Origin of the sequence: Vibrio kagoshimensis, assembly GCF_050337535.1 — a bacterium.
GTDB lineage: Bacteria > Pseudomonadota > Gammaproteobacteria > Enterobacterales > Vibrionaceae > Vibrio > Vibrio gallaecicus.
This window is the reverse complement of record NZ_JAKJSZ010000018.1, coordinates 57,672-115,342: the sequence shown is the minus strand read 5'-3', so window position 1 is coordinate 115,342 and position 57,671 is coordinate 57,672. Positions and strand designations below refer to the sequence as shown.

The 57,671-nt window shown below is 40.0% G+C and carries 52 protein-coding genes and 1 pseudogene (2 of these 53 cut by a window edge); 29 read left to right on the top strand and 24 right to left on the bottom strand.

Translation table 11 applies throughout. The features are described from left to right. From L4C37_RS17080 to dcuC, 3 genes are all read left to right on the top strand, one after another. A protein-coding gene (locus L4C37_RS17080; protein WP_429769267.1) for an endonuclease/exonuclease/phosphatase family protein crosses the window boundary here: on the top strand, nt 1-868 show its 3' portion. It extends 569 nt beyond the left edge of the window; only the last 868 of its 1,437 coding nucleotides appear in the window; its start codon lies off the left edge, out of view; the stop codon is at nt 866-868. Nucleotides 869-1,213: 345 nt separating this feature from the next. After that, nucleotides 1,214-2,263, top strand: a complete 1,050-nt coding sequence (locus L4C37_RS17075; protein WP_429769266.1) for a GGDEF domain-containing protein — start codon at nt 1,214-1,216, stop codon at nt 2,261-2,263. A 362-nt stretch (nt 2,264-2,625) separates the two neighbouring features. Next, entirely contained in the window at nt 2,626-3,993 is a 1,368-nt protein-coding gene (dcuC, locus tag L4C37_RS17070; protein WP_137375249.1) for an anaerobic C4-dicarboxylate transporter DcuC, read from the top strand. Between the two features lie 122 nt (nt 3,994-4,115). Here the strand turns inward: dcuC and L4C37_RS17065 are convergent, their stop codons facing one another. The 4 genes and pseudogenes from L4C37_RS17065 to narQ all read right to left on the bottom strand — a co-directional run bounded on the left by L4C37_RS17065 (nt 4,116) and on the right by narQ (nt 9,961). Then, complete coding sequence (locus L4C37_RS17065) at nt 4,116-6,023, bottom strand: methyl-accepting chemotaxis protein (RefSeq protein ID WP_429769265.1); 1,908 nt, start codon at nt 6,021-6,023, stop codon at nt 4,116-4,118. 567 nt (nt 6,024-6,590) lie between these two features. After that, entirely contained in the window at nt 6,591-7,397 is an 807-nt protein-coding gene (locus L4C37_RS17060) for a substrate-binding periplasmic protein (RefSeq protein WP_429769264.1), read from the bottom strand. Between the two features lie 213 nt (nt 7,398-7,610). After that, the gene (locus L4C37_RS17055; protein ID WP_137375252.1) at nt 7,611-8,243 is read right to left on the bottom strand and encodes a response regulator; all 633 of its coding nucleotides are present in this window, start codon (nt 8,241-8,243) and stop codon (nt 7,611-7,613) included. Next, nucleotides 8,230-9,961: pseudogene (gene narQ / locus L4C37_RS17050) on the bottom strand (nitrate/nitrite two-component system sensor histidine kinase NarQ). The gene L4C37_RS17055 and the pseudogene narQ overlap by 14 nt, the downstream one beginning before the upstream one ends. Before the next feature lie 252 nt (nt 9,962-10,213). Here narQ and napF point away from each other — a divergent pair. The 6 genes from napF (at nt 10,214) to L4C37_RS17020 (ending at nt 14,840) form a co-directional block, all read left to right on the top strand. Continuing rightward, a complete protein-coding gene (gene napF / locus L4C37_RS17045; RefSeq protein ID WP_137375254.1) occupies nt 10,214-10,693 on the top strand; it encodes a ferredoxin-type protein NapF in 480 nt (159 codons plus the stop codon). A 21-nt stretch (nt 10,694-10,714) separates the two neighbouring features. Then, on the top strand, nt 10,715-11,020 hold the full coding sequence (locus L4C37_RS17040) for a chaperone NapD (protein ID WP_137375255.1): 306 nt from the start codon (nt 10,715-10,717) through the stop codon (nt 11,018-11,020). After that, nucleotides 11,017-13,506 carry a periplasmic nitrate reductase subunit alpha gene (napA, locus tag L4C37_RS17035; protein WP_137375256.1) on the top strand — a complete coding sequence of 830 codons (2,490 nt, stop codon included), beginning with the start codon at nt 11,017-11,019 and terminating at the stop codon, nt 13,504-13,506. The genes L4C37_RS17040 and napA overlap by 4 nt, the downstream gene beginning before the upstream one ends. A 121-nt stretch (nt 13,507-13,627) precedes the next feature. Next, a complete protein-coding gene (locus tag L4C37_RS17030; protein ID WP_137375257.1) occupies nt 13,628-14,083 on the top strand; it encodes a nitrate reductase cytochrome c-type subunit in 456 nt (151 codons plus the stop codon). A 29-nt stretch (nt 14,084-14,112) separates the two neighbouring features. Continuing rightward, the gene (locus L4C37_RS17025) at nt 14,113-14,691 is read left to right on the top strand and encodes a NapC/NirT family cytochrome c (RefSeq protein ID WP_137375258.1); all 579 of its coding nucleotides are present in this window, start codon (nt 14,113-14,115) and stop codon (nt 14,689-14,691) included. A gap of 11 nt (nt 14,692-14,702) precedes the next feature. After that, entirely contained in the window at nt 14,703-14,840 is a 138-nt protein-coding gene (locus tag L4C37_RS17020) for a TIGR02808 family protein (RefSeq protein WP_137375259.1), read from the top strand. 176 nt (nt 14,841-15,016) lie between these two features. Here L4C37_RS17020 and L4C37_RS17015 read toward each other — a convergent pair whose 3' ends face one another. From L4C37_RS17015 to L4C37_RS17005, 3 genes are all read right to left on the bottom strand, one after another. Beyond that, on the bottom strand, nt 15,017-15,637 hold the full coding sequence (locus tag L4C37_RS17015; RefSeq protein ID WP_137375260.1) for a LysE family translocator: 621 nt from the start codon (nt 15,635-15,637) through the stop codon (nt 15,017-15,019). 191 nt (nt 15,638-15,828) lie between these two features. Continuing rightward, nucleotides 15,829-17,115, bottom strand: coding sequence for a DEAD/DEAH box helicase (locus L4C37_RS17010; protein ID WP_137375261.1), 1,287 nt, complete (start codon nt 17,113-17,115; stop codon nt 15,829-15,831). Nucleotides 17,116-17,492: 377 nt separating this feature from the next. Then, nucleotides 17,493-18,482, bottom strand: a complete 990-nt coding sequence (locus tag L4C37_RS17005; protein ID WP_137375262.1) for a CobW family GTP-binding protein — start codon at nt 18,480-18,482, stop codon at nt 17,493-17,495. Between the two features lie 711 nt (nt 18,483-19,193). On the opposite strand from L4C37_RS17005, the gene L4C37_RS17000 reads away from it, so the two are divergent. Continuing rightward, complete coding sequence (locus tag L4C37_RS17000; RefSeq protein WP_137375263.1) at nt 19,194-20,171, top strand: TDT family transporter; 978 nt, start codon at nt 19,194-19,196, stop codon at nt 20,169-20,171. Nucleotides 20,172-20,261: 90 nt separating this feature from the next. Here the strand turns inward: L4C37_RS17000 and L4C37_RS16995 are convergent, their stop codons facing one another. Further along, nucleotides 20,262-21,662, bottom strand: a complete 1,401-nt coding sequence (locus tag L4C37_RS16995) for a CHASE4 domain-containing protein (RefSeq protein ID WP_429769263.1) — start codon at nt 21,660-21,662, stop codon at nt 20,262-20,264. A gap of 193 nt (nt 21,663-21,855) precedes the next feature. Further along, nucleotides 21,856-23,052, bottom strand: coding sequence for an NO-inducible flavohemoprotein (hmpA, locus tag L4C37_RS16990; protein ID WP_429769262.1), 1,197 nt, complete (start codon nt 23,050-23,052; stop codon nt 21,856-21,858). A 381-nt stretch (nt 23,053-23,433) separates the two neighbouring features. On the opposite strand from hmpA, the gene norR reads away from it, so the two are divergent. Further along, nucleotides 23,434-25,023: a nitric oxide reductase transcriptional regulator NorR gene (gene norR, locus L4C37_RS16985; RefSeq protein WP_429769261.1), complete on the top strand. Its 1,590-nt coding sequence runs from the start codon at nt 23,434-23,436 to the stop codon at nt 25,021-25,023. Between the two features lie 171 nt (nt 25,024-25,194). Further along, the gene (locus L4C37_RS16980; protein ID WP_137375267.1) at nt 25,195-25,554 is read left to right on the top strand and encodes a glutaredoxin family protein; all 360 of its coding nucleotides are present in this window, start codon (nt 25,195-25,197) and stop codon (nt 25,552-25,554) included. Nucleotides 25,555-25,703: 149 nt separating this feature from the next. On the opposite strand, the gene L4C37_RS16975 is transcribed toward L4C37_RS16980, so the two are convergent. Beyond that, nucleotides 25,704-26,312 (bottom strand): OmpA family protein, encoded by a 609-nt coding sequence (locus tag L4C37_RS16975; protein WP_429769260.1) that lies wholly within the window; start codon nt 26,310-26,312, stop codon nt 25,704-25,706. Between the two features lie 240 nt (nt 26,313-26,552). On the opposite strand from L4C37_RS16975, the gene L4C37_RS16970 reads away from it, so the two are divergent. Both L4C37_RS16970 and bamJ read left to right on the top strand, forming a co-directional pair. Next, complete coding sequence (locus L4C37_RS16970; RefSeq protein WP_273293575.1) at nt 26,553-27,176, top strand: thiol:disulfide interchange protein DsbA/DsbL; 624 nt, start codon at nt 26,553-26,555, stop codon at nt 27,174-27,176. 63 nt (nt 27,177-27,239) lie between these two features. Further along, complete coding sequence (gene bamJ, locus L4C37_RS16965) at nt 27,240-27,713, top strand: BamJ family beta-barrel-assembly machinery protein (protein ID WP_137375270.1); 474 nt, start codon at nt 27,240-27,242, stop codon at nt 27,711-27,713. Between the two features lie 121 nt (nt 27,714-27,834). On the opposite strand, the gene L4C37_RS16960 is transcribed toward bamJ, so the two are convergent. Further along, nucleotides 27,835-28,983, bottom strand: a complete 1,149-nt coding sequence (locus L4C37_RS16960) for a hypothetical protein (protein WP_429769259.1) — start codon at nt 28,981-28,983, stop codon at nt 27,835-27,837. Nucleotides 28,984-29,314: 331 nt separating this feature from the next. Here L4C37_RS16960 and L4C37_RS16955 point away from each other — a divergent pair, with 331 nt between their 5' ends. From L4C37_RS16955 to L4C37_RS16940, 4 genes are all read left to right on the top strand, one after another. After that, nucleotides 29,315-29,905, top strand: coding sequence for a TetR/AcrR family transcriptional regulator (locus tag L4C37_RS16955; protein ID WP_273293579.1), 591 nt, complete (start codon nt 29,315-29,317; stop codon nt 29,903-29,905). Between the two features lie 134 nt (nt 29,906-30,039). Next, the gene (locus L4C37_RS16950; protein ID WP_372266422.1) at nt 30,040-31,071 is read left to right on the top strand and encodes an NADP-dependent oxidoreductase; all 1,032 of its coding nucleotides are present in this window, start codon (nt 30,040-30,042) and stop codon (nt 31,069-31,071) included. A gap of 34 nt (nt 31,072-31,105) precedes the next feature. Next, on the top strand, nt 31,106-31,726 hold the full coding sequence (locus tag L4C37_RS16945; RefSeq protein ID WP_429769258.1) for a glutathione S-transferase family protein: 621 nt from the start codon (nt 31,106-31,108) through the stop codon (nt 31,724-31,726). A gap of 217 nt (nt 31,727-31,943) precedes the next feature. After that, the gene (locus tag L4C37_RS16940; RefSeq protein ID WP_429769269.1) at nt 31,944-33,665 is read left to right on the top strand and encodes an RluA family pseudouridine synthase; all 1,722 of its coding nucleotides are present in this window, start codon (nt 31,944-31,946) and stop codon (nt 33,663-33,665) included. A 198-nt stretch (nt 33,666-33,863) separates the two neighbouring features. Here L4C37_RS16940 and L4C37_RS16935 read toward each other — a convergent pair whose 3' ends face one another. Then, a complete protein-coding gene (locus L4C37_RS16935; RefSeq protein ID WP_429769257.1) occupies nt 33,864-34,601 on the bottom strand; it encodes a MipA/OmpV family protein in 738 nt (245 codons plus the stop codon). Between the two features lie 299 nt (nt 34,602-34,900). Here L4C37_RS16935 and L4C37_RS16930 point away from each other — a divergent pair, with 299 nt between their 5' ends. Further along, the gene (locus tag L4C37_RS16930; RefSeq protein WP_429769256.1) at nt 34,901-35,416 is read left to right on the top strand and encodes a MerR family transcriptional regulator; all 516 of its coding nucleotides are present in this window, start codon (nt 34,901-34,903) and stop codon (nt 35,414-35,416) included. A gap of 85 nt (nt 35,417-35,501) precedes the next feature. Here the strand turns inward: L4C37_RS16930 and L4C37_RS16925 are convergent, their stop codons facing one another. From L4C37_RS16925 to L4C37_RS16910, 4 genes are all read right to left on the bottom strand, one after another. Continuing rightward, the gene (locus L4C37_RS16925) at nt 35,502-35,792 is read right to left on the bottom strand and encodes a YkgJ family cysteine cluster protein (protein WP_429769255.1); all 291 of its coding nucleotides are present in this window, start codon (nt 35,790-35,792) and stop codon (nt 35,502-35,504) included. A 97-nt stretch (nt 35,793-35,889) separates the two neighbouring features. Further along, nucleotides 35,890-36,300 carry a VOC family protein gene (locus tag L4C37_RS16920; RefSeq protein WP_429769254.1) on the bottom strand — a complete coding sequence of 137 codons (411 nt, stop codon included), beginning with the start codon at nt 36,298-36,300 and terminating at the stop codon, nt 35,890-35,892. Nucleotides 36,301-36,436: 136 nt separating this feature from the next. Then, on the bottom strand, nt 36,437-38,017 hold the full coding sequence (locus L4C37_RS16915) for a BCCT family transporter (protein ID WP_137375278.1): 1,581 nt from the start codon (nt 38,015-38,017) through the stop codon (nt 36,437-36,439). Between the two features lie 548 nt (nt 38,018-38,565). After that, nucleotides 38,566-40,479 (bottom strand): methyl-accepting chemotaxis protein, encoded by a 1,914-nt coding sequence (locus L4C37_RS16910; RefSeq protein ID WP_429769253.1) that lies wholly within the window; start codon nt 40,477-40,479, stop codon nt 38,566-38,568. Between the two features lie 322 nt (nt 40,480-40,801). Between L4C37_RS16910 and L4C37_RS16905 the strand changes: the two genes are divergently transcribed. The 4 genes from L4C37_RS16905 to L4C37_RS16890 all read left to right on the top strand — a co-directional run bounded on the left by L4C37_RS16905 (nt 40,802) and on the right by L4C37_RS16890 (nt 46,327). Next, nucleotides 40,802-41,134 (top strand): PBPRA1643 family SWIM/SEC-C metal-binding motif protein, encoded by a 333-nt coding sequence (locus L4C37_RS16905; RefSeq protein WP_429769252.1) that lies wholly within the window; start codon nt 40,802-40,804, stop codon nt 41,132-41,134. Nucleotides 41,135-41,454: 320 nt separating this feature from the next. Next, nucleotides 41,455-43,194, top strand: a complete 1,740-nt coding sequence (locus tag L4C37_RS16900) for a sensor domain-containing diguanylate cyclase (protein WP_429769251.1) — start codon at nt 41,455-41,457, stop codon at nt 43,192-43,194. Between the two features lie 550 nt (nt 43,195-43,744). After that, complete coding sequence (locus L4C37_RS16895) at nt 43,745-44,965, top strand: cyclic di-GMP phosphodiesterase (RefSeq protein WP_273296125.1); 1,221 nt, start codon at nt 43,745-43,747, stop codon at nt 44,963-44,965. 174 nt (nt 44,966-45,139) lie between these two features. Then, the gene (locus L4C37_RS16890; RefSeq protein ID WP_429769250.1) at nt 45,140-46,327 is read left to right on the top strand and encodes a chemotaxis protein; all 1,188 of its coding nucleotides are present in this window, start codon (nt 45,140-45,142) and stop codon (nt 46,325-46,327) included. Between the two features lie 147 nt (nt 46,328-46,474). Here the strand turns inward: L4C37_RS16890 and L4C37_RS16885 are convergent, their stop codons facing one another. Continuing rightward, nucleotides 46,475-48,280: an ABC-F family ATP-binding cassette domain-containing protein gene (locus L4C37_RS16885; RefSeq protein WP_429769249.1), complete on the bottom strand. Its 1,806-nt coding sequence runs from the start codon at nt 48,278-48,280 to the stop codon at nt 46,475-46,477. 341 nt (nt 48,281-48,621) lie between these two features. On the opposite strand from L4C37_RS16885, the gene L4C37_RS16880 reads away from it, so the two are divergent. Further along, nucleotides 48,622-49,329: an SDR family NAD(P)-dependent oxidoreductase gene (locus L4C37_RS16880; RefSeq protein ID WP_372266431.1), complete on the top strand. Its 708-nt coding sequence runs from the start codon at nt 48,622-48,624 to the stop codon at nt 49,327-49,329. A 23-nt stretch (nt 49,330-49,352) separates the two neighbouring features. On the opposite strand, the gene L4C37_RS16875 is transcribed toward L4C37_RS16880, so the two are convergent. Further along, nucleotides 49,353-49,868, bottom strand: a complete 516-nt coding sequence (locus L4C37_RS16875) for a P-loop NTPase family protein (RefSeq protein ID WP_273296122.1) — start codon at nt 49,866-49,868, stop codon at nt 49,353-49,355. Nucleotides 49,869-50,001: 133 nt separating this feature from the next. Beyond that, a complete protein-coding gene (locus tag L4C37_RS16870; protein ID WP_429769248.1) occupies nt 50,002-50,508 on the bottom strand; it encodes a GNAT family N-acetyltransferase in 507 nt (168 codons plus the stop codon). 183 nt (nt 50,509-50,691) lie between these two features. Here L4C37_RS16870 and L4C37_RS16865 point away from each other — a divergent pair, with 183 nt between their 5' ends. After that, nucleotides 50,692-51,036: a hypothetical protein gene (locus tag L4C37_RS16865; protein ID WP_273294396.1), complete on the top strand. Its 345-nt coding sequence runs from the start codon at nt 50,692-50,694 to the stop codon at nt 51,034-51,036. Nucleotides 51,037-51,200: 164 nt separating this feature from the next. Here the strand turns inward: L4C37_RS16865 and L4C37_RS16860 are convergent, their stop codons facing one another. The 3 genes from L4C37_RS16860 to L4C37_RS16850 all read right to left on the bottom strand — a co-directional run bounded on the left by L4C37_RS16860 (nt 51,201) and on the right by L4C37_RS16850 (nt 53,330). After that, entirely contained in the window at nt 51,201-52,205 is a 1,005-nt protein-coding gene (locus L4C37_RS16860) for a CobW family GTP-binding protein (protein ID WP_429769247.1), read from the bottom strand. Continuing rightward, nucleotides 52,195-52,755, bottom strand: coding sequence for an LbetaH domain-containing protein (locus tag L4C37_RS16855; RefSeq protein ID WP_273294399.1), 561 nt, complete (start codon nt 52,753-52,755; stop codon nt 52,195-52,197). The genes L4C37_RS16860 and L4C37_RS16855 overlap by 11 nt, the downstream gene beginning before the upstream one ends. A gap of 122 nt (nt 52,756-52,877) precedes the next feature. Continuing rightward, nucleotides 52,878-53,330, bottom strand: coding sequence for a Fur family transcriptional regulator (locus L4C37_RS16850; protein ID WP_137375289.1), 453 nt, complete (start codon nt 53,328-53,330; stop codon nt 52,878-52,880). A 220-nt stretch (nt 53,331-53,550) separates the two neighbouring features. On the opposite strand from L4C37_RS16850, the gene umuD reads away from it, so the two are divergent. Together umuD and L4C37_RS16840 are read left to right on the top strand one after the other, a co-directional pair. Then, on the top strand, nt 53,551-53,958 hold the full coding sequence (gene umuD / locus L4C37_RS16845) for a translesion error-prone DNA polymerase V autoproteolytic subunit (RefSeq protein WP_429769246.1): 408 nt from the start codon (nt 53,551-53,553) through the stop codon (nt 53,956-53,958). Continuing rightward, nucleotides 53,958-55,217 carry a Y-family DNA polymerase gene (locus tag L4C37_RS16840; RefSeq protein WP_429769245.1) on the top strand — a complete coding sequence of 420 codons (1,260 nt, stop codon included), beginning with the start codon at nt 53,958-53,960 and terminating at the stop codon, nt 55,215-55,217. The genes umuD and L4C37_RS16840 overlap by 1 nt, the downstream gene beginning before the upstream one ends. On the opposite strand, the gene L4C37_RS16835 is transcribed toward L4C37_RS16840, so the two are convergent. Continuing rightward, nucleotides 55,204-55,863, bottom strand: a complete 660-nt coding sequence (locus L4C37_RS16835; protein WP_429769243.1) for a GntR family transcriptional regulator — start codon at nt 55,861-55,863, stop codon at nt 55,204-55,206. The genes L4C37_RS16840 and L4C37_RS16835 overlap by 14 nt on opposite strands. A gap of 203 nt (nt 55,864-56,066) precedes the next feature. On the opposite strand from L4C37_RS16835, the gene L4C37_RS16830 reads away from it, so the two are divergent. After that, a complete protein-coding gene (locus L4C37_RS16830; RefSeq protein WP_429769242.1) occupies nt 56,067-56,636 on the top strand; it encodes a chromate transporter in 570 nt (189 codons plus the stop codon). 2 nt (nt 56,637-56,638) lie between these two features. Further along, entirely contained in the window at nt 56,639-57,172 is a 534-nt protein-coding gene (locus L4C37_RS16825) for a chromate transporter (RefSeq protein WP_273294409.1), read from the top strand. 153 nt (nt 57,173-57,325) lie between these two features. Here L4C37_RS16825 and L4C37_RS16820 read toward each other — a convergent pair whose 3' ends face one another. Further along, a protein-coding gene (locus tag L4C37_RS16820; protein ID WP_273294410.1) for a helix-turn-helix transcriptional regulator crosses the window boundary here: on the bottom strand, nt 57,326-57,671 show its 3' end. Its footprint extends 383 nt past the window's final position; only the last 346 of its 729 coding nucleotides appear in the window; the start codon falls outside the window, past its right edge; the stop codon is at nt 57,326-57,328.

Sequence of the window (57,671 nt, the reverse complement as noted above, 5' to 3'; positions counted from 1 at the left end):
CGATGCGTGGGGCTTTGGTAACTACCACGGTCAATACGCATTTGCACTGATGTCTCAGTATGAAATTGATAAAGATAACATGCGTACTTTCCAAGAATTCAAATGGAAAGACCTTGAAGGTGCGGTAATTCCAACCATTACTAACTGTGATGATTCTTGGAACCCAATTCCTGATGGCATGAGCTGTGGTGACGAGTGGTACACAGCGGCTGAATGGGCTGATATGCGCCTTTCTTCTAAGAACCACGTAGATGCACCGATCCTGATACCTCAATCAGATGGCAGTACTGAAACTATTCACTTATTGATGTCTCACCCTACTCCACCAATTTTTGATACAGGTAAAAACAAAGCTCAAAATGCTGATGAAGTTAACTTCTGGATCCAATACATCGAAGGCACTTCAAGTACTGTATTTACTGATGACCAAGGCACAACTGGTGCACTAGCAGCTGACGCTAAATTCGTTGTTATGGGTGACCTGAACGCTGATCCACTTAAAGGCGATGGCGACCTGACTGCGATCAACGCACTGATGGATCACGATAAAGTAAACCGTTTAGCAACGTTTGGTCCTTTAGCTCCAGCAAGCCTTGGGGCACCTGAGTGCCTAGCACTAGGCGAATGTAAATCAGCTAACTGGGATACTCCAAATCCAGATCAAGTAACAAGCACAAGTGGCTTGCGTCTTGACCATGTTATTCCTTCTGCGAACCTAACTATTACTGAAACTGGTGTTTACTGGCCAGCTACATTTGAATCTGGTCGTCTTCTTATGAATGATGAGCGTGTAGGTAACTACGGTAATGGTAAAGATATTTCTTCAGACCACCGCATGGTTTGGATCAAAGCAGATATCGCTAACTAATTTAGCTGCTACTAGATAACTAGATAACTAGATAACTAGATAACTAGATAAATTTTCAATCAAAGCCCAGCAACGTGCTGGGCTTTTGTTGCACTAATGAAAGTACCATTCCCCTCTCACAAGTTAGCCCATAATCAACTCTGTTTAACTTCTCAACTTTCGACCTAATACAACTTAAATATTGTGATATGACTCGTAATACGCTTAACTAAAGTGACATAGTAAGCACGCTACTCTAATGAGTTCAATCAATGCTCAAACAATGATTGTTGTAATTTCATGTTCACTTTTACATGCATACAAGCTCTTTCTATACCAACGAATAATAATGCAAGGTGTTCTGGTATGAATAGACGTAAGTTCATGTTTGACAACAACACTGATACCCTTTTCGACTTACATAATCGTAGAAGAGTATTGAAGTTCATCGTGCTAGTCGTGCTTCTCACATTTTTGCCATTGATCATCAAAAACTTTTTTATTGGTGAAACATTCCTTGCTTTCGTTCTATCTTCTTTTTTAGCTAGCTTACTTATTGAAGTTTATGGCGTTCTATATCTCCACAAAAGGATCTTTGGTTATTCAGTCCCGTTAGCTCTTATTTCATTTTCCATTATTTTAAGTGTGGATATATTTGGTACTCTGGCAACCTACTGGGTATTCCCAATTATCACAGCAGTTGTATTTATTATCCCTCAGCGCTTCGCCGTTATGATTAATGGTATTATTATTTTGGGTACTACGGTAGCTGCTATGCAGCATCAAATTCCCGCTATTACCCTTCGCTTTTTTCTAGCTCTACTTTGCTGTGCTTTCATTTCACACTTCGCAATTGAATCTATTCGAAAGTTACAACATGAACTTCGTAACCTTTCTACCAAGGACTCTCTAACCGGTGCATTAAACCGATATCAGCTCGAGACATTTTTACAAAACGCAGCAGATGAAAAAATGCAAAATCAACAATCAGCAATCAACGCTTCTATCGCGATTCTAGATATAGATTATTTTAAGCAAGTGAATGATTTGTATGGTCATGATGTAGGTGATCAAATAATCAAAGAGGTCGTTACTACCATCCAGGTAAATACTCGAAAAACTGACATCTTATTCCGTCTTGGTGGGGATGAGTTTTTGCTCTTATTGGTTGAAACTTCAAAGGATGAAGCAAATGATATCGTAAAACACTTCTCGAGCCTGATTTCTGCAGGTCGCAGATCTGCTCCATTTCAAATAAACCTTAGTATTGGTATTGCAGAACTCGTTGCAAACGAAGAAATTGACACTTGGATGAAGCGAGCCGATATAGCGCTCTATGTGGCAAAAAATAATGGACGTAACCAAGTACAAATTGACGAGCCCTCTCGTCCATCCATTCAAGCTACTTCATTATGAGCTAAGGTTAGTGTTAAAAACCAAGCTCAATTTCAGGAGCCGAGAGCCATTAATGGTATTAACCTCTACATTTAGGTCTCAAACTGACACATCCTCATAAATCCCGTTTTCACGTTTATCACACCTATAAACCGCATAAAAGAGATCCGTTCGATATTCTTAAAATACAACTAATACTCGAATTAGCATCTATATAACACTGAGAAAACACGATTTATCAGTAGTTTTAACATGGAAGAAATTCATTGTTTTAGATCATACCAACCCCAACTATCCCTCGTGCCACAGGCTACTTTTCTGTACATTCATAGACATATCTTGAAACAGTTTCTTATATTTTTTAAAACTTAGTGGAGATTTCTATGTTAGAACTCTTAATCGGATTAGTTATTACTATTGCGGTAGGTTACTTCATTGTGAAGGGCTATAAAGCTGCTGGTGTTTTACTGACTGCTGGTATTGCGTTACTACTTATCACTGGCTTAATTGGTCATACTGTTCTTCCTGCCAAAGTAGCTTCTACAGGTAACATGGTTACTGACTCTTTAGAGTTTGTTAAATACATGCTTCAATACCGTGGGGGAGGCTTAGGTATGCAAATCATGCTGTTATGTGGTTTTGCTTCATACATGACTCACATTGGCGCAAACAACGTAGTAGTAAAACAATTCTCTAAACCGCTTGCTGCTATCAAATCTCCATATGTACTTCTTGTTGCAGCTTACATCGTAGCGTGTCTAATGTCCTTAGCAGTAAGCTCTGCAACAGGTCTTGGTGTGCTATTGATGGCGACTTTGTTCCCAATGATGACTGCGATGGGCATTTCTCGCCCAGCAGCTGTTGCGGTATGTGCTTCACCGGCGGCTATCATTCTTTCGCCAACGTCTGGTGACGTGGTTATCGCAGCAGAAAAATCAGGAATGTCTCTTGATGTGTTTGCCGTTCAAACGGTATTACCTGTTTCTATCTGCGCAATCATCGTAATGGCTGGCGCAGCTTTCTTCTGGAACAAATATCTAGATAAGAAAGAAAATACGCCAATGGAAAAAGTAGACGTTTCAGAAATCGAAACGACAGCACCCGCTTTTTATGCTGCACTGCCATTCCTGCCTATCATCGGTGTTTTCCTATTCAACGGCCGAACGATTCCGGGGCTTTCACTTGATATCTACACTATCGTTGTTGGCTCTATCTTCGTGGGTGCGGTTATCGATTATGTTGTTAAAAAGTTTGACGGCGAGAAAACACTAGAAGATTTAGACTCTTGCTACCAAGGTATGGCTGAAGCATTCAAAGGCGTGGTAATGCTATTGGTTGCGGCTGGTGTATTTGCTCAAGGTCTTATGTCTATCGGTGCAATTGATAACCTAATCGGCTTAGCGGAAGCGGCTGGCGCTGGTGGTATCGCATTGATGCTGATTCTAACAGGTCTAACGGTTGCAGCTGCTATCGCAACAGGTTCTGGTAATGCACCTTTCTATGCATTCGTAGAGTTAGCACCTTCACTTGCAGCTAAAATGGGTTTAAACCCTGCATTCTTGATTATCCCAATGCTTCAAGCGTCTAACTTAGGTCGTACTATTTCACCAGTATCGGGCGTAATTGTTGCCACTTCTGGTATGGGTAAAATCAGCCCATTTGAAGTTGTAAAACGTACTTCAGTACCTGTTATTTGTGGTCTGATTACTGTGATTTTCGGTACTCTAGTATTAGTTCCAATGTACGCGTAAACGTTATATTGGAAAAGTAACTAGCTAATCTAAACGAAGCTTACCTAAGCTAGACTAAAAAGGGACTCATCGAGAGTCCCTTTTTTAGTAGCCATTGATAATTAATTACCAGCGATAGGCTTCTACAACTTGAATCGCCCTACAATTTCTATCAATTGGCTATTCACATTGTCTATATTGCTAGCACCATCTAATGCTTGTTTACCATTGCTATCGAGCTCTCCAACAATGTCATTAATCGCTGACATATTTCGGCTTAGCTCTTGAGTCACGCTACTTTGCTCTTCAGCAGCAGTTGCAATTTGCGCACTCAAGTCATTAATTTCAATTACAAATTGAGTCATGGTTTCAAGGCTTTCAACCACTTCTCCTGCGCCTTCTGCCGTATGTTCACATCTATCTTTTGTGACATCCATAGACTCAACAACTGACTGGCTGCCTTTCAATAAACTGCCCAAAGCGCCTTCAATCTCTTCGGTACTTGTTTTAGTTCGACTGGCTAGGTTACGAACTTCATCAGCTACAACAGCAAAGCCACGACCTTGTTCACCAGCTCGTGCGGCCTCAATTGCCGCATTTAGTGCTAACAAATTCGTTTGCTCTGCAATAGCTCCAATCACTCCAAGAATTGTATTAATACCATCGGTTTCACTACTCATCTTCTGCACATTTTCAGCAGCAACTTCAACATCTGACACCAACTCTGAAACATTCGACTGTGCTTGTGTTGCCGTTTGCTTTGAACTATTACCAGCTTCATTCGCCTTATTTGTTAATTGAGCTGTATTGGCTGCATCAACAGCCATAGATTCAGCCGTTGCATTCATCTCTTCTATTGCTGTAACCACTTGCTCAGTTTCTGAAACATGATTTTGGAGGATAATTGAATTGCGCTGTGATTGATCTTTGAGCTTATCAACATTTTCGTTTAGGTCTCCTGTGACACCTTTAATTTCCAACATCATCTGTTGTAGGCTTTCAATGAACTTATTCACGCCATTGGCAATTTCGCCCAAGTCATCTTTGGTATTTACTTCAAGGCGTTGTGTTAAATCCCCGTTACCCTGCGACAAGCCATCGATCGTGGTTCTTAATGCCAAAATAGGGCGATATAAGACCTGTAATACAAAGAAAGCAACAATAACGCTAATCAGCGTGGCGGTAACGGCACTAATAATGGCAGAGTATTTAGCCTCAGCTAAGCTCGCGTACGCCACATCATTATCCACCCCAATAGCAAAGTACCAATTTTTACCTGCTATCTTGATTTGATGTGAAAATAGCAGCTTGTCACTTCCATCTAGATCATAGTGCTTTACGCTACTCACTTTTGATACAGCTTCATTTGCCACATCCCTAAACCATGTATACTTAGACGCTTTCTCGCTTGCTTTAAATAACGGGGTAGAAGATGCAAGAATGGTTGTGTCTTGGCTAATTATGATAGCGACAGCACCTGGAATTTCGGTTGCACTTTTTACTAATTCATTTAAGAAATCCAACTGCATGTCGACAGATATCATTCCATTTTTAATTTTTTCAACGATGCTGATCCAATAAATGTCTGAGCCTGCTCCCAAGTATGGATCTGTCATCGCTGTCCCTTGGCTATTCCTCGCCAGTTGATACCAAGATCTCTCCGTGATATCGCCGTCAAGCTTATGGTTTGGCCAACTCTTTGCCGTTTGATTCCAATACCCATCACCATTTTCAAAACCAATGACTGAACTGTTTAAGTTCATCGCTCCTGCCATAATTTTGGTCAGTTCAATTAACTCTTCTGGCGTTCCTGTCACTTCTTCCACTTGAAATTTTGCCGCTAATTTACTTAGCCCAGAAACTTTCTCACCTAATTGATTTTCAATCAATTGAGCTTGTTTAGTCACATAATCTTCATTTGCAGAAGTAATAATTTCAACTAACGTTTCCTCCTGCTTGATGTATGAAACATAACTTGAAACCGAAACGGATACCGCTACCAAAGCGATGATTGAAATAAGGAGTAAATTTTTAAACCCAAACTGTTTCATAATCGTGTCTACCTATTATTCTTATTGATGACTCGAATACTGCTGCATTCACCAGCACTAAACAAAGCTGTCCTTGCTATTCAAGCTGTTTTACTCAAAATATTAGCTTTTACTTATACTCCACCACTCATACTTAATTACTATTACTTACCAATATAAAAATAAAAGTCATTGATATGTTGAATAAAAGATTAACTTAAAGCTCTCAAATGAATATTACACTTTTGTTAATTCGTAACTATCATCACCAGAAACGTGACTTAGTGAGTGTTTTATAAATAAGAATAGACCTAACTTGCCGAATATGTGACCTTGATTTGCAATTAATCAAGAACAAAAAAGAAGCATTGAGAATTTAAGCAGCTTGTTTAAAGAGTGAATAATCGCTCATGAGACACTAAGCATTAACTGATGGGCAGGTGTTCCTTTAAGGATATGGGGCTCAAGAATTATCATTAACTGCGCGTTTGAATAATTGTGGAATCAAGGAGTCGAGGGGGGATAACGGAAAACGGGCTTTACTAACTTAACTATATAGATACATAGCTACATAGCTATAAAACAGACTTAGTGACAGGGCTTATTCGAAAGTAATAGGTCGTAACAGCCATTTTGAATAATAGTATTCAACCCTTTATCAAATATCTCGCATAGCTCCTCTCCTTTATCTGTCTTGGGGAAAAACATGTACATTGGTTTACTAATAAGTGGTTTATCACTCACTTGAATCCTGCCTGAATCATCTTGGGTAATTTCTTTAATCATGGATAAGCCAACCTGCCGTTCCATAGGTAAAGCATCAATACGGTGTCGATACAATTTGTAGACATTCTCTTCCATACTTGTTGCACTAATGATGTCGATACCATGCTTAATAAGCAATTCAGTTGAAGCATATCCTAGTACACCACCCACTTCGTACTGTGATAGATCCGCAATCTCGTCCCATTCAAACTCAACTTTTTCGTGATAAAACATCACTGTTTCTACATGGATAAGTGGTGTAGAAGATATGGTAAACAACTCTTCCCTTTCGGCATTCGGATACCAAGGAAAAGTAGCATCGTATTTTGAATGTTCGACAAGTTTGGCACTTCGTATCCACGGAAAGTAGTCAACTTGAATAGTATATCCTTGTGTCTCGAATGCGTGATCAATGACATCCTCAAGAATACCCCCTTCCTCTTTACTGGAGGTATAAGGAAACCAATCACCTGACGCAAGCCTTATAACCTTACTTTCCTGTGTCCCCGGTTTTGCCATAGATGCACTAGGCTTATGGGTTTTTGGATTAGGTTCTTCTTGTGCAAATGCATCCGAGCCTGTCAGTGTACTAAGTGACAAAATCAAAATAAAACGGGTATTGTCCATCATAGTAATAATTTATTATTTGCTTGAGTTTTGACAAAATTTGTAAAGTAAGCATGACACAAGGATCAGCATAAAACGATTTATAAAATAAAAACTTAATAATAATCAGACGTATAATCACACACTTTTTGCATGGGTAAATACAAAAAATGCCGTGTTATCGGTAGATTACACGGCATTTAAGTAATGAATAAATATTTGCTCAATAGAGAAACGCTATTTCATTTCACCATAGCGCTCAAGGTATAAAACGGTTGCAGCTGTACGCGACGGAACTTGTAATTTTTTTAATAAGCTCTTCATGTGAACTTTAACCGTCGATTCTGAGATAAACAAATGATCAGCAATTTGCTTGTTTCGGTAACCCTTTGCGACTTCTTGAAGAATTTGCATTTCACGCTCGGTTAGTTGACCGAAAATATCTTCACGACTGTCCGCATTTTCAAGGTAATTAGAAACAACGCTACTGTAGGCCTTATCACCACTATGGGCTTTCTTTAACAACTCAATCAGTTCATCTGGTTCAGTATCTTTTAATAGATAACCATCAGCACCAGCTTTCACAATCGCTTCAATATCCGCAGGGCTATCTGATACAGTTAAAATAACGATATTTGCTTGTGAGCCATCCGTACGTAATGCTTTCAACGTATCAAGACCAGACATCCCTTTCATATTCAGATCAAGCAAGATCAAATCAGGATCTTCTTCATGCGCAATCGCGACGGCTTCTGTGCCATTGCTAGCTTCAGCAATCACATCAAATTCATCTTCAAAACTCAATAATTGGCTAATGCCTCGGCGCATTAATGGGTGATCGTCCACCAGCATTACTTTACAAATCGTCAACTTTAGACTTCCTTAAAACTTTTATATTCTAGAATTACCTTACAGCCCTTACCTTTAGCCGCATCGATAGTTAGGTCACCATTAAGCCTTGCCGCGCGTTCTTGCATAATGCTTACCCCATAATGATTCAATTTAGAATCATTTGGGTCAAAGCCATCTCCGTTATCTTGTACAACGACTAGCACCTTGCCTTCTTCATCAAGACAACACACTTCAATCACATCTGCATTAGCGTGTTTGATAGCGTTAATTGTTGCTTCACGAATTAATTGAAGTAAATGGACCTGTCTGTGGGCATCTAATTCAATCGAGGACAAATTATTGGTTAGTTTGATCTTAGCATCTGTACGTTCGCTTAATTGCTCAAGCATATCACTGAGTGCCTCACCAAAACTGCCTTCTTTAATAGAAAGTCTAAAAGTGGTGAGTAGCTCTCTTAATTGGGTATAAGCCCCAGCTAAACCATCGCCAATCTCTAATGCTATTTGCTCGGATTGATCTCGATGTTTGTGTTCAGGCAACTTTGCAATGACCCTTTTCAACAGAGTCACTTGGATCTTCAGATAAGATAAAGATTGCGCCAGTGAGTCATGCAGCTCACGAGCTATTGTTGCCCTTTCTTCCATTAACAGCAGTTGCTCTGCCTTTTTCTGTGCATGATTATAAAATATGGCTCGCGATAGCAGTTGTATAAAACTTTCGATTAACGCTTTATCTGAATAGCCGGTGCGATATGAACAATATAAATAGCCCAGTGTTAGATCATGATCATCTAACTTCAACTCTAATTTTTCATCATATTCAATAACATCATAGCCCTCATCTAAAATTAAAGCACGCCCTGCCGTATCTTCAATTTCTAAACGTAGAGAGTCAATGCCATCTAAACTATTTAAGTTTTGTAAGATAGCTCTAAAGTTTTCAGGCGCTATACGCGCCACTGTTAGTTCTTGTGAAGAGTCATACAATACTTGTAATGATTGATTGGCATTTTGAAGCTCACCTGTCTTTTCATTTACCGCTTCTTCTAGATTGCGGTATAAGGCTCCAAGATCTTTTGCCATCGAATTAAATGTTTTCGCCAAAACCCCGAGTTCATTGTCATTTTGAACGGGAACTTGAACTGAGAAATCTTGATTCTTTATCTGTTGACTGGCCCTAACAAGCCCATGTAATGGTTTAACAACCTGTTTACGTACAAAATGAACAACAAATAAAGAAATGACTAAAACACCACCTAAGCCAATTCCCCCGACCCAAGCGAGTTTAATCAACTTATTCTCAGAAAACTCTTGAAGCTTAAAAACAAAGCCATCTATTTCAGAAACAAAATTGGCCACAATTGCTAGGTAATATTCTGGATGCTCACTACGTAAAACTGTTTTTAGCTCATGCCAACGGCCGATAATTCGGTAGTAATCTTGCGTAATGTCTTCAGGGACATTCCAATTACGCAACTTTTTCATTGAATCTGAATATAGTGAATACTCAAACTCACGAATGTGCATGCTGTAATCCATTGATTCAACTTGAATATCATGCGCAAGTCGATAGCTCTGCATTCGCATTGAGCCGGCAATATTCACGGCTTCAGCATCATTTAAACTGGATGCCAAAGTATAGATAGCAAAACCAGTCGTCGTAACTGAAAGCAATAAAATCAAGAGTAATGATTTAGCAATGGTACTTGTGACAGATTTAACGGGTTTTATTAACAAGAAACTATTCCTGGTTACGGCGATTGACTAATTTATCGATATTGTCACACATCGAAATTCATAGCTCCATTCAATATGTGATCGCTGGTTCTGTAATTTATTGATCTAAGACAAGATACGCCCCTATTTAGCCCTTAATGGGTATTTATACAAATATTTCTAAAACTAAACTCTTTGTGAGAATAAATGACAAGATATTAATGGAACAATGACCTACAATTACAACATCTCATTAACATCTATAGGCATTTAGTGGTAGACATCTCAAAGCGTCGTCTATTCTCTAGACGTAAAGTTGATTCTAGCCAAATTCGTTTGCCATGGATTAACAACCTAGATTCTTTCGCAGATGATTGTACTCGCTGCGGAAAATGCATACAGGTTTGTGAAACTAAGATAATTGTTGTAGGCGACGGTGGATTTCCTACCGTGGATTTCCAAAAGGACGAATGTACTTTTTGTTATCAATGCGCAGATGTCTGTCCTGAACCAATTTTCAAAGCTAAACATGAAACACCTTGGACCGCTAAGGCTTCAATAAATGATAAATGTTTAGCCCACCAGAATGTTGAATGCAGAAGTTGTGGGGATATGTGTGAACCTATGGCCATTCAATTTCAACTCAGAGCCGGTGGTGTGGCTCTACCGAAAATCGAGTTAGATGAGTGTAGCGGTTGTGGCGCCTGCGTATCAGTTTGCCCGACTTCAGCTATCCTTGTGAGCAATATATAAATATAAAAACGAGAGTAATTTATGGCACTAAATGAAGTGCATATATCAAGTTTAGTCGTTCATGTGAGCCCTGAGCATTTAGCGGAAACGAAAGCAGAAATCGAAAAATACGATAACGCTGAAATTTACGGTGATAGCCCAGAAGGCAAGATCATAGTGGTGCTAGAAACTGAAAACCAAGGTTTCGTCACCGATACTATCGACGCTATTAACAATTTACCGAACGTTTTAGGTACAGCTTTGGTTTATCACCAAATCGAAACTGACTTAGACGAATTAGATTCAGACACTGGAAGTAACAATTCTCAACTTGAGGGTGAAGTATGAAAATGACAAGACGTGCGTTTGTGAAAGCAAACGCAGCTGCATCTGCGGCAGCCGTTGCAGGTGTATCACTACCGGCAACAGCAACCAACCTGATTGCAAGCTCCGATCAAACGAAAATCACGTGGGACAAAGCGCCTTGTCGTTTTTGTGGTACAGGCTGTTCAGTATTAGTTGGTACTCAAAACGGTAAAGTTGTAGCAACACAAGGTGACCCTGAAGCACCAGTAAACAAGGGTCTTAACTGTATTAAAGGTTATTTCCTTTCTAAAATCATGTACGGCAAAGATCGTCTTGAACAGCCTCTACTTCGTATGAAAGATGGAAAATTCCATAAAGATGGTGATTTCGCTCCTGTCTCTTGGGATATGGCATTCGACGTAATGGCTGAAAAATGGAAAGCGGCTCTGAAGAAAAACGGTCCAACAGGCGTTGGTATGTTCGGTTCAGGTCAGTGGACTGTTATGGAAGGCTACGCTGCTGTTAAGTTAATGAAAGCAGGTTTCCGTTCAAACAACATCGATCCAAACGCTCGTCACTGTATGGCTTCTGCTGTTGGTGCTTTCATGCGTACTTTCGGTATTGATGAGCCTATGGGTTGTTACGATGACTTTGAACACGCAGACTCTTTCGTTCTGTGGGGTTCAAACATGGCAGAAATGCACCCAGTTCTTTGGACTCGTATTACTGACCGCCGTCTAAGCCATCCACATGTTAAAGTAAACGTACTGTCTACTTACTACCACCGTTCATTTGAGCTTGCTGACACTGGTTATATTTTCGAACCTCAATCTGATTTGGCAATTGCTAACTTCATCGCTAACTACATCATCCAAAACGATGCTGTTAACTGGGATTTCGTTAATAAGCACACGAACTTCAAGCAAGCAACAACCGATATCGGTTACGGTCTTCGTGATGACGATCCTCTGCAAAAAGCAGCAGCGAACCCTAACTCAGGCAAAATGACTTCTATCTCATTTGAAGATTACAAAAAGTCAGTATCTGAGTACACAGTTGAAAAAGCTTCACAAATGTCTGGCGTATCTGAAGACAAGCTTATTGAGCTTGCAAAACAATACGCGGATCCAAACACCAAAGTAATGTCACTTTGGACTATGGGTATGAACCAACATACTCGTGGCGTTTGGATGAACAGCCTTGTATACAACATTCACCTTCTTACAGGTAAGATTTCTACTCCAGGTAACAGCCCGTTCTCACTAACAGGCCAACCATCTGCATGTGGTACAGCGCGTGAAGTAGGTACGTTCTCACACCGTCTACCTGCAGACATGGTGGTAGCAAACCCTAAACACCGTAAGATTTCAGAAAAAATCTGGAAACTTCCAGAAGGCACTCTAAATGGCAAGCCTGGTGCTCACGCCGTTGTTCAAGACCGTATGCTTAAAGACGGTAAGATCAATGCTTACTGGGTAATGTGTAATAACAATATGCAAGCTGGTCCAAACATCAATACTGAACGTCTGCCTGGTTACCGTAACCCAGATAACTTTATTGTTGTTTCTGATCCGTACCCTACCGCAACTGCTCAAGCAGCTGACCTTATCCTTCCAACAGCAATGTGGATTGAAAAAGAAGGTGCTTACGGTAATGCTGAACGTCGTACGCAAGCTTGGTACCAGCAAGTTAAAACCGTTGGTGATGCTAAGTCTGACTTATGGCAAATCATGGAGTTCTCTAAACGCTTCACAGTTGAAGAAGTTTGGGGCGAAGAGCTTCTAGCTAAAGCACCTGAATACCGTGGTAAAACAATGTATGACGTGCTTTACAAAAATGGCAACGTTGACGCTTTCCCACTGTCTGAAGCTCAAGAGCTTAATGACGACGCTCAAGCTCAAGGTTTCTACGTACAGAAGGGTCTATTCGAAGAGTACGCAGCCTTTGGTCGCGACCATGGTCATGATTTAGCACCATACGACACTTACCATAAAGTACGTGGTCTACGCTGGCCTGTAGTTGATGGTAAAGAAACTCTATGGCGCTTTAAAGAAGGTTCAGATCCATACGCTAAGAAAGGTTCTGGTTGGGACTTCTACGGTAAACCGGACGGTAAAGCACTGATCATAAACGCGCCATACGAGGCTCCACCTGAAGTACCAAATGATGAGTACGACATGTGGCTATGTACTGGTCGTGTTCTTGAGCACTGGCACACAGGCACAATGACTCGTCGTGTACCTGAACTTTACAAAGCAGTACCGGATGCACTTTGTTACATCCACCCTGCAGATGCTAAAGCTCGTGGCTTGCGCCGTGGTGATGAAGTTCTGATTGAAAACAAACGTGGTGAGGTTCGTGTTCGTGTTGAAACTCGCGGTCGTAACCGTCCACCACAAGGCTTGGTATTCGTACCATTCTTTGATGCAAGAATTCTGATCAACAAGTTGATCTTGGATGCTACGGATCCACTGTCTAAACAGACGGATTATAAGAAGTGTCCAGTTAAGATCACTAAGGTTTCGTAAACGCTCCGGCTTTTCAAACTAAACCAAATGATCTTACGTATTTAATATTGCGACTACTTTTTTCAACAATTATTGAACGAAGTAGTCCTCTCAAAGAATTGCCTTTGGCGGAGAAATTAACATGAAAAAACTGATTACTGCCCTACTAACAGCTGGCATTTTGCTAGCAGGCGCAGCTCAAGCTGAACTGGAAAACCCAGGCGGTATTGGCGGCGTTGAGTCACTACGTGGAGTGAGTGAGCTAGAAACTACTCGCCCAGCAGATGATTTTAAAAAGTTCCCAAGAGACCAGGTTCTAGAAAGTGACTATGTTTACCAGCCACCTCTAGTACCTCATACCATTCGTAGCTACGAAGTATCTCTAAATGCAAACAAATGTCTGGCTTGTCATAGCTGGAAAAATGCTAAAGAGATGGGTGCAACCAAAATTAGTGTTACTCACTACGTTAACCGTGAAGATGCGGTATTAGCAGACGTTTCACCACGTCGTTACTTCTGTCTACAGTGTCACGTTCCTCAAGCTGAAGCTAAACCTCTAGTTGAGAACGAGTTCAAACCTGTTGACTCATTGCGCTAATCGTAGCCGAATTGTAAGAGAGGCTATTTATGAAATTACTAAAAGCGTTTTGGAAGCGACTAACGACTCCAAGTAAAGCAGCCGTTGGTGTTGTTTTATTCATGGGTTTTGCTGGTGGTCTTCTATTTTGGGGCGCATTCAACACAGGTATGGAAGCGACGAACACTGAAGAGTTTTGTTCAGGTTGTCATGCTCCTATTGTTGCTGAAATTCAAGAAACGATTCACTATTCTAACCGTTCTGGTGTTCGTGCTATCTGTTCGGATTGCCACGTACCACATGAATGGACAGATAAGATTGTTCGTAAAGTACAAGCGTCTAAAGAGCTATACGCTCACTTTATTTCTAAGACAATTGATACTGAAGAGAAGTTTCAAGAACGTCGTGCACACTTAGCTGAACGTGAGTGGGCTCGTTTTAAGAGCAATGATTCTCTAGAATGTCGTAACTGTCACCAATTTGACTTCATGGACTTCTCAGAGCAAAGCCCACGCAGTGCAAAACAGCACTCTACTGCGCTAGCTTCTGGTGAAAAAACATGTGTAGATTGTCATAAAGGTATCGCTCATAAACTACCAGACATGCATGGTGTAGAAGGCTGGCAATAAGGAGAACCTAAATGAGTTCATTAGAAAGTTTTATTTGGCACTTCTTAGGCTATAGCGCTATGCCAGTCATCATCTTGGCAGGCTTTGCAGGTGTTGCAGCTGTATCTCTTTGGATTTTATCTATGGGTAAAGACAAAGAAGTCGATTAGAAGACCGATTAAAGTCAACATTGTCAGCTACTTTTGATTCGTTCGGATATAGATTGACACTAAAAAGCCACTGAATATCAGTGGCTTTTTTATTACCTAGTTTCCGTTATTTCCAAGTCAGGCTTTTAGCTTTTAGAGACGTAGTACTAACTAATAGGTATTACGTCAATTATTCATTAGCTGACAAACAACCAAACACCCACTCCCATCATCAAGGTACCTGCGATTCGGTTCATTAGCTTAACGTTATCAGCCTTACCTAAAACACGCTTTAAGCTCTTACCACCAGTAGCATACAACGTCATACAGACAAATTCTGATACTAGGATGATTGAGATGAGTATCAATAACTGTGGGGCAAGCGCCTTGCTACTGTTAATGAATGGAGGCAGGAGAGAGATCATAAACGCCCAACCCTTAGGGTTCGCTATTGCGGTCACAAAACCCTGAACGACTAAATCCCAGTCTTTCCCTACGTTTTCAGTTTGGTTATCTGTACTAATCGCTAATTTCCCTTTAGAACGCCACATTTGAACGCCCAAATAGAAAAGATATCCTGCGCCTATAAACTTAAATCCTGTGAATAGCCAAGGGTAATTAAGCATTACCGATGCAATACCTAGCACGGCAGCAATCGAGACCACTGCCACTCCAGCTAGCTCACCAATCATCATCCACAAAGTGCGTTTATAACCAATACTCATCCCAAGTGTCAGAGCCAAAGTCATACACATTCCAGGTGTTATCGACACAAAGAAAAAAGTCGGGATAAACGCCCAAAGTAATGTACTGTCCATAGTTTCCCCAATTTAGCGATATAATAATTAACTTCAGAGCATGAAACCCGAAGACAAAAAGAGCCACATAATAGTGGCCCTTTCAAAATTGAATCTTAGTTTTTATTTTGAAGCTATTCAGCTTTAACTGATTACTTTAACCGCTCAATCCAACCAATAGGTATAGTGGCATGTACGGTGAATAATAACTTCTACTTACGTCTATTTTTAATACGGTTCATCATTGTTAAACGACGTTCAGCAGAGGCTTGATCCGGTTTTTCTTCAGTCGCATTATTCTTACGACCTTGGCGGTTTTTATAAGCCGATTTCGTGTTCAATTTTTCAATGTAAGCTTCACGTTTCTTAGGTTCATAACCAGGTTGCTCAACTCGACGAATACGCTGCTGAATCAGTGTTTCCACTTGTACTACAGTTAGCTCTTCTTCGCGGTTAACAAATGATACAGCATGACCTTGTTTACCGGCACGACCAGTACGACCAATACGGTGAACGTAATCTTCAGCAAGGAAAGGCATGTCGTAGTTAATTACATGAGGAAGATCTGCAATATCAAGACCACGAGCCGCAACATCAGTTGCAACCATTACTCGAGCACGACCTTCTTTAAAATCATCTAATGCACGACGACGAGCACTTTGCGCTTTATCACCATGGCAAAGTACCGCTTTAATGCCATCTAGTTTCAGCTCTTTTACAACTTCATTAGCCGTTTCTTTGTAGTTCACAAAAACAAGCACTTGGCGCCAGTTTTTACGACCGATCAATTCAGAAAGTAGCTCAGTTTTACGCTCTTGGTCTACCGGATAAACCACGTGACCAACTGTTGCTGCAGTTGAGTTCTCACGCTCTACACTGATACGTTTTGGCTTACGTAATATATCAACAGAAAGCTGGTTCAACTGGGTTGAAGTTGTTGCAGAGAACATCATGATTTGAGGTGATGTTTCTACATCTAACATGATTTTACGAACAGCATTGATAAAGCCCATATCTAAGATACGGTCTGCTTCATCAAAAACTAAAAATTCTAAGTTAGCAATTGATACATTGCCAGCTTCTAGATGCTCTTCTAAACGACCAGGAGTCGCAACAAGTAAATCTACACCAGCATCAAGTTGACGAACCTGTGAAGACATTTTGTTACCGCCATAAACCGCAGCAACATTAAGGTTCGTGAATTTAACGTAATCTTTAATGTTGTCTGCAATCTGTGCAGCCAATTCTCGAGTAGGAGCAAGTATAAGAGCGCGTGCAGTGCCCTTTGACGCTTTCTTGTTACTATCGATTAAATGTTGAATGACAGGTAATGAAAATGCAGCAGTTTTACCTGTACCTGTTTGCGCAGTCGCAAAAATATCATGCCCTTTACGAGCCATTGGGATCGCTTTTTGCTGAATTGGAGTGAGTTTTTCATACCCACATTCAGTAAGCGCTTTTACTAATTCAGGAGCAAAACCTTGTGAAGAAAATGACATTATTACGGTTCCTTAAGCAGACAGCCTACATTTCTTATTTCAGCCGAGCACTATAAATGAATTAAGGTGATTTATCTCACATTAATCGTGATATAGAGCAAATTTTATTACTTAAATTAGTATTTATTTCTTTTAACTAGCCAATCATAAAAGAATCATCATTAAGATGTGCAAAAAGGGAACAATTTGCTCCCTTTTTTCTTATTCCAAACCAACTCATTTCAGTTTACAGAACGTTTTACTTTGTATTTATCCTAAAGAAATATTCTGTAAAGCTTAGCAGTAGCGTTAACAAGTCACTTTTATCGTTAGTTACTAAAATGGTTAGTCAATTAGCTAGTTAGTAAATTCGTTAGAGACTTAATTTACTAGCTAGGTTATTTCTCTTGAAGCCCACAAAGTGATAGCAACACTTGCTCTAAATCATCCCATGGCATCAGTTGTGAATCGATAACCTCTAAGCGAGATTCAAAGCCATCTAATGATATTTCATGAACAGAAACAACTTGATTCGCGACATTGAACGCGTAACAACCTTGATCAGTATTAATTACAGCTTTCACACGCTCTGCGGTTAATGCAGAAAGCATAGAGAATAGTTGGTCAAAGTCGAACTTATGCTCTGCCCCAAATAACCACCCACAACTGAAATAGCCCTGACCTTTATTTTCTTTTCTGACAAAAGCTTCACCAGGCGCAAGCTCGAATTGAGGCTCTTGCTCTGCATGGTCATGATGATGAGATTCTAGGTTAAAAGAAGCGCTGCCATGGACTCTTTCAATATCAAGCACTTCGAGTGGAATCTCTCCATGATGTATCAGTTTACTGAACACCTTAGGTGGTGATTGCTCGGTAACCCAATCATTAAATGCATCAATATCTTCTGAATGAACCAAATCAACCTTGGTACCAATAATCACATCTGCGCTATCTAGTTGGTCATTGAAGTTTTGGTTGGAAGTATATTTTTCAATACTTAAATTACGTGGGTCAACAAGCCCTAATGTCGCTTTAAGATCAACATAAGGCTGGTATTGTTCTGATGTTAAAGTGGCAACAACTTGTTTAGGGTGACCTAAGCCTGTTGGTTCAATCAGGAGCCTATCGGGCTTTTGACGTAATAGCGCATTGATTCCTACAGACATTGGTACGCCAGCAGTACAACACATACAACCGCCAGGTACTTCTTTAATCATTGCACCTTGATCTGTGAGCAACGCACCATCAATACCAATCTCACCAAATTCATTCACTAAAACCGCCCAATGTTCATTGTCAGGCTTATTTTTAAGTAAGTTAAGAATTGAGGTCGTCTTACCTACTCCTAAGAAGCCGGTAATAATATTTGTTGGCACTTTATTCGTCATGTCACATCTCCTTTTTCTTGGAGTATATACCTAATTATGGCAAAAAAGGCAGTAGACCATGACATTTTAACTCCCTGACATATAGGTAATTACTCGCCCAAAACCATTAAGTTATTAGCTTAAAGTTAATACAAATTAAATAGGAAGGTAGTTTTAATAAAGATAGTTTTAAAAGTGACAGGCAGACAAAAGGCGTACTGTATGTAGCAAGTACGCCTTACCCTCGTGACTCAATCGTGAGTTCGCGAATCAGGAAGTCATAGATAGCAACCTGAACATATTACGAGGAACTAGAAATGGTATTTTTGAATCCATCCAAATTGTGTGTAAAACCTCATTCTCCTTGCGGTTCGTTATGTTGCTTTACAATTTAACTATGGTTCATTTTCAAAGAAAAACAAGAAATCACACCCCGAAAAACACCTTTTGTGATCTTGATTCAAAAGTCAAACTTTTAAGCTCAATTTACCCCAACAAACTTGAAATCATAAGTTACGCAATTCTCGTGTACTCCGCATGTTTTCCAATGATGTTCTTGTGTAAAATTTGCGTGCAAGATGCTTTAGTGTCACATAAATCATTTCCAGCTTATGTCCATATGAAACTTAGCTTTACTTTGTATAGGTGTGTTTGTAGCATCGCCTGCAATTAAGTCTCATCCTGATTTAGCTACTACCTTCTCGTTAACTGACCGAAAAACGGAGCAATACATTGAACTGGAGACGACTCATTCGTGTGCAAAATGTCCCACCTTCTCAAGCATCACTAGCACTTGGGGTTATAGGATTAGGGCAAGCATGGTCTCTTTATATTCCAGGTTTCGGTGACACCATTAGACCCTTGATGGCATCATTGGGTGCTATTCTATTACTTCCTGTATTACTCAAATATTTCACTAGCTACAATACTTTTATAAACGATATCCGCCATCCTTTAAGTGGAAGCTTAATGGCTCCTATGAGCATGGCTTTACTCGTACTTTCAGATTATCTCGCCGCCGTTTCACCAGCTTTAGCCTATCCGATTTGGTTTGGTGCACTATTACTTCACTTTACTATGATGGTCTTATTTTTCAGCTTTCAAGCTATGAATTTTAAGATGTCTAATATTGTCCCTAGCTGGTTCCTTTATCCTGTAGGGCTTATTAGTAGCTCGCTCGCGGGTTCTCAATTCGGGCTGACCGTGTTTTCAGAAACTCTTGCTTCGGTTTGTATCGGCATTTATTTTTTCATGCTACCGGTTGTTTTATACAGACTGGTTTTCGAAGGCAAATTACCAAAACGCGCAAGGCCGACTCTTGCAATCATGGCGGCTCCAGTGAACCTTTCATTGGCAGCATATCTTGTTAATTTTCCAAACCCTGACCCTATTTTAACGGGTGCGTTAGCGGGTATTGCTATCACAATGACATTACTCATTTACTTATGCTATATCCGACTAATGCGTCTTAAATTTCAACCTTCTATTGCTGCAGTAACTTTCCCATCGGTTATCAGTTCTATTGCCATGCACCACCTAACGACTTTATTTGGCACAGAATATCCGCAATGGTACTGGCTTCATTCCTTTGGTTTTTTTGAACTCACTATCGCTACCATTCTCGTTGTGTGGGTTTCAGGTGGTTATGTGAAAATGTACTGGCCTGAATTTTTCAACACTTCAAAGGCAATTAACAAATTAAAGCGATAAAAAGACTGAATGTATCAATTCCTTGGACATACAAGTAAAAAAACGGGAAGCAATACGCTTCCCGTTTTTCATATGTATTTTTGATTCAAACTACTTTTGTAACCTTAAAATTATCATAGCGCCTTTCTGTTCTGTATCTCTGTACAAAATTGGACTCACTTGAACTTCAACAAGAAAAGTCTTATTGGGCTCACTTAGCTTACGTATATTGACCTGCCCACTAAACTCACTCAATGTCTCAAGCGCTCGATATAACCAATTTGCAACGCTTGGCGAATTTTCATCCACAGAAGCAAAGAGAAGTTCAAAATCTTGGCAATAGAGTTCTTTAGAATCAATTCTCAACCACTCAGCTGCCGCGGGGTTGCAGTAATCAATTTTCCCCTTGCTATCCACCGTAAAAATAAAATCACTGATCGAATATAAAAGTAATTGACTGAATTGATGTTGCTGGTAAAGGTTGTTGTAAATCTCACTAAATTTATTACTTAAAACGCTGATTTCACCGTATTGCGAGTATTCATAAGGACGTAGGTCTTCTGCCAACTCTGAACCATTAACCTGATTTAACCATGCAATTAATCGTTTTATAGGCTTAGTTACTGTTGCTCGTAACACTACAACTAGAACACCACTGAGTACGATAAGCAGAATAAATTCGGGAATGAGCAAACGCCACTGAGAGGCAATACTAAAAGGACTTCGCTCAATGACGAGTTCCGCTAAAATAGGCAATCGAGATTGATCGGAAAAGAAAATGCTGTACGTCGCTTCTAATGTTTTTTCTGTATATAAGATCTCTGATTTTTCGACTTGCCAATCAGTACCAAATGCCATTCTCTCAATCGCATCTGGTTGATGCATATTAATAAGACTAAAAGACTCACCGAGGTCTGAACTTATCTCATCGAGAGTCCGTTGCGTCATCTCTCTTAGTAATGTAATTCGACCATTACTTAACATGCTTCCCGAATTGTCGCTGACAGGCTGCGATACGTATACAAGGATACGACCTTGTAAAAATACGACTCCTCGTTGAACCACTCCACTCTCAATGCCATTTATATCAGTGAATAATGACCATAGCTGGCTATCGGTGATGTAGTCATATGAACTGATTCGATAAAGCGCTTTACCAGCATTGTTATGGATAATAACTCCATTCAATGAGCGAGTCTTGATTGAATCAGAGTCCAGTGAGTTTTCTACAAAATTGCGGTTTGGAGTATTAATAAAATCAAATGTCTCATTCCAATACCCGTAATCTTTCGCCATCTCGGCAACACTATCGACTCTCGCTCCTAATAAATTAAGTCCAATGAATAAGTATTTACCCACCAGTTTTTCTTCTTGTTCTTTTTTCTCATTATGCGCTGCATACATGGAAATGCTGGTCATGATTCCAAACATCAGAGTCATGGCAAACACAAAGATAATGACTAATCGTTTTTCTATCGAATGGTGCCATTTAATTCTTTTGATAGTGTTCATTCCATACTCCAAAGTTTACAAGCGAAAGCTAATTTTAACCTTGGTAGTATATGTACATCACATAAAGCATTCCATACCATAAATGTGTTTTAAATAAAAAAAAGACCTCAGATTGACTGAGGTCCTTGATTTATTAAACTCATTATTTTAAATGAACAATGTTTTAGCTAACATTTTCTGAGGCAAAAGTTGCCTAGAAGTTAGAATGGGGACCAAACACTTCATAATGAACTCGGTCACGGCTGACGTCCAATGAATCCAATTGTTCAACAATATTCTTCATGAAACCAACCGGGCCACAGATATAGAAGTCCCCCTCAGAAAATGATTCTAATCTAGAGATTTCTTCAAGATTCATCATCCCTTCAAAAGTATGTTCACAAGGTTCATTTTCCGTTTTCATATACCATGTTTTTGCAGCCCAACCGTTCGTATCCATAATCTGTTGAACTCGGTTCGAGAACGAATGTTGTGATGAATCTTCGCAAGCATGTAAGTATGTAACAGCCTCTGCTTTAGAACTACTATTCAATAATTCAAGCATAGATTGCATTGGCGTAACGCCCACACCAGCAGAAATAAGTGTCACAGGCTTATTACGTTCTTGATACATAAAGTCGCCAGCCGGCGCATACAAATTAACTTCATCACCCACTTGTACGAAGTCGTGAAGATGATTCGAAACTAAACCAGCTTGATCTGTTCCATGCCCTTCTCTCTTTACTGAGATTCGATAGTGCTTACCATTGGGTTGATCTGACAATGAATATTGACGAATTTCATTATAGTCACTGCCTGTAGGTTGCACTTCAATACCAATATATTGACCAGGAATATAATCCAATACGCTCTCACCATCTTTTGGTGTCAGAACGAAGCTTTTCACTAGCTCAGATTCTTGTGTCTTTTCAGAAACAATGAAAGTACGAGCAGCTTCCCACCCACCAACAGCTTGCTTACGCTGCAGGTACAATTCAGCTTCACGATCAATGAAAACCTTAGCTAAAAACAAATATGCCGCAGTCCAAGCTTCCTCAACTTCAGCAGTAAACGCGTCTGGTGCTAATTCTCTTAACGTTTCAATTAGGTGAAGGCCAACTATTTGGTAATGCTCTGGCTGGATATTAAAGCTCGTGTGCTTTTGAGCAATACGCTCTACTGCGGTGGTCAGTGCAGAAAGGTTTTCAATATTTTTTGCGTAAGCTGCGATAGCTTCAAATAATGCGACACTCTGACGACCTGTTTGTTGATGCGTCATGTTGAAAATGTCTTTTAGCTCTGGGTTATGCGTGAACATGCGTTGATAGAAATGCACAGTTAAGGCAGGTCCTGCGCTTTCTAATAATGGGATAGTCGATTTGATAATGTCTATGTGTTGATTGTTAAGCATGTTGATACTCCGTTCACTAGTAAGTTGACAATTTTTATGTCGAACTGACCAATATTGTTGAAATTTGACTTTATTGATTTCAATTAACGTCAATTTGAGTTCTTTGACTCTTTTATTGATTAACGTTAATTTCGCTTATGAATGGGCTTTATTAATGAGTTTATTGCTCATTATTTATTATGCTATTACAGCGACTTACCATTCAGTCCACTCACCAGATTTTTTCTGGATACTTCCCTATAGCATAAAGAGTGCCAACCTTTGAAAGCCCGTAAATGCGAGCTTTAGCGAGAATTATTAGCATTTATCTAAGTCATAAAGACCTGTTAAAAAAGTCAGAAAGACACTACTATGTATTAAAATTAGAAATGCGAGTCAATCATGCAAGATATTTCAGCTTCAACATTAATGGAAATGACCATTGGGCTAGCCAGCGGGCTTAATGACCAAGATAGGTTCAATCGTTTAATAGACGCAATTCGAAAAACCATTACCTGTGACTGTGTTGCCTTACTTCGCCTTCAAGGTGACACTTTAGTCCCTATCGCAATGCAGGGGCTAAGCAGAGATACGTTTGGCAGACGATTTGTTATTGAGGAACACCCTCGCTTTAAAGAGATCTGTGAATCTAAATCACCCATTCGTTTCGATTCTGATAGCTCACTACCCGACCCATTTGATGGATTACTCATTGATCACGATGGTGATTTACCAATGCACGCTTGCATGGGTCTACCTCTGTTATTCGGAGATAAACTACTTGGCGTTTTAACCCTTGATAGCCTTGCACCAGATGTATTCACCAACATCCCAGCTCGTAATTTAGAAGTACTCGCTGCTATTGCGGCCTCCACCATGCAAATGGCAATGACTTTTTCTCAACTTGAACACCAAGCAAAACAATCAAAGCAGTTATTAGAAGAATTAAACGTAGAAGCTTGGGAGCGTGATGGCGGTGAGTTAATTGGTAAAAGTGACACCATGACAGCATTGAAAAATGATATCGCGGTTGTGGCTCCCTCTGAATTTAACATCTTAATTCACGGCGATACCGGTGTCGGTAAAGAACTTGTCGCACGAACTCTTCATCACCAATCTCAGCGCAAACGTAAACCTCTTGTTTATGTGAACTGTGCGGCTATTCCTGAAAACCTAGTAGAAAGTGAACTGTTTGGGCATGTTCGCGGGGCATTTACTGGTGCTGATAAAAACCGTACAGGTAAATTTGCTTTAGCCGACGGCGGAACACTCTTCTTAGATGAAATCGGTGAATTACCATTGGCGGCGCAAAGTAAATTACTGCGCGCTTTACAAAACAATGAAATTCAACCTGTTGGTCAAGACAACATTGAAACCATTGATGTGCGAGTATTGGCTGCAACAAACCGAGATTTAAAACAAGAAGTAGAGGATGGTCGATTCAGAGCCGATTTATATCATCGTTTGAGTGTTTACCCAATTGCGGTTCCAGCTTTGAACGAACGTGGTGACGACATCAGTTTATTAGCAGGGTTCTTCTTAGAACAAGCTCGACGCAAACTCGGCATTAACCAGATCAAATTCAGATCTGATGTATTGGTTTTCTTAAATCGATACAGCTGGCCAGGTAACGTACGTGAACTTGAGCATGTAATCAGCCGCTCAGCCTTAAAAGCACTTGCACGTAGTACAAACAAAAGTTTAGTAACGATCTCCAAAGAAGACTGCGGTCCGTTGGATCAAGATCAACCAACACCTGCCCTTTTAGATACCTCTTCAAATACCAAAAGTCCAACTATCGATTTAAGTGAAGGGTTAAGAACGGCAACTGAAGATTTCCAAAGAACCGTCATTACAGAAGCACTTGAACAGTCAAACTATAACTGGGCTCAAGCGGGTCGCCTACTGAAAACAGATAGGGCTAATCTAACCAGGCTAGCAAAACGCTTAGGGTTAAATGTGGCAAAAACTCACACAATTGAAAGGCTTTAAGTCCTATTCATAAGTTAGTTGAAGTCAGCAGTGAACACAGCAGGCTACTTCAACTAACAATCCCAGCTATATTCAGACACAAATATTATGTCTGAGGGTTGAGTGTATTGAGTAGATTGTGTATATAATGCTGCGAATTGTAAAACTTACTTTAAATATGTAGAGATAATTATGAAGTTTATCCGTTGGTTTCTTGGTCGAATCATTTTGCTTTTGAATTTTGTGTTTTCACCTCGTGGCGTTAAGCGTTCTCAAGAAGAACAAAACACTGTGAATGAAAGTGCAAAAAATTACGCTCTTTATCAATTTGAAGCTTGTCCATTTTGCGTCAAAGTTCGCCGTTCAATGAAACGTCAATCTGTTAAGTTTGACATCCGTGATGCTAAAAATAATGAACAGCACCGTTCGGAGCTTGAAGCTGGTGGTGGCAGAGTTAAAGTGCCATGTCTACGTATTGAAAAAGATGGCAAAACTGAATGGATGTATGAATCATCTGATATTGTTGCTTATCTAGAAAAAGAATTTGCTTAATCGAATCTAGTCCTGAATTAATATCACTCAGGTGATTTCGCATAAGTAATTTAGTAAATCAAAAAGCCCCATAGTTACGAGCATAACTATGGGGCTTTTGAATTTAGAACAGTTCAGCAAACATGGACTGGAAATTCTACATTGTGAAATTAATTAGAGACAATCAACATAAGCTCAACTCGTCTATTGCAAGCTTTACCCTGAGAAGATTGGTTATTACACGCTGGTACATATTCACCAAACCCCCGAGTATAAATAGACGAACTTGAAACGTTATTTTTTTCCAGCCTTGCTTTTATTTGTTTTGCACGTTTCTCTGATAGTGGGTCATTAATATAGTCAGAACCGGTATTATCCGTGTGCCCTTCAATAACCACATCAATGTCTGTTCGCTTAGCTAAATAATCCCCTAAGATATCAAGCCATTGATTATAGTTAGGCGGAGTCGCAGAACCCGTATTAAAGTTAATGTGATCAGAAAGTTTTACCATTATATGGTCACCAGGAAGTAACTCATAATCAATACGATGCTGTCTCAAAAACACTTCCAAGGAGTCCCCCATAGAAGCATGAGATCCATAGTTATTTGCGATTATTTTTTTCTGAGGGGCATTTTGCTGAACAGGTTGTTGTACAGCCCCCCAATCAGGGTAGAGAACGTCATAATTTGTCTTCGGCGCAGTCTCAAGCATGCTCTCAAACTGCATCACCTGGCACCCTGTTAATGCTAAGCTAAAAACTATGGCTAAATACTTCATTCAATTGCCCACTCATCTGCTCGTATTTATCTTACTTTTACCTATATCGGCACATCTCCAATAACTTTAGTTCAAATAGATCCATGCAAGGTAAAAAGTGTTCAAGATCACATTTTACCCTACGGCTTAACTTGGAATGATAAAGCTTGGCTTTGTTTGCATTTAATTACTTTATTATGGTTTGCCAACTGCCTCTAAATGGTTAAAATCTGGAAACTTCTCAAAGTCCGAGTAAACACAATGTTTAAACCATTTTCTAAAATTATCGCAGCTGCCTTTGCCCTTCTAATTCTTGCCGGGTGTAGTGAAAACAGTGAGCCTCAAGAAGGAACACAGTTTCAAAAACTACCTGTTGAACTGACTGAATTTAACCTTGCACCGATCACAGAAGTCTTCTCTTTAAATTGTGGTCATTGCCGCACCATGGAAAACAACATCCCTGAAATTGAATCTCTGACTAATCAGAAGGTTGGTAAGGTTCATGTTACTTTCAATGAAAGTGCACAAATCAGCGCAATGATTTTTTACACAGCCGTAATGCAACTTAATGACAACCCAAACCATGAATTTATGGAAGACCTTTTCGCTGCAGTGCAAATGGGGGGCGATGTAACCCCAGAACAGCGCCAATCAGCGCTAGAAACGGCTTTTACTTCTCGTGGTTTAGTTAGCCCTTACCAGTTGAATAAAGAACAGCAAATTGCTCTATTTCAATATATTGAAAAAGCACAAGAGATTTCAGTCAAAGGACAAATCAATTCAGTTCCTGCTTTCATCATTAACGGTAAGTACCAAATTTTAACCGCAGGTCATCAAGACATTAATGGTATTGCAGAAACCATTAATTACTTACTTGCGAAGTAATTAATACAGCTGTTATTTAACTGAATATTCGATTCAAATATAAACCAAAGCTAGGCGTACACTATGACCAAATTTATTCTACCTGTTATTGTTTTCATTCTTGCAGGTTTCATGATTTACCGTACATGGACAAATCACAAAGCAGGCGAACAAAACATTGAAGTTGAGCAAAATTTCTTAGCAGAAAACGCTCAGAAAGAAGGGGTGATCACCACTGAGAGCGGTCTTCAATACCTTGTGCTTGTTGAAGGAACGGGGACTGAAAAGCCAGTTTCAAGCAGTAAAGTTAAAGTGCATTACCATGGTACTTTGATTGATGGGACAGTTTTTGATAGCTCAGTTGATCGTAATGAACCAATAACATTTGGCGTTAAGCAAGTGATCAAAGGCTGGCAAGAAGGTCTTCAATATATGGTCGTTGGTCAAAAAATTCGTCTATTTGTGCCAAGTAAACTTGGTTACGGAAAAGGCGGCTCAGGCCCTATCCCACCGTCTTCTACTCTAATCTTTGATGTTGAGCTTCTTGAAATTCAATAAGTACTAAAGCTAAACAGCTAAACAGCTAAACAGAGTAGCTAACTCAAATGTAAAAAGCCCCTTTGCTCTTTTGAACAAAGGGGCTTTTATTTGCCTAGGCTTTATGAAACCAACCAAGTTGTTATTTAGAAAGGCTTAGGTTCAGCGCAGAATCAAACTCTTCATTATTACCTTTTGATACATGGACAGAACTGCCTTCAGCCCACACTTGATGAAGTGTTTCATTGACATCGGTTTCGCTCATGTGCGCAATATGGTAATCAAAAAACATTAACTTATCAGATGGTTGGATGTACACATCTTGGTTGATCACTGACAATGAAATATCAGACGCAGTTTGAAGCAAAGTTTGATCAAGCTCCTCTTTCAGAGCTACACGGATATTAACAAGCTCTTGCTTAAATTCGTTTCTAGTAATACCAATATTAACGATATCTTCTACAGCCTCTTGCATGACTAAGTAAGCATTGTTGATATCCATTTCAGAGTTTAACTCTACAATTGTGGTAGTCATAATTTGCTCGTCAAATACAACTACTTCAGAAGTATCAACACTGGTAAACATGATTTGCTTATCTTGATAAGCTTGCTCTAAACGGTGAGTTAAAGATCTGTTTGAAATTTCACGTGTGAGTTTTTCGCGTTGCGCTTTTTTGCTGTCTTCTAAATCAACATGGCTAAGCACTGTCATTGAAATTGAAGTCGCTGACTTTACAACATTAATGGTCAGTTCTTCAAAGTTAGGAGCAGAAGAATTAGCAATCGACTGAGAATGTTCACGTTCAATTTCGATATAACCGTTATTGTCCGAGAAGGTTTTATACAGTGTGCGTTTTAATTTACCGGTTCTAAAATCACCGACGATCACTAAAGAAACATCCTGATCATTCGTAGACACTTGTTCAATTTTGTTTTTCAATTCATCCATTGAGTCAAATGCTTGCTGCTCTGTTCCAAAGTTCAATATGATTGGTTGGCTTGGATTAACGGCAGTGGTGACTTGAACAGCCACACCAGTGTGATCAGTTGGCATTAAGGTATAACGCAAGTTGTCTGTTAATAAGCCCGTATCCATTTGGCGAGGCAATGCAATATCTACAGGCTCAAACCAAAGATTACTATTCTGCTTTGCAACACTAGTTTGCGGAAGTAGAGCCAAAACTAGTAGAGCTGTGAGAGATGCGGTGCGGCGCGATACTGATGAAATACGAGTTAATAGCTGGTTAGCTAGAGAAGCAGTATATAGAGTAGGTGTTGAAATACGGAGCATAGACGACCTCAATAAAGGCAAATAAAAACCAGTAAGCGAAACATCTCACCTACTACTATTCGTTATTGAAGATTGCTTATAATCGTCTCCATGTTCGTCTGCAAATCCTTACAGCGATGACGCTGCGCAGCCCTTTTATGACAAAAGGTAAACCTGATGATGAGAATCTTATAAATTTTCCGAGATACTATAACCTTTATCTCTACACATCAAATGATATGATTTTTGTATATCATCTTCTGCCACGCATTCTCAATATTGAGAATCTCTATTGCCATTAAATAAAGACACCCCTATAGACGACTGGTCTAATTTGGTTTATCTTAACGCCATGAACGAAAAAACAAACGACACAAGACAGCATATTTTAGATGTCGGATATCAACTGATAGTAAGCAAAGGCTTCACTAGCGTAGGGTTATCCGAGTTATTAAAAGTAGCTGGGGTACCGAAAGGATCTTTTTACCATTACTTCAAATCCAAAGAACAATTTGGTGAAGCACTGATCTTAGATTACTTCGAGCAATATATGACTCGTATTGAATCTATTTTGATTCATGGTGATGGCTCACATTACCAACGTCTTAACCATTATTTTACTCAATGGCTTACAGTTGACTCTGGGACATGTAACGCCCACAAATGTTTAGTCGTTAAGTTAAGCGCTGAAGTATCGGATCTATCCGATTCAATGCGTCAAGCATTATTGCAAGGTGCAGATAAGATCACCTTTGCACTTCAGGAGTGCATCGAGTCGGGTGTACAAGATGGCTCAATACGCGTCAAAGATAGCCAGGAAACAGCTCAAACTCTCTATGCCTTATGGTTAGGGTCAAGTTTACTGAGCAAGTTAAACCAAAATACGCAGAGTTTAGAGTTAGCTCTTCGCACAACAGAAAAGCTGTTACACGAATCAATCTAATAAAAGTAAGCTGAATATAATAAACATACTTCAGCGACTACATTCCGCCACTGCTATTTACAAACAAATACTTGGCGGATTTTTTAGGAATAAACACTAGACGACTGGTCTAATTATAATTTATAGGACATCCAATGACTGAACAAACCAACCGACAAATCGTTTTAGCATCTCGCCCACAAGGTGCACCTACCCAATCAAACTTCCGGTTAGAAAGTATTACTGCTCCAAGTATTCAATCAGGTGAAGTGTTACTACGCAGTATTTACCTTTCTCTAGACCCATACATGCGCGGGCGAATGAGTGATGCAAAATCTTACGCAGACCCTGTGGCTATTAATGAGGTAATGGTTGGTGCGACAGTTTGCCAAGTAGAAGAGTCACTGCATGCAGATTATGAAGCAGGAGAATGGGTACTCGCTTACACTGGTTGGCAAGATTTCGGTGTTTCTGATGGTGAAGGACTTATCAAACTAGGTAAGCAACCTTCTCACCCGTCATACGCGCTTGGCATTATGGGTATGCCTGGTTTCACCGCTTACATGGGTCTGCTAGATATTGGTCAACCAAAGCAAGGTGATACATTGGTTGTGGCTGCCGCAACAGGAGCTGTTGGAGCGACGGTTGGTCAAATTGGCAAACTAAAAGGTTGTCGTGTTATTGGTGTCGCTGGTGGTGAAGAAAAATGTCGTTACGCTAAAGAAGTTCTAGGGTTTGATGAGTGTATCGACCACAAAGCAGATGACTTCGCACAACAACTAGAAGCGGCATGTGATAAAGGCATAGATGTGTACTTTGAAAATGTCGGTGGCAAAGTCTTTGATGCTGTAATGCCTTTATTAAATACAGGCGCTCGCATTCCAGTTTGTGGTCTTATCTCTCAATACAATGCGACATCATTACCTGAAGGACCTGATCGCATGTCTAGCCTTGTTGCAACTCTACTTATTAAACGAATTAAGATGCAAGGCTTCATTATTTTTGATGACTACGCACATCGCTACAATGAATTTGCAACCCAAATGACTGAGTGGCTTGCACAAGGGAAAATTCATTATCGTGAACACATGATTGAAGGGCTAGAAAATGCACCTGAATCTTTCATGGGTTTATTAGAAGGTAAAAACTTCGGAAAGCTTGTAATTAAAACCAACGAAGCAAAGTAAATTCTAGTCGCTAACGAATATAAGAAGACAACACATGATTACATTACACCACCTGAACAAATCGCGATCAAAACGAATCATTTGGCTTTTGGAAGAACTCGGCGTTGACTACCAAATCAAACCTTACCAAAGAGACAGTGTCACGTTTCTAGCGCCGCCAGAACTAAAAGCAGTACACCCATTGGGTAAATCCCCCGTAATTGAAGACAACGGCGTTGTTATTACGGAATCAGGGGCAATCACAGAATACTTAATTGATAAATATGGCGCGGGCAAATTTTCACCAAACCGCGGGACATCAGAGTATGTGGAATATTCTCAATGGCTGCACTTTGCAGAAAGCTCAGGCATTTTGCCTCTGTTGTTAAAAGTATTTGTACTCAAAGATGGCTGTGAAACCAACTTTCTTAATGACTATGCTGATATTGAAACCTCAAAAGTGATGTCATATGTGAATGACTCTCTTGAAGGGAAGACATATTTAGTGGCAGATCAATTAACTGGCGCAGATTTCATGATGTCATTCATTATCGAAATTCTAGAAGCCAATGGTTCGGTGCACCTTTATCCAAATATTGAGCTGTACTCTAAGCAAATACAGTCGCATGCGACTTATCATAAAGCGAATGCAATCGAGATAGAACATTCTGCTTAAACTCGTTTAAGCTCTTGTCTCGACTCTAGATCTTGTTTAACTAAGATTTCGCTCCTCATCAGGATAAGGTTAGGGACAAGAATCCATTTGCTAACAAAAGCCGATTAATAACAGAAGCCAATTATCATGAACCTAGATTTTTGGCTTCTCATTCCTTTCAAATTCGTCAACAATACTGCTCTAGCTAACTTCGCGATTTGAGTTATTTTTAATGTCGATGCCTAAACCAATGAACTGCTTTATTCCTCTGCCTTTAAGCAGTCACTTCACGTTGCCCAAGCGTTTCACTTTTCCTTATTACTATACCCCCCACCCTATTGCCGATATTGCAGCATCTCTGTTGCAGGACCGTCTTACTGCGATCAGCGTAGATGACAGTGCTATTGGTAATTTATACGCTGTGTTAGTTGTTCGTAATACACAAGGTGAATTAGGTTATCTCTCTGCGTTTTCAGGGTTAGATTTACAGCCTCAGCTAAGTGACCTATTAAATGACATACCATTTGTTCCTGCCATTTTTGATGCAATAAAGTTTCAACAAGAACATCAACGTCATTTTGAAAGCTTGGTGAAGTTAACGGAACAAATCGATAACCTAGAGAAGCAGGGGCTTCTTGCACAGCTCGTCGACCAACTGAAAGCAACCCAAGTTCAAGCTGAACTCGCATTAAAACAAAAACAGCAGCAAATATCTGAAAGTAAAACCCTTAGAAAAGCGACTCGAAAACAGGCTGAGCAGGACCTCTCAGAACCAGAACTTGCCGATCTCATTAGACAATTAGGCATTCAAAGTAGCCAAGAGAAGCGTGAATTAAAATCGCTAAAAACGCAGCTTAACGATCAAATCGAGCATGCTAAAACTCAGTTAGAAGATCAAAAACTTGCTATCAGCTCTATTGAGGAGGCAAGAGAGAAATTGGAGCAATCATTAGAGCATGCTCGATTAGCAAACTACCAGTTCCATAATCAAGATGGTCATATAAAGTCCCTCGATAAGTTACTCAGTAGGCAAATACTAGATGAGCAATCACCTAATGAACGATCACTTAACGGACAAACTGCTATTCCTGGCACCGGAGACTGCTGTTTCCCCAAATTACTAAATTACGCCTTTCAACATAACCTCACACCAGTTGCATTAACTGAGTTTTGGTGGGGTACACCACCGCAGGCGGAAGTGAGACAGCACAAAAACCTGTACCCTGTGTGCCAAAGTAAGTGCTTTGAAATACTGGAACATATGCTTGAAGGAGTAGAGTTGGATGAAAACCCACTTATAGTGACGCCATCCGTAGGGAAAACCTTTGATATCATCTATGAAGATACAGATTTTATTGTCGTCAATAAACCCGAGGAATTCCTTTCAGTGCCGGGTAAGTTTATTGAAGATTCTATCTATACTCGCGTTAAAGCTCTTTACCCAAAAGCAACGGGACCTTTGATTGTTCATAGGCTAGATATGTCAACTTCAGGCTTACTTGTATTGGCTCTGACTGCTGAAGCAAATAAACATATACAGAAGCAGTTTATCGACCGCACGGTAGAAAAGCGTTACACCGCTCTTATTGATGGGTTAATTGAAAATGATTCTGGCACGATTAATTTACCTCTGCGCGGTGATATGACAGACAGACCAAGACAACTCGTTTGCCACCAGCACGGACGCACCGCGGAAACAAAATGGGAAGTGGTTGCTAGAAATAATGCAACAAACACATCAATGCCTCCAACAACAAAAGTGCACCTTTACCCGAAAACGGGGCGAACCCACCAATTGCGAGTCCATTGCGCCCATGTAAATGGCTTAGGTCTGCCGATTACTGGCGATGATTTGTATGGTTTTAAGCGTGATCGCTTATATCTGCATGCTGGATATTTAAAGTTTACCCACCCATCAACGGGTGAAGCGATGGAATTTGAAGTAGCCGCGAAGTTCTAATCACTTTTTCGTTTTGAGCTATGAGCCATAAGCCATAAGCCATAAGCCATAAGCCATAAGCCATAAGCCATAAGCCATAAAGGGCAGTTTACTTCTTATCAGTAAACTGCCCTTCCATCTTTTATATCAGCGGGAGCCAGCTAAATCGCACGACTCATGTCTCGTGCAACCAACTCATTCAACACATATACTCCGGAGTTAATCCGTAAACTTATAAGCCACGCCTAAGCTCATTGCCCAACCAAGATCACGCTGAACTAAAGGGCTGTCAGAATCATGCGACTCTAGCTCAAACTTAGCTAATGCAAGCCATTTAGGTGCAAAGGTATAAATCCCAATCAAACCACCTTGATACACCCATGAAGAACCTGAATTATGAGCACTGAGCCCAGAAGCGGCAGATTCCGCCGCAGAGATGTTATACAAGTGCTGAGATAGCTTTTTATCACGGTAATCCACTTCAACATAAGGTGTTAAAGTCAAATTTTGGATTGGTGTATCGAAGCTTCTACCTAGATGCGCTTGCACTTCATAACCATCATGCACACTAGAGACATCATGTAAAAATGTGATTCTTGCGCCAACCGTACCAACGGTAAATCCAAGTTCCCCGCTGCCATCTCTATCTTGTATTCCTGTCGGGATATCTTCAAAATCATCAGACACCTCTGCAAACCGCCACTGTCCAGAAATGCCCACATAAGGCAACACTGATACATTCACTAAGCTGCCATCTACAAAGCCATACTTACCGTTGTAAAAAAGATTGGGCTCAGGGCTAATGCTCGCTTCATCTTCAGCAGAAAAAACAGACTCACCATATGAACCACTTAGCCCGATAAATCCATAATCGTAATATTGCTCATCAGCTACAACCATGAAAGGTGTAATAGCTAAACCTAGTAAGCTACATTTCAGTTTGTTTGCTCTATTCATGTTGATGTTCCTTCGTCGACTATTCTCTATATGAACCGATAACAAAGAAAAAAATTACACAACAAGATTAGATATTTTGTTCAATCTTTGATTAATATAGGCTTTAGTATCCTATTTATTTGCTAACTTGCTTATTTTTATGAAAGTTTCATTCTGCTTCGCTCAACTTCGCCAGTTCAAAATTTTCATCATTCAAAGAAGCACCACTACCGATTAGTGATAATCAGTAAGCATTTTTCCATTTCTAGTATCATCGCTTATAACTAGCATCTACTTATAAATATATTAATAAGGTTAATATGCTCACTGTGACGCAACTTGCTAAAAAGCATCAAGTTTCTCGAACAACCATTTTGTATTATGAAAAAGCTGGGCTGCTGACACCATCATATCGTTCTGAAAATGGCTACCGCTGGTATGGCGATAAAGAGTCACAAATTCTTGATTCCATAATTGCTTACCGATCTTTTGGTGTGCCTATCAATGATATCGCTCCCCTACTCACAAGTAAGGATGAAAAAACTCAGGAATCCATACTGCAAGAGCAATTTCAATCTCTTGAACAAGAAGTGCAGCGGCTCAGACAACAACAAAAAGCCATTGTGATGTTATTAGGGCAGCCAGAATTAGCTAAGCATACGAGCGTAACGAAAGAACGTTGGGTTCAGATAATGAGATCTTCGGGAATGAATGAAGAAGACATGGCAAATTGGCATAAACAATTTGAACGAATGGAACCCGATGCTCACCAAGAGTTTTTAGAATCTTTAGGGATAGCAAGCAACGAGATAAAACAGATTAGAGGACTAGACTAAGTAGAATTCAATCAAGCCGAGTAGAACAACGTTAGAGTATGATACGTTGGCTATGAAATGCTTAAACGAACTCTAAAAAGCTCGATTACATATTCTCAGTACGTTCAACAACGCACTCATAGGAACCCATTTCGAATTCTCGACAAATCCAAGGGCGGTTTTCGTAAATAGTACACATTAATGTTTCACGATCTAATGCCGAGCACCAACCATCATCAAGTCGAAGCATGGTTTCCCCGCCCCACTCATCAAATGCGATGTGTTCTTCCGGTACACCTGTATCAGTAATGATCATCACTTCTAAACGACAACAGCAAGCTTGGCAGTTTCCACAAGTCACTTCAGGTTCGGTAATATTCTTAACTTCTATGCTCATATTAAACTACATAATACTCAATTGCCTTATAGTAGTCGAAAGCGGTTCAGACTGCTATCTGTAGATGATTAACTTCACCGAAACGGTATGCACAAACCTAATTTGATCTATTCAGCTGAAGCAGGTCCCACTTATTACCATACAAATCTTGAAACACGACTACCGTTCCGTATTCTTCTACTCTTGGCTCTTCATTGAAAATGACACCTTTAGATTTCATGTCATTGTAGTCTCGCCAAAAATCATTGGTTTGCAAGAATAAGAACACTCGCCCACCAGTTTGATTACCAACTGCAGCATTTTGCTCATCAGTACTCGCTTGAGCCAATAACAAGTTTGTTCCATTACCGTTCGGTGGTGAAACTTGCACCCAACGTTTTCCGCCACCTAAGTCAGTATCTTCCACTAATTCAAACTGAAGCTTTTTAGTATAAAAAGCGATAGCGTCATCATAGCTATCGACGACTAAAGTGATGTTTCCAATTTGCTGTTTAATAGAGCTTGTCATGGTTTCTCCCATTAAAAAACCACCAAATGAAGAGTGATAATACACATTTCGTGTACATCATTTCCATTCAGTGGTTAAGTTTTTAGCTCGGCCGAAATATCACTAATTTTTAGCTTATTTCATGAACAGGGCTAACTTAAGCTGTTGCTACCTGTCGTTGAGCTTGTGCTTTTGCCATCTTAACTGCCGCTATAGGACCTGTTAATAAGGTCACTGCGATAATCAAAGAAACAGGCACAGCTGTAATTACGATGAATGATTGTAATGCATTTAAGCCACCATCACCGGCTACTAAAAGCACACCCGCTACACAGCCCATAATCACAGCCCAGAAAAGACGTTGCTTGCGATCTGGTTCGTTATCACCAGATACCACCATAGCAATAGAATACGCCATTGAGTCACCCGTTGTTACAACGAAGGTTGTTGTAAGTACTAGAAACGCAGGAAGTAAAATTTCGCTAAAAGGCAGTTGCTGTAATGAAGCCAGTAATACTGCGGGCAAACCACCATCAGCAAGTGCGCCAGAGATGATTCCAGGGGATTCAAGCTCTAAGAATATGCCGGTTCCGCCAAGCACTGAGAACCAAAAGTTCGTTACTATTGGAGCGCCAACCGCTACTGCTAAAATCAGCTCGCGGATAGTTCGACCTTCAGAGATACGTGCAATAAAAATTGCCATCATTGGAGCAAAGCCGATGAACCAACCCCAGAAGAACCAAGTCCACCACAAGTTCCAACCGGCATTACTGCTCGTTACACTCATGTTAGGCATATCTTGTAGGTAGCTTGCGAAAGCTAAACCAAATTGTTCAAAGATAAAAGTAGTCGGACCCAGAATCAAAATCGCAACAAGCAATGCAAATGCACCAATCACGTTTAGACGACTTAACCACTGTAGACCTTTATCCATGCCTGACGCTGCTGAAATTGCACAAATAGAAACCACTACCGCCAAAATCATGAGCTGCGAGTTCATATCATTCTTCAGCCCGGTCAGCACTTCTAAACTGTATCCCATTTGAGAAGCTAAGAAGCCAATTGGTCCGATAGTACCTGCCGCGACTGCAATAATTGAACATGCATCAATCATTGCCCCTAGCCAGTGATTTTCTAAACGATCACCAACCAATGGGAATAACAACGCTCTTGGGCGTAGCTTAATGCCATGGTTATGGTGTGCATACATTAAAACGATAGTCGCCAACGTACCCAAAACAGACCAAGCTAGAAAACCCCAGTGTAAAAAGCTTTGGCTGAGAGCGGGTACTACGGCCTCTGCCGTTGAACCTGCAACATCACCAAAGCTAGGCGAAGGAGTAATAAAGTGGTAAATAGGTTCGGCAGCTGACCAGAACACGCCACCACCAGCAAGTAAGGTACACATTATCATCGCTAGCCAGCGAAAAGTGCCAATGGTTGGTTTTGATTGGGTTCCCATACGGGTTTTGCCATAACGGGAGGCTGCGACACAAAGTGCCACGGCAAAATTAGCCACCATCAACCACTGCCAAAAGTATCCGAACTGTTCAGCGGCAATTGAAAATAAGCTTTGAATTAGGGTCGTAAAACGAGGAAGATCAATGATCGCCGCAAGCAAGAAAAGGCTAATAAAACCAATAGTCAGTGCTGGGACAAGTTTGATGTCTAGAAGACGGTTTGAAGCTTTGTTTTTTTCAGGTATTTCTTCGCCAATTTGGCATGCATCAGTTAGCATAAAACGCTCACGTAGTGTGTGAGGGGCGTCATAATATCAGCATCGATATTAATTTCCAGTAGAAAATATTATTTACCTATTAAGGATAATCCCCCCATCAAGACGACTTTATTATGCAAACGATATCTATGTATAAAAACCATCCAAATAGATGAAAAACCACCCAAGCTACTGTAAATAAACTTCCACTGTATTTATTCGTACTCTAAGTATTTTGAACTTCATTAGGTCAATCTCGCTACACTCCTTCTCCTTAAGCAATAGGCAATTTCATTGTTGAAATACTCTATTTTTAATCCCTCATATTTGAAAAACAAACTCAGTATAGAAGATGCAGAAAACCACAACTTGGCATGAGGTGTTCGTTAAAAAGTAGATTCAACGAGCCTGACTCACGCATTCATTTTTATTGACCGAATAAGATAACCAATTTCCTACAAACCATTAAAAGAAGGCCAGTGACCTAAGCCACTGACCAATTTAATTACTGGACGTTTTTCTTACTTAGAAATTTATTTGCTAAGTAATATAGGAGAATCGCATCGAAACTATTGCAGCTTAAATTGCTCTACAAGTACCGATAGCTGCTTGTTACTTTGCGTTAGATTCTGGGTACTTTCCATAGTTTGAGTACTATTATTGGTTAATTCATTCACCATACTTTGGATCGTTGCCATATTACGACTAACTTCATCAGTCACTGCGCTTTGCTCCTCAGCAGCCGTAGCTATTTCCAAGCCCAAATCATTGATATGGGTAATCGAACTAACCATGACATCTAAGCTAACATTCACATTCTTGGTCGCTTCTGCTGTTTGCTCACAACGTGATTTAGTTTCATCCATCGCTTTAACGACTGTTTTTGTCCCTTCGTTTAGATCAGCAAGCATGTTATTAATTTCAGACGTACTGTGCTGAGTTCTTGCCGCTAGAGCTCGAACTTCATCCGCAACAACGGCAAAACCTCTTCCTTGCTCTCCAGCTCGTGCAGCTTCTATCGCAGCATTAAGCGCTAATAAATTCGTTTGGTCAGCGATTTCACCAATAACACTCAAAACTGAGCTAATTTTTTGCGAATCTTGGTTCATTGATTGAATGCTAGCAGCCATTGTCTCAACTTCTGTGATTAAATCAGCCACACTTGTCACTGAGTTCGCCACAACAAGTTTAGATTGCGCCGCTTCATCATTTGTCGATTGAGTGAACCCAGCCGTCTGAGAAGCACTTTGAGCAACACTTTCAGCCGTTGAATTCATTTCATTAATCGCGGTCACTACCTGAGTCGTTTCCATTACATGCGATGATAATACTTGGTCATTACTCAAAGTCTGATTTGTTAACTGCTCAATATTATTAGAAATCTGTTTCGAAGATTTAGAAACATCTAACATCATTACTTGCAAATTCCCGATAAAGGTATTCACAGCCTGCGCTATCTCCCCTAAATCATCATTAGTATTTACCTCTAATCGACGAGTCAGATCACCATTACCTTTAGACAGATCCACCACTGTACTTTTCAACGCTAAGATTGGTCGGTAAGTAATATTAAAAATAATAAAAAACAGCAAAAACGAGCTAACAAGTAATAGCGCCGAGGTATACAACGACTCTTCTAAAGCAGCATCTACTCCTGCGTATGCCACTGACTTATCAACCCCAACCATCAAATGCCAGCCGTTGTTTTCATCTACATTGATAGTTTTAAAGAATGCGACCTTCTCAACACCATTCAGGCTATAGTCAGCCTTTCCTGATGGCTGAGACAACAGAATATCCGTAAGCGGGCGTAAGCTGTCGAAATCGTATAATTTAGTCTCGCCCGGCACATCCACTTCACCATTAGATGCAATCGTCAAACTCGTGTCATCGTAGATACCCATGAAGGCACCAGGGAAAGGGGCTTTTTGAACCAAATCAGCAAGCAAGTCCAGCTCTATATCCGCCAGTAGTACACCTTTTAATTGACCTGCAGAATAGAAAGGTTCAGCAATGCTTACTAATAACTTTTTAGTTAGGGCATCTTGATAAATACCCGTCACAATCATTCCTCTTTTTTGCTTAGCTAACTGGTACCAACCTCGTTCACGAGGGTCATATGTCGCTAAATCACGCTTACCACTTGCGTTGCTGTACGCCCTACCATCTTCAAAACCTACAAAAATATCAGTCGCTAATGATGTATTAGCGATGGGTCTTAGCATCGACAATATTGTTTCGTCATTGTGTTGATTCGCAAAATCAGGTGCATTAGCTGTTAATCCTGATTTAATCGTATTCAACCAAGTTTCAATAGTGTCACTCGTCGTTTCAATCTTAAGCATTGAATATTCATTGACTCGGTCATGAATCGATGTTGAAACCTGCTTATAAGATAGAACGTTAGACACCACTAATGAAGCTGCCAGTAAGAAGGTTACAGCAACAAAAAGCTTTCCCTTAAAACCACCTATAATATGCATACAATTTCTCTTTAATTTATAAAACTATGAATATCATCCCATCAATTCAATGCAACATGTATGAGGTTCATTATTTTTATGAATTAAATCACACTATTGGATAGAAATGATGCATGGGTGGTATCCGCTTAAATCCATTAATCTTGGTAACGTAAACCCACTTATTTAGCTTTAAACGATCTAAAAGAAGCTACGCTCAGGGTTTGAGTGTTAACCGATGGAAGGAAACGAGCACATTATTACAAGCATGTCTTTATCAATTACAATAGATGCGTATAATCCCCCGCTCTTATTACGCCGTTCTATTCTTAGCGAGACCAATATGTCCAAACTGTTTTTTAAAGGCCGAATTGAAACTAGGCAAAATCACGTACTTGCAGGTTATAACGTGAACCGAGATGTGAAAGCCGGAACAGACAAAGCACCAATTTCAATTACTGTGCAATCTGAAGAACGTAAATCTGAACTTGAGCTGTTGGTTTCTGAGCATTCTGTTATCGCAGAAATTACGGTTGACGCAGATCAGGAAGAAAACACACTTGAGCTTGATATTCTTCTGAATAAACCAAAAACAACTACGTTTGAAAAAATGCCAAACCGAAACGACCCATGCAACTGTGGGAGTGGTAAAAAATATAAGAAGTGCTGCGCTTAATTATTCAGAAGTACCGCCTCATTGGCGGTATTTTTTTGCTTTCACCTTTCTACCCTATCTCCGAGTTATTTACGCTCTTTCTCTTTATCAAATACCAACTTTCGCTGTCAGCGTCTAAATTTTGTCACGTGATTGAAACTCGGCACTTATTGAACCGAGTGCACATAAATTAAAAGCACCCCTCATGAAGTCATAATATTTCGTACAACATGTCTAAACTTTAATGAGGTAAGTGCAACCCAAATCACTACATATTAAAGGGTTAATCTGTTTTGGCTTTTACCTTTCGAAAAGTAAAGCAAGTTGTTTACGGAGAAACAATGAAAAAATCATTTGGTCAGTTTCAATATTTCCCTATCGCGGCACTGGCGATTTCTATGGTTGTGGGTGGGTATTTTTATAACCGCACATTGGATGACTGGTTAACAAAGATAGTCAGCGGTTACATGTTCAGCTTAGTGGATGATGTGGCGTACCAAATGCAGCAAGACCACCTAGATCTATATGATATGGAGGTCATTGAGATCGATGAATATCTAAGTTCTTTATCCCAAGCCAATTTTGGGCGTCGCTTCACCGTCATCCATAGCTCAGGAAAAGTTCTTGGCGACTCACAGCTTAACTTCCGTGAGCTTTCCGAGCTTGATGACCACAGTCAAAGGCATGAGGTTATGGCTGCCCTTGTTGGTGAGTCCGGATTATCAAAACGTTATAGTCCAACGTTGAATCAAGAGCTTTTATACGTAGCTAAGAAAATTGATTTCCATATGGATGCTCATGACCATGACTCCATCTATGTTTTGCGCCTTGCCATGCCAATGACAACTCTCTATGCCATGGCTAAAGATCTTCAATACATAGTTGCAGCTTTGATGGGCTGCTCCCTCATTGTTCTTATGTTTTCGTCTTGGTACAGCAATCGAAAAGTGTTTCTCATAGTCAATAAAGAGCGAGATAAACAAGAAGATAGAATAAGAAAAAGTACTCAAGAAATTGAACTGCTCCACAGGTTAGCCAATATGCTCGCAGCGTGTAATAACGTGAGTGAGGCGCAAACTGTGGTCGCTGATATCATTCCTCGTATACTAGGTAATATTAATGGCTGTGTTTCAATTATGCGTGAATCGCGTAACCAACTAGAAGTGAAACTAGATTGGGGAGGTTCTTGGCCGGCAAACTTAACTTATGCACCACATGACTGCTGGGCTTTACGTAAAGGTAAGCACCATTTATCTCATGATGATCACCACCACCTACCTTGTAACCACATGAGTCAGTGCGAAGATTCAGGTGTCACACTTTGTCTACCTTTAACAGCTCACGGTAATACTGTTGGCATGTTCCATTTATATTTTGGACATCAAACAGAATCTATCAATGAAGAAACCAAACAACTGGCATTCACCATTGCCGAACACCTAGGTTTAGCGCTTGCAAACTTAAGCTTACAAGAAAAACTGCGTTCTCAAGCGCTAAGCGATCCTTTAACAGGATTATTTAATCGCCGTTATTTTGAAGAAGCAATTGAGACTGAATGGAATAAATCGAGCCAGCTAAACCAACCTCTTTCATTATTAATGCTCGACTTAGATCACTTCAAACGCTTCAACGATAATTTTGGTCATGATGCTGGTGATTATGTTCTAAAAGAAGTGTCTAACCTTCTAAAACGAGTGATTGGTGAAAACCATGTTGCCTGTCGCTTAGGAGGCGAAGAGCTCGCGGTACTTAGCCCAGATTGTGACAATAAAGAATCTATGGAACTTGCCAACCTGATTGTTAAATCAATTCGTGAACTGCACTTAGATATGAAGGGGTTATCTTTAGGTCAGCTTGGTGTATCCATTGGAGTAACCACTTATCCAGACTTAAACGCTTCAACGCAGGATTTAGTTAAAGCAGCTGACACGGCTTTATACCAAGCTAAAGATAATGGACGTAGCCAAGCTATACATACCTGCTACAAGCCTGAAAAGTTGGAGAATCAATCAGCACAACTAGAACCCGTCGCAGAAGTTTTTGACTCTAAAGAGCCTTCTGTTACTAAAGTAACTATTTGACTCCGAAAATGTGGAACCTATCAAAACGAATAAAGTTTAGATCTTAAGTCTTACAATTTGACGGTGTATCGCTTTACCTGAGATACATCGTCTTTTTTACCAAACCACCTAAGCGTAATAGAATCTTTTCTGATGGCTTTATCCTCTATCATCACTTCCCCTGCTATCTAAAAAGCTATTTAAAAATAGTCACTATACAATTTGGTTTTAGGCTACGGCTAGCAGCTAAGAATCAGCTCTTTCTATGTTTCAATTGATTAAATAAATGTTGATTAATAGTGTCTTTTCTTGAAGATTCACAGCCTAAAATGGTTATTTCTCACGGAAACGAATCCTAGGTCTATACTTATGTAACAAGCACCTATGCTCTAAACACTAGTTTTGGTGACGAGAATAAAAGGTTATAATCAATATATCTGTCAGTAATATTATAGTTATTAATCACCTGGCTCATCGCCTCGCATTAATAGCGGTGTGACATTCCTATTTGGTGACTTTAATCTCCGAATTAAGTTAATATTTTGTAGTCTTAGTATGGTCAACCAATAATATGCATAAGCACTCACCTGAAAGCTCTATTAAAGTTCAAATATCTGAAATTTCGATTGGGATGTTTGTTACAGGTATAGAAAATAATACCCGCATCAACTTAACGAATGCAGGACGTGTATCAAGCGAAGCTGGCATTCAAAGCTTATTGAAAAATAATATAAAGTTTGTGTGGGTCGATGAAGGTCTATCAGACAGCAAAATTGATTTTTCTACACTGACCACTATCGCCACAGAAGATAGCCAGCCAGCTAAACCTATTGCAGAATCGACTCAAAGCTTGCGAAACAGACGAAAAAACAATGTCAAAGGAACAACTGCCGCTCGTTCGTTGGTAGAAGAAGCTAAAGGCATTGCCAGTAAAGTCATAAACAAAGCTTTTGATGGTCAAGCATTTAGTGTGGATGAATTTGACGCTTGGGCTGATGACCTTATTAGCTTCACACTAACGGATAAAGACGCGATTCGCTTGGTGTCTGCACTTCGTTCAAAAGATGAATACTTGCTTGAACACTCTGTTAGCGTTTCGACATTACTTGTCACTTTTGCACGCTACTTAGGCTATTCAGAAGCCGAACTGAAGCAGTTTGCAATTGGCGGTATTATTCATGATATCGGTAAAGTAAAAGTCGACGACAAAGTTCTACACAAACCAGCTAAATTAACAGCTGAAGAGTTTGAGCATATGAAAATGCATCAAACCTATGCTTTAGATTTAATCAAAAATATCAAGGGGCTTTCGGTTATTAGCCGAGATGTGTGCTTGATGCATCATGAAAAATTGGATGGCAATGGCTACCCTAAAGGCTTAGCTGGCGATCAACTTCCGGTACATGGTCGTATGAGTTCAATTGTCGATATATTCGATGCACTAACGGCTGATCGAGTGTACAAAAAAAGTATGAGCCCTCAAGAAGCTTTCAAGATTCTTCTTGGGATGACTCCTAATCACCTAGATAGCAACCTCGTTTACCAATTTATTAACTGTTTAGGCGTGTACCCAGTAGCGTCACTTGTAGAGCTCAGTAATGGGCGAGCAGCAATAGTCTGGGAATCTAACCAAAAACACAGTAAAAAACCCATTGTGAAAAGCTTCTATTCAATTAAACATAAGCATTTCACAGAAATTGAATTCAAAGATCTCGCGAAAAGTGACTTAACGATCGTAAGGGCGATATCTCCATCTGAATTCGATTTTGATATTAATGACTTCATTCATTAGTTAACTGAAATGAAGCAAACAACCCCAAATAGGTTGTTTGCTTTCGAATACTTCATAAAGCTAGCTATCTTTCATAAATAAAAGCCTTCATAACGCATTTAACCATCAACTTTTGACACTCCTCTGACTATCCATCCTTACAATCCGGGCGATTTTATTTCATTCGAGGTTGTTATGTTTCGTTGTCTCTCCCATAGAATGGTATTCGTACTATTCTCTATTGCTCTAAGTGGTTGTTCCTTATTAGAAATCAAGCTTGATAGTCAAACTACACCTTTAACTGAACAACAGCTCAACGCCCGAATTATGACTCGTGAATACACAAAGTCTTTTTTCACTCAAGTTGAGAATGCAGCGGATCAAACCGCACAGTTATATTCAGGTTCTGACACCCTTCATCAATCTTATGTTCTGTTATGGAAAATACATTCTGAACAAGGCTTACAAGCTGCGGCGTACCAAACTTCCCCCATTGCAGCATTAATTGATACTTGGGTATTTGCAGCACAGATGGAACGCTTCTATGTAGCGGGTTCTGGAAAAGATTTGTTTAAAAGTGAGGATATAAAAGAAGCCTCTATATCCCTTAGTAAACAAGCTAAATCATTGGCTAAATCCATATTGACAAGTAATGACTTCAAGCTGAGTGCGACATTTGTCGAACAGTTTGTAGAAGACAATCCATTTAGAGACATTTCATTTAAGCGCGTACCAGCTTACCGTGATTGGTTAGCTTACACAGGTAAAAGCGAAACCGATGCTGTTCAAACTTTGGGAACAATGCCTGAAGCGATGGGGGATGCATCTGACCGTTTAAGCCTAATGGCAGAGCAAACACCTAAGTTGATCTCATGGAAGGCAGAACTCGTTGCTCTTAATAGCAGCATTACAGGTGAAGACTTGTCACTAACGTTAGCTAATTTACGCGATACATCTTCATCGCTTCAAGATTTCATTGAAAACAATCCTGAATATATGCAGAACCTAGCCGAGATCATGTCGGCTGAAATGCAGCCATTAATCAATGATTTGAGTGTTAAAACGGACCAAAAATTAGACAAGCTAACTTTGGAGCGTATTGCATTAGAGGAAATGGTGACTCGTGAACGCGAAGCTCTGATTAAAATGATTGCAAGTGAGCGGATAGAAATTGCAGATATTGTTTCAAAAGAACGAGCGCAATTTACTCAAGATTTGGATCGCGTCTCTCAAGATGTCGTTGTACTTGCCATTGATAAATTAATGGATCTGATCAGAGGCGTGCTCATTTACTTTATCTTGTTCATTATTATCGTTTTCTTTGCTCCTTTAGGTATTGGGTACTGGCTAGGTAAACGAGCTACTGTCAAACAACCCATTTAAAGGCAGAGCTTAACGCATGGAGTGAATGTTCATGTATGGGATGCTCAGATTAATCTAATGAGCACCCCATAAGTTAGAACCGCAATAACTAAATTATCGACTCTCTTCTAAGATCTTAATGGAGAAACACACTTCGTATTTCTCGTACTAAAGTTGCCTATTAATCTCAGTCATTTCATCACGCCATTGATTTTGTAAACTTGGCTTTTGATGTTTAGGCTTTCTTTGAAGGTCATCCGTGAGCAATGATTCTAAAACAATCAAACGTTCCAAAAGTTGCTCTTCCTTTGATAACTCTTCAGCTGATATATCACTATTTGAAATTTCTACATCCGAATGCAGATTTTTCCAATTGTTACCACTAGATTGCCCAACTGAACCTACTAGTATTTCTGGATTGTCATAAGATTGAGGAGATTCGGAGCTTTCCGAAATTTTTAGATATATCTCTTCAGCTGTTGAGAATTCGGTTAAGCTTCCGTTTTGAATAAACCAAAATCGATTACAGCTTTGCTCTATCAAGCTGCGATCATGACTGACTAACACAGTTGCCCCTTTAAACTCATTGAGCGTTTCAATAAGCTCCTCTTTCCCTTCCATATCCAAGTGGTTAGTCGGTTCATCTAAAAACACTAAGTGATATCTTGCTAGTGTTAAACCAACAAATAGAAGACGTGCCCTTTCTCCACCACTTAGGGACTCGACTTTCTGCTCATGTCTAGAAAACTTGAATCCAGCACTAATGAGCGCCCTCTTAGTTTGCTCATTGCTTATGGAAGCAAACTGGCCCAAGGCATCTGTCAGAGTATCTTGATCATCAAGTTGTTTCAGTGATTGATCGTAATAACCTAAATGGCAGCGGTCATGAAAAGTCACTGGCTCCGCATAATTTTCTAGGCTCGCTTCATCATCTTCTTTTAAAAGATACAGCCTGTATAACAGATTCAGTAATGTCGATTTTCCACAACCGTTACTCCCTAGAACTGCAATTCTATCGCCACTTTTGATGCGCATTTCTGCCATATCAAACAATACAGATTGGCTTTGTGGCGGTTTAACTGAAAATGGAGCAATTTCCACTAAGCGGTTCGCTGGTAAAGCATCCCCTTGAAGATTCAATCGCCACGGAACGCCTTCTGTTAATTCTGTTTGTTCCTCTTCCAAACGCTCTTTTCGAGCAAACATGGTTTTAGCTTTGCGAGCTAAATCCTCGTTATCGTAAACATGCCCCCAATTCGCTAACCTTTTGGCACTTTTCTCTATACGATCGATTTCTTTTTGTTCGTTTGAACGACGAGCCTTATCTTGTTCATCTTTTTGTCTCAATTTTTCTCTTGCTTGCGAGCAAGGTAAAGCAAAATGATGAAGTGATTTATCTCGCATGATCCAGGTCGTATTGGTTACTGAATCGAGTAACATTTGGTCATGAGAAACCAGTACAAAAGAGCCTTTCCATTGTGATAAGAATTGTTCTAACCACATAAGTGAAGGTAAGTCTAAGTGGTTACTAGGTTCATCAAGCAATAATAAATCTGGCTCGTTTATAATCGCTCTTGCCAATAAAAGCCTAACTTGCTGGCCACCACTACAATTGGAAACCGGCATCTGCCAATCTGAAACCGCAAAGCCTAACTCTGTTAAAAGAAGTTCAGCTCGCCAGTATTCATCTTCGGTTAGAGTTTCAGCTAACGCAGCTAAGACCGTTTTTGACTGTATTTCATTAGGGATATGCTGCTCAACGTAACTCATCAAGCAATGTTTAGCCGTAGAAATATAGCCTTCACTAGGCTCATTTTGCTTATCAAGTAGTTTAAGTAGTGAACTCTTTCCACAACCATTATGTCCAATAAGACCAATCTTATCGCCACGGTTTACAGTAAAAGTCAGCTCTTTAAATAGAGGGGTAGAAGTGTGTGAAAGTGTCAGGGATTGTGCAGTTAAAAATGTACTCATAATATTCTCAAGAATTTTGGGCGCAAGACGCCGTTGTCAGTGTTGACAATAATTCTTCGAGCTTGAGTGACGGTATCCGTCTAAATTAATTATTCGCTCAAGTCGAGATTACCGCAACGCGATATCAGTAACTCTTGAGCGAACGTTAATACCAAATAGGCGTGGGTAGCTAAAGCACCACAAAATCATAAGTTCCTCCTTTTCTTCTTTGTGAAATGTTGCCATTTCGGGTGATTGAATGATGAGCATTTTATCTTAGCTTTTATCAAAGTAAAGAGATCGCCTTATCAATTACAGCCGTACTACATCATAAACTTAGGCTGAAAAATAGGTGACGGACTTTGAAAATTCTTGTTGTTGGCGGTTCTGGAGGAATTGGGCAAGCTCTTATCAAGCAGGTATTGGCTAGCAAGCCTAATAGTCAAATTTATGCGACCTACCACTCGAGCGAGCCTCAAATTACAAACGATAATATAAAATGGTTTCGGGTAGATGCATCATCTGAATCAGATATTCTCGAATTAGCCAACCAAATCACCGACCTTGATTTGTTAATCAATGCCATTGGTAGTTTGCATACCGCAAATAAAAAGCCCGAGAAATCGGTAAGCGAATTTAATCCTGAATTTTTCCACCACAATCTTGACGCAAATGTGGTGCCTACGATTCTACTTAGCAAGTATTTTATTAAGCACCTAAAATCGAAGCGCAACACCTTTTTCGTTTCTTTATCTGCAAGGATTGGCAGTATCGAAGACAATAATATTGGAGGGTGGATAAGCTACCGTTGCTCTAAAGCCGCACTGAATATGGCGATTAAGACCATCAGTATTGAGTGGAAATATAAATCCCAGCATTGCTGCGTTTTATCCTTTCACCCTGGAACTACTGACACAGAGCTTTCCAAACCATTTCAACGAAACGTTAAACCTGGAAAACTGTTTAGCGCCGAATATGTCGCACGTCAGTTACTCGAATTATTAGATGATAAAGACGCGTCTGATACAGGAAAGTTTTTCAGCTTTAATGGCGAAGAGATCCCATGGTAGCAGTCATTAGATGAATAACTAGGCTATTGCACATGGTCCCGAACGAAAGTGTTCAATTCGTTTACTGTTTTAATGACGTAAATATCCTTACCCTCTGAGGTTTCTTTTAGTTTAGATATAAACTGATCATTCCAAAATTTAGGGCACATCTTTAAGGTTTTATAACTCTCTAAAGTGCCTTTCAAAACCGAGCTTCCATCAGGCCAACCTTCCGGTTTGATAAACACTCCTTTAAGGCATCGCTTTGTAACAAACCAGTAGCTAACAGGATATGGTAGATCGATATAAATCAAAGTGTCCGCTTCTTCTAAGCGTTTATAAAATGAGCCGATAGGACCAAACCCATCAATAATCCAGCGTTCTGAACTCAATATATTATTATGCGCATCATCGTATACCTGTCTATCCACAAGCGTACCGTCAACGTTATAAACAATAGAGTCCAACTGGTGAAGAGGAATATCAGTCGCTATTGTAAGAGCCTTGCTTATTGTCGATTTTCCACTGCCTGGTTTACCAAAAACGGCTATCTTTTTCATTTTAATCTCCTACAAGGTATCTTCTCTACATGAGCGACATTATTAATTTAACGAAATTGGCAATTTGAACTGTCATTAGCCTAGCCCATAATGCTTTAAATTCTATTTCGATTTTTTAAAACCAAATAAACTCTTAGTCAGCCTGATTTAACTGACTTTCAAAGCGTATAAAATGCATTTCTAAGTCCACATCAATATCTAAAGAAAGTTCATAATCATTATCAACAACATTCATTACGGCCGAAAGCCAAAACGTCAATGCGGCTGTATTTTCTTTTAGAACACGAATTTGCCACTTACCTGCATAGCAGCCAAAAAGTTCAGCCAATGCCCTTTTCCCAACTCCCTTCCCTTTGAATTTACGTAACACAAAGAATTGCTCAATATCATACACCTCTGATTTATAAGGATAATCACGAAGTAAAACAAAACCAGCGAGTTCTTTATCTACATAGATAAAATAAGGGATGTGGTTAGCTTGAGACCAATAAGGGTCTAGCGAAGTAGGTTTAAAAGCGTACAAACCATCCGAATTAGGGCTCCAGCCCATATATTCAGACATATCGTAAACATAATAAGGAAATAGATTCTCCAATATATGCCTATCATTTAATTCAATTCGTTTCAGGGAGACTTCCATACTTCCTCTAAATAATTAACCCCACCACGGAGCTTTGTTTCTAAAATACCATCAGTCTTATTCTCAATAACAATACATATGAGAATTTGAAGCAAGTATAAACATATATATATGAACAAAGTATTCACTTTTCATTCATTAGTAGTAAGCCACTATAGCGGCAGGTAATGAATTAGAGATTAAATGATGAAGAAAATATTAGTAAGCCTTTCACTGTTCGCAGCATTAATAGCAGGTACAGCAACAGCAGAAGTTAATGGTGAAGACTTTAATGAATTTCCCAAGCAAGATGCAGCGCATTGCTTTGGCTGGGCTGCTGGCTTAGATAAAGACCAAGATTACGCTCGATTTATTGTCGAACTGTCTAAGGGACGTTCAGACAGCGTTAAAAATGACCCATTTATTATGGAAGAATTCGGTACAGCAATGGGTTATTCGGAAGCTATGGTTGAGTTTGCAGGGCAAGCGAAGGCCGACGAAAAATACACTCAGGTATGTGAACCAATCAAAACGAAATATGGCTTCTAAAAAAGTGACTCTTAAGTGATAGCTTTTATTTCAAATAATAACGTTTAAGTAGAAGCATTTTAAACTGGCTCAAAATCAATCATGCCTCTCTATGAAAGGCATGATTGTCTTTAAATAAGTTCCCACTAGCAATTCCCATTTTGAGACTCTAGCCAACCGACTCATCATGCTGCCTGAACGCAACTCAGTAACTTTGATTCTAAGCCGTCATCTATGGCATGTGAGATAAGCTCTATTCTACTTTCCGCACATTCATCAAGTTCAATTTCAGTTAGACCATCAGGTGTCAAATTATAACCAGCAATACCACTATCAGTGATGAATACCGCTTTCATACGCTCCACGTTTAATTCAACCAATAGCAAAATAAGCTTAGCTCGGTCAAAGACTTTATCAGCAGAAAAGCGCCAGCCTACACTCTTAAACCCCTCACCTTCATTAATGGCTTTGATCACTCCACTTTCTGGCATAGGAGCTTCTGAAGCGAGAGGCTTACTGTGCCCATGATGGTGATGATGTGGAGGGTTCATATAAATGCCAGTATTGCCTTCGAACTCAGAAAATGAAATCACACCATGCTCTGCAAATATTATCTTAGAGTTTGGGCTACCCATCGCTGCCACATACGCTTGTAGTTTTTCTGTATCACCCTCTTGGTACAAATCAAGCTTATTCCCCACCACCGTATCGGCAATAGCAATTTGCTGGTTGAACGTTTCATTAGCAGTATAAAGGTTGTCTGAAAGCTTGCGCGCATCCACCAGCGTAATATTCTTCTGCAAAGAAAGTACTTTCTGATAATGTTCTGTCGAAAGAACCTGAAGAACTTCTTTTGGGTGACCAAGCCCTGTAGGTTCAATTAATAAGCGATCCGGCTTCGCTTCCATCAGCAGCTGATTCAAAGCAATTTGCATAGGTAGACCAGCAGCGCAGCACATACACCCACCTGGTACTTCACGAATAAACACTTTTGCTTTTTCGTTTTTATTGCCTTGGATCAAGCTACCATCAACGCCAATTTCACCAAATTCATTAACGAGTACAGCCCAACGTTCATTATCCGGTTTATTAGCCATAAGGTTTAGAATAGCTGTTGTTTTTCCTACACCGAGAAACCCAGTAATAATATTCGTTGGCACCCCTAAAATAGGCTGATCATCAAAGCTCATTGGTGATCCTCCTATAACCTTGAACAAGCGTATGGTTTGCTGACACCACTGACTCTGAAAACGCAGAGTATTCCGGTGGTACTTTTGAAATATTGTTCAAATCAAAACCAGCCCCTATATTCGTCATAGGGGGAACGTGAAAGTTCTCTGGTAAGTCTAAGCCATCCACCACACAGTTATGACGAATCACGCATCCCTTTCCAATCAAGGCATTAAACACAACTGAATTGAAGCCAATGAATACGTCATCGCTGACTTCACATGGACCATGGATGATAGAGCGATGAGCAATAGATGAACGCTCACCAATAGTGACGGCAGCTCCGGCTTTAGAGTGAATAACCACACCATCTTGAATATTAGTTCCACGTTTAATCACGATAGCTTCCATGTCGCCTTGTTCATTCACTTCATCCGCACGAATAACGGCATAAGGACCAATAAAAACGTTATCTTCAATAATTACCTTGCCACAAACGATGGCTGTTGGATCAACAAACGCCGCTTCTGACACCTCAGGCATATGCCCACTAGGGTTTCTTCTTAACATATTTATTTCTCATTATTCATGTCTAGCAAGACACATTTAAAGTTTGTTCGACTGGCAGGGTTTAGGTTTAGGTTTAGGTTTAGGTTTAGGTTTAGGTTTAGGTTTAGGGATTAGCTTAAGAGCTATTTGGCGCATTCATCACAAATACAATTAATTTCAAGTTGTGGGCTAATGATTGTGAAACCTTCTTGTTCTGCATGAGATCTAAGCCCGGAAATCATTGTAGGATCGATTATTTGCTCACTGATTTTGTTGCACTTAGAGCAGATAAAAAATTGAGGAACACCGTGTGCGTGATCGCAAAGAATATGAGAACAGACAATGTATTTATTAGACACTTTAAGTTTATGGGCGAAGTGTTCACCCTCTAGAAAATCTAATATGCGATAAACGGACATTGCTTGAATACTCTGAGAAAAATGTTCGTTGCAATAATCCACCAGCTCATAGGCAGATAAAGCCTTATTAGCATGCACCAAAGCCCGTAGCACTAACTTACGTTTCGATGTGAGCTGCTTACCGCGAGTCTTACAGCTTTTCTCTACATGATTAATAATCGTGTTAATTGTGCTCATTCAACTCACTTTTCTCGAATTCACTTTGTCACGCCCCATTTTAGTTACGTTATAACATAACAATTTAAATCTTAACAACGATGATATTCGATTTCTTGATGGTGATAGAAGGTTTGGGGAACGTTATTCTCAATAACTCACCTCGATAAGAGAGATTCACTTGTATTTATTCTAATTTACGCTCAAAATTAAACTGTATAAATAAACAGTAGTTGTACTTATGAATATTATCCCTATTTCTGCGAGCGCTGGTATCACTGGCTTTGAAAGCCCTGCAGCCGAATACACACAGTTACCCTGCAACTTAGATCAATTGCTTGTTGAGCATCCTAGTTCCACTTTTATTGGTAAAGCCTGTGGCGATTCCATGGAGGGTGTAGGCATATTTGATGGTGATTTACTCATCGTAGATAGATATGTCACAGCTACGCATAACGATATTATTGTGGCGAACTTCAACGGAGAGTTCGTGTGTAAGCAGCTAGACATTCGCCGCCGTTTACTCATATCAGCTAATGACAAAGTCTTACCTGTTGTCATTAACGACTTTGATAATTTTACTGTTGAAGGCGTGGTAATACGCTCTATCCGCTGCCATCGTCCTAGCCACCTTCTGAGTGAAAGTTAATGTTTGCTCTTGTTGATGCTAATAGCTTTTATTGCAGTGCAGAGCAAGTTTTTCGCCCTGATTGGCGAGGTAAACCAATTGTCGTGCTATCTAATAATGATGGCTGTGTCGTAGCGGCAAACAGACAAGCTAAAGAAGCAGGCATTCCAAAATTTCAGCCATATTTTAAAGTCAAAGCTTTATGCGAAGAAAAAAACGTCATAACCCTATCTTCTAACTATGAATTGTATTCAGATTTATCCGCCAAAATGATGGAGGTGATAGGACGCTTTGCGCCTGAACAACATATCTATAGCATTGACGAGTCTTTCCTTTCTTTCGTTCATAGCTTCCCCGCCATTCCCTGTTTACGAGAGCAAGGTATGCTCATTAGACGAGCTGTCTGGAAAGAGTGTCGCTTACCTGTTTGCGTTGGGGTCGGGCCCACACTTACTTTAGCGAAAGTTGCCAATCATGCTGCGAAAAAGATCCAGGGATTCAACGGTGTCTGCGTTCTCGATAATGACCGAGACCGTCAAGCCGTACTGGCAAAAGTTGAGGTTGGTGAAGTATGGGGAATTGGGCGTAAGCTTTCTAAGAAAATGAAGGTGATGGGTATTAACTCAGCTTTTGATTTAACCCAAGTGCCTATCGGTCTTATCCGAAAAAATTTCAATATTGAAATCGAAAGGACCGTTCGAGAACTCAATGGGCAAGCATGTAAAGGTTGGGATACTGCTCGCGCAGATAAGAAACAAGTGTATTCCACTCGAAGTGTTGGAGAGCGTATTCTTGATCTCACTTCCTTACAGCAAGCATTAAGCAAACACGCCGGTATCGCCTCTCAAAAAGTGCGAGCTCAAGGCTCTCTATGCAAAGTCATGTTTTGCTTTGCTGCCAGCTCCCCTTTTGATAATCAACCAGCCAGTTTTAGAGCTATCCACCGCTTTCCGTACGCAACCGCAGACGTCACTCAAATCACTCAAGCAGCGAATGCATTAGCGTTAGAGTTATTCAAGGAAGGAGTTCGATACTACAGAATTGGAGTTGGGTTGATTGACCTAGTTGATGGTAACCATGAACAAAAAGATTTATTCAATGAAAACCCAAATAATAATGAACTTATGGCGGTATTTGATGGGCTCAATAAAAAATATGGCAGCAACACACTTTTTTTAGGTGCCCAAGGTATTGAGCATAAATGGGGGATGCGACGTGAAATGTTAACGCCGCAATACACCACCAAGTGGCGAGACCTACCAACCATTAAATGTGTATAGGTTCTTGAGAGACCAATAAATCAATCGCCGATTGGCACGATAAAGTGATATGAGAAGTCAATACTTCAACGGCTTTGTCGATATTTCGGTTTAAAGCCAGTTGTAATAGCTCATCGTGTTGAGCATCTAATTTCTCTCGGATATTTTGATCAGGCTCTGCAATACGTCGATATTTATCCAAGGCTAGGTTCAGTCGTATCGAAAAATCAATTAAGTAGTTCGACTGACTTCCCGACAGTAAAATTGCGTGAAACTCTTCATGAGCCTCGCTCCACGCTTCAAGATCTTTCAATGACAAGCTTAACCGAGATAACTTGTGATGTGCAGCGACTAAGCTTGCTTCCCAGTCCATGTCACCATTTTTAAGTGATAAACAAAGAGCCTCAGTCTCAACAAGGATACGAGTGTGCTTGATATCAAGAATGTCTGAATAACTTAGGTTGGGAATTGAAAAACCTTTATTATTTTCTTGATCAAGCATCCCTTGTGCTGCTAGCTGGCTCAAGGCTTCTCTTAAAGGCGTCAAGCTAACATTATAAACCTCTTTTAAATGGGAAATTTTCAGCTTTTCACCAGCAGGATATACACCATCTGTAAGGTCTTGCTTTATTTTCTTATAAATTATCGAACTTTTGGTCTGAGACATTATTTCATTCCCTTAATCACTACTGTTGACTATTTTAACTCATATGATTAATTTGTTGAATAATTTTAAAATAATCGATCATTTTAAATGAGACACATAATCGCAAGGATGACATGAATGACCATGGAAAAATTTTTATCGTCGGTAACCAGTAACCACGAGACTCACCATGTAAGATCCATTACCGCTTATTGGGAAGAATCATGAAAACACAAAGAGACTTATTCAATGCCTTCTTCCGTATCGGTATTTTTGGATTTGGCGGCGGACCAACCATGATTCCATTGGTTCATAAGGAAGTCGTCGAAAACTACCAATGGATGCCCGATGATGAATTCAGCAATGTACTGGCGATTGGCAACACTCTACCAGGTCCTATTGCGACCAAAATGGCGGGATACATCGGCTATAAAGTAGGCGGCATTACCGGATGTATAAATGCTGTGGTTGCTACCATCATTCCTTTGATCATTGTCATGATCGCAGGGCTTGGCTTAGTTAACGAATATCGCGATACCCCATGGGTAGCAGGCATGGCGATGGGCGTAGTTCCGATTGTGACTTGGATGATGGCAAAGTTATGTTATGACTTTTTCTTGAAGGGACATAAGGCGGTAGGAGCCGTAGCGACCGGATTACTATCCATAGCCTCTTTGGTACTTATACTTGTATTTAATGTCCACCCGGGGCTGATTATTGCGGCAGTGCTCGCCAGTGTATTAGTAAAACCAGAGAAAAAAATCGAACTTAAAACCAATGAAAAGGAAGGATAAGTATGCAGCTCTATATTGATATTTTCCTCGCTTTCTTTATACCTAACATTGTGGGTTATGGTGGTGGTCCTGCCATTATTCCTCTAATTGAAGCACAGGTGGTTGGCCAATATGGTTGGATGGATGCAACAAGGTTTGCAGAAGTTCTAGCATTAGGAAATGCCTTACCAAGCCCAATTGCCACTAAGATGGCAGGCTACATTGGTTACGAAGTGGGTGGCATTTTTGGGGCTTTCATAGCCGTGTTTGCTACAGCAGCGCCAACTATCTTAATTATGATTATCGCTATGAGTATTCTCTATAAATACAGAAATGCGCCAAAAGTAAAAGCATTGAGTGCATGGGTTTTACCGGTGATTGCTGCGCTTATGGCTATCTTGTCTTATAAGTTAGTGGTATCAGGAGTTGATGCCGGAATTACCCATTTTGTTTTATTGTTCGTTTTCGCCGCGGTGACATTAGAAAAGCTCAAAATTCACCCTACATGGGTTATTTCAAGTGGATTGGTTTATGGGGCAGTCTTTCTAGGAAATTAGAATAGGTGAACGAGCCGCAAAGCTTTCATTCAAATCAAAACTCCAAAGCCGTAATTTACTCATTAATAAGGTTCATATCAGGTGAACCTTATTAATGGTCACTCAACCAAGCTACTTCCACCAGATTACTTCCACCAAACTATTCCCGCCAAGCTACTTAGCGGATTTGTGCCACTCCAAGATCTGCTGAAAATATGTCTTATCGAGTAATTTAAATTGGTTGGTTGTCGACGTTGTAGATAGAATGCGATCACAGCGAAAGGTGCGAGGTGCATCTCTCAAGTGATCATAAGCCAAGACATACCAAATTGGGTAGTTGAGCAATAAGTAATGAGGCTCGATCTCCCGCAGAGTAACATCACCATTCTCTGCTCGGTAGTTTATACGTAAAGAAGTTCTCTCAAGGAAGCCCTGCTGCAGCTGTTGCTGCACGGTTAAATCAGTCATTGTAAAACCGCCCTGCACGTCGGTTGATGCCGTCTCCCCAATCAGTATTCTT

What these genes read in the sequence shown, in the direction of transcription:
- L4C37_RS16885 (WP_429769249.1), bottom strand. Translation starts at nt 48,280, where the DNA reads ATGAGTACATTTTTAACTGCACAATCCCTGACACTTTCACACACTTCT.
- L4C37_RS16925 (WP_429769255.1), bottom strand. Translation starts at nt 35,792, where the DNA reads ATGAGCATAGAAGTTAAGAATATTACCGAACCTGAAGTGACTTGTGGA.
- L4C37_RS16840 (WP_429769245.1), top strand. Translation starts at nt 53,958, where the DNA reads ATGTTTGCTCTTGTTGATGCTAATAGCTTTTATTGCAGTGCAGAGCAA.
- napA (WP_137375256.1), top strand. Translation starts at nt 11,017, where the DNA reads ATGAAAATGACAAGACGTGCGTTTGTGAAAGCAAACGCAGCTGCATCT.
- L4C37_RS16865 (WP_273294396.1), top strand. Translation starts at nt 50,692, where the DNA reads ATGATGAAGAAAATATTAGTAAGCCTTTCACTGTTCGCAGCATTAATA.
- L4C37_RS16980 (WP_137375267.1), top strand. Translation starts at nt 25,195, where the DNA reads ATGAAGTTTATCCGTTGGTTTCTTGGTCGAATCATTTTGCTTTTGAAT.
- L4C37_RS17030 (WP_137375257.1), top strand. Translation starts at nt 13,628, where the DNA reads ATGAAAAAACTGATTACTGCCCTACTAACAGCTGGCATTTTGCTAGCA.
- L4C37_RS16920 (WP_429769254.1), bottom strand. Translation starts at nt 36,300, where the DNA reads ATGACAAGCTCTATTAAACAGCAAATTGGAAACATCACTTTAGTCGTC.
- L4C37_RS17005 (WP_137375262.1), bottom strand. Translation starts at nt 18,482, where the DNA reads ATGACGAATAAAGTGCCAACAAATATTATTACCGGCTTCTTAGGAGTA.
- L4C37_RS16950 (WP_372266422.1), top strand. Translation starts at nt 30,040, where the DNA reads ATGACTGAACAAACCAACCGACAAATCGTTTTAGCATCTCGCCCACAA.
- L4C37_RS17015 (WP_137375260.1), bottom strand. Translation starts at nt 15,637, where the DNA reads ATGGACAGTACATTACTTTGGGCGTTTATCCCGACTTTTTTCTTTGTG.
- L4C37_RS16955 (WP_273293579.1), top strand. Translation starts at nt 29,315, where the DNA reads ATGAACGAAAAAACAAACGACACAAGACAGCATATTTTAGATGTCGGA.
- hmpA (WP_429769262.1), bottom strand. Translation starts at nt 23,052, where the DNA reads ATGCTTAACAATCAACACATAGACATTATCAAATCGACTATCCCATTA.
- L4C37_RS16915 (WP_137375278.1), bottom strand. Translation starts at nt 38,017, where the DNA reads ATGCTAACTGATGCATGCCAAATTGGCGAAGAAATACCTGAAAAAAAC.
- L4C37_RS16870 (WP_429769248.1), bottom strand. Translation starts at nt 50,508, where the DNA reads ATGGAAGTCTCCCTGAAACGAATTGAATTAAATGATAGGCATATATTG.
- norR (WP_429769261.1), top strand. Translation starts at nt 23,434, where the DNA reads ATGCAAGATATTTCAGCTTCAACATTAATGGAAATGACCATTGGGCTA.
- L4C37_RS16850 (WP_137375289.1), bottom strand. Translation starts at nt 53,330, where the DNA reads ATGAGCACAATTAACACGATTATTAATCATGTAGAGAAAAGCTGTAAG.
- L4C37_RS17065 (WP_429769265.1), bottom strand. Translation starts at nt 6,023, where the DNA reads ATGAAACAGTTTGGGTTTAAAAATTTACTCCTTATTTCAATCATCGCT.
- L4C37_RS16970 (WP_273293575.1), top strand. Translation starts at nt 26,553, where the DNA reads ATGTTTAAACCATTTTCTAAAATTATCGCAGCTGCCTTTGCCCTTCTA.
- L4C37_RS16835 (WP_429769243.1), bottom strand. Translation starts at nt 55,863, where the DNA reads ATGTCTCAGACCAAAAGTTCGATAATTTATAAGAAAATAAAGCAAGAC.
- L4C37_RS17040 (WP_137375255.1), top strand. Translation starts at nt 10,715, where the DNA reads ATGGCACTAAATGAAGTGCATATATCAAGTTTAGTCGTTCATGTGAGC.
- L4C37_RS16900 (WP_429769251.1), top strand. Translation starts at nt 41,455, where the DNA reads ATGAAAAAATCATTTGGTCAGTTTCAATATTTCCCTATCGCGGCACTG.
- bamJ (WP_137375270.1), top strand. Translation starts at nt 27,240, where the DNA reads ATGACCAAATTTATTCTACCTGTTATTGTTTTCATTCTTGCAGGTTTC.
- L4C37_RS17025 (WP_137375258.1), top strand. Translation starts at nt 14,113, where the DNA reads ATGAAATTACTAAAAGCGTTTTGGAAGCGACTAACGACTCCAAGTAAA.
- L4C37_RS17060 (WP_429769264.1), bottom strand. Translation starts at nt 7,397, where the DNA reads ATGATGGACAATACCCGTTTTATTTTGATTTTGTCACTTAGTACACTG.
- L4C37_RS16935 (WP_429769257.1), bottom strand. Translation starts at nt 34,601, where the DNA reads ATGAATAGAGCAAACAAACTGAAATGTAGCTTACTAGGTTTAGCTATT.
- L4C37_RS16940 (WP_429769269.1), top strand. Translation starts at nt 31,944, where the DNA reads ATGCCTAAACCAATGAACTGCTTTATTCCTCTGCCTTTAAGCAGTCAC.
- L4C37_RS16855 (WP_273294399.1), bottom strand. Translation starts at nt 52,755, where the DNA reads ATGTTAAGAAGAAACCCTAGTGGGCATATGCCTGAGGTGTCAGAAGCG.
- L4C37_RS17020 (WP_137375259.1), top strand. Translation starts at nt 14,703, where the DNA reads ATGAGTTCATTAGAAAGTTTTATTTGGCACTTCTTAGGCTATAGCGCT.
- L4C37_RS17010 (WP_137375261.1), bottom strand. Translation starts at nt 17,115, where the DNA reads ATGTCATTTTCTTCACAAGGTTTTGCTCCTGAATTAGTAAAAGCGCTT.
- umuD (WP_429769246.1), top strand. Translation starts at nt 53,551, where the DNA reads ATGAATATTATCCCTATTTCTGCGAGCGCTGGTATCACTGGCTTTGAA.
- L4C37_RS16875 (WP_273296122.1), bottom strand. Translation starts at nt 49,868, where the DNA reads ATGAAAAAGATAGCCGTTTTTGGTAAACCAGGCAGTGGAAAATCGACA.
- L4C37_RS16995 (WP_429769263.1), bottom strand. Translation starts at nt 21,662, where the DNA reads ATGAACACTATCAAAAGAATTAAATGGCACCATTCGATAGAAAAACGA.
- L4C37_RS16830 (WP_429769242.1), top strand. Translation starts at nt 56,067, where the DNA reads ATGAAAACACAAAGAGACTTATTCAATGCCTTCTTCCGTATCGGTATT.
- L4C37_RS16895 (WP_273296125.1), top strand. Translation starts at nt 43,745, where the DNA reads ATGCATAAGCACTCACCTGAAAGCTCTATTAAAGTTCAAATATCTGAA.
- L4C37_RS16930 (WP_429769256.1), top strand. Translation starts at nt 34,901, where the DNA reads ATGCTCACTGTGACGCAACTTGCTAAAAAGCATCAAGTTTCTCGAACA.
- L4C37_RS16910 (WP_429769253.1), bottom strand. Translation starts at nt 40,479, where the DNA reads ATGCATATTATAGGTGGTTTTAAGGGAAAGCTTTTTGTTGCTGTAACC.
- L4C37_RS16905 (WP_429769252.1), top strand. Translation starts at nt 40,802, where the DNA reads ATGTCCAAACTGTTTTTTAAAGGCCGAATTGAAACTAGGCAAAATCAC.
- L4C37_RS16975 (WP_429769260.1), bottom strand. Translation starts at nt 26,312, where the DNA reads ATGAAGTATTTAGCCATAGTTTTTAGCTTAGCATTAACAGGGTGCCAG.
- L4C37_RS16860 (WP_429769247.1), bottom strand. Translation starts at nt 52,205, where the DNA reads ATGAGCTTTGATGATCAGCCTATTTTAGGGGTGCCAACGAATATTATT.
- L4C37_RS16960 (WP_429769259.1), bottom strand. Translation starts at nt 28,983, where the DNA reads ATGCTCCGTATTTCAACACCTACTCTATATACTGCTTCTCTAGCTAAC.
- L4C37_RS16890 (WP_429769250.1), top strand. Translation starts at nt 45,140, where the DNA reads ATGTTTCGTTGTCTCTCCCATAGAATGGTATTCGTACTATTCTCTATT.
- L4C37_RS17075 (WP_429769266.1), top strand. Translation starts at nt 1,214, where the DNA reads ATGAATAGACGTAAGTTCATGTTTGACAACAACACTGATACCCTTTTC.
- L4C37_RS16945 (WP_429769258.1), top strand. Translation starts at nt 31,106, where the DNA reads ATGATTACATTACACCACCTGAACAAATCGCGATCAAAACGAATCATT.
- dcuC (WP_137375249.1), top strand. Translation starts at nt 2,626, where the DNA reads ATGTTAGAACTCTTAATCGGATTAGTTATTACTATTGCGGTAGGTTAC.
- L4C37_RS16825 (WP_273294409.1), top strand. Translation starts at nt 56,639, where the DNA reads ATGCAGCTCTATATTGATATTTTCCTCGCTTTCTTTATACCTAACATT.